This is a genomic window from Streptomyces sp. NPDC037421 (assembly GCF_055602105.1).
In genome coordinates this window covers 1-50,128 of record NZ_JBVJWV010000032.1, presented here as the reverse complement: position 1 = coordinate 50,128, position 50,128 = coordinate 1, and the positions used below count along the sequence as shown (strand labels likewise).

The 50,128-nt window shown below is 71.6% G+C and carries 36 protein-coding genes; 18 read left to right on the top strand and 18 right to left on the bottom strand.

Going from position 1 to position 50,128, the window contains the following annotated elements:
* Positions 1 to 125 precede the first annotated feature (125 nt).
* The 6 genes from ACZ7IF_RS32160 to ACZ7IF_RS32135 all read right to left on the bottom strand — a co-directional run bounded on the left by ACZ7IF_RS32160 (position 126) and on the right by ACZ7IF_RS32135 (position 6,934).
* Positions 126 to 572, bottom strand: coding sequence for a nitroreductase family deazaflavin-dependent oxidoreductase (locus ACZ7IF_RS32160; RefSeq protein WP_470978711.1), 447 nt, complete (start codon positions 570 to 572; stop codon positions 126 to 128).
* 333 nt (positions 573 to 905) lie between these two features.
* Positions 906 to 3,326 (bottom strand): hypothetical protein, encoded by a 2,421-nt coding sequence (locus ACZ7IF_RS32155; RefSeq protein ID WP_470978709.1) that lies wholly within the window; start codon positions 3,324 to 3,326, stop codon positions 906 to 908.
* 354 nt (positions 3,327 to 3,680) lie between these two features.
* The gene (locus ACZ7IF_RS32150) at positions 3,681 to 3,980 is read right to left on the bottom strand and encodes a hypothetical protein (protein WP_470978706.1); all 300 of its coding nucleotides are present in this window, start codon (positions 3,978 to 3,980) and stop codon (positions 3,681 to 3,683) included.
* Positions 3,981 to 4,284: 304 nt separating this feature from the next.
* Positions 4,285 to 5,223, bottom strand: coding sequence for an amidohydrolase family protein (locus ACZ7IF_RS32145; RefSeq protein WP_470978703.1), 939 nt, complete (start codon positions 5,221 to 5,223; stop codon positions 4,285 to 4,287).
* Positions 5,224 to 5,507: 284 nt separating this feature from the next.
* Complete coding sequence (locus ACZ7IF_RS32140) at positions 5,508 to 6,344, bottom strand: alpha/beta fold hydrolase (protein ID WP_470978700.1); 837 nt, start codon at positions 6,342 to 6,344, stop codon at positions 5,508 to 5,510.
* Positions 6,341 to 6,934, bottom strand: a complete 594-nt coding sequence (locus ACZ7IF_RS32135) for a TetR/AcrR family transcriptional regulator (protein WP_470978698.1) — start codon at positions 6,932 to 6,934, stop codon at positions 6,341 to 6,343. Before ACZ7IF_RS32135 ends, ACZ7IF_RS32140 begins: the two co-directional genes overlap by 4 nt.
* Positions 6,935 to 7,325: 391 nt before the next feature.
* On the opposite strand from ACZ7IF_RS32135, the gene ACZ7IF_RS32130 reads away from it, so the two are divergent.
* Together ACZ7IF_RS32130 and ACZ7IF_RS32125 are read left to right on the top strand one after the other, a co-directional pair.
* Positions 7,326 to 7,847 (top strand): DUF1877 domain-containing protein, encoded by a 522-nt coding sequence (locus tag ACZ7IF_RS32130; protein WP_470978696.1) that lies wholly within the window; start codon positions 7,326 to 7,328, stop codon positions 7,845 to 7,847.
* Between the two features lie 291 nt (positions 7,848 to 8,138).
* Complete coding sequence (locus ACZ7IF_RS32125) at positions 8,139 to 8,504, top strand: hypothetical protein (RefSeq protein ID WP_470978693.1); 366 nt, start codon at positions 8,139 to 8,141, stop codon at positions 8,502 to 8,504.
* A 277-nt stretch (positions 8,505 to 8,781) separates the two neighbouring features.
* Here the strand turns inward: ACZ7IF_RS32125 and ACZ7IF_RS32120 are convergent, their stop codons facing one another.
* The gene (locus ACZ7IF_RS32120; RefSeq protein WP_470978690.1) at positions 8,782 to 9,648 is read right to left on the bottom strand and encodes an SCO6745 family protein; all 867 of its coding nucleotides are present in this window, start codon (positions 9,646 to 9,648) and stop codon (positions 8,782 to 8,784) included.
* Between the two features lie 97 nt (positions 9,649 to 9,745).
* Between ACZ7IF_RS32120 and ACZ7IF_RS32115 the strand changes: the two genes are divergently transcribed.
* The gene (locus ACZ7IF_RS32115; RefSeq protein ID WP_470978687.1) at positions 9,746 to 10,300 is read left to right on the top strand and encodes a TetR/AcrR family transcriptional regulator; all 555 of its coding nucleotides are present in this window, start codon (positions 9,746 to 9,748) and stop codon (positions 10,298 to 10,300) included.
* Positions 10,301 to 10,371: 71 nt separating this feature from the next.
* On the opposite strand, the gene ACZ7IF_RS32110 is transcribed toward ACZ7IF_RS32115, so the two are convergent.
* The gene (locus ACZ7IF_RS32110) at positions 10,372 to 12,033 is read right to left on the bottom strand and encodes a hypothetical protein (protein ID WP_470978684.1); all 1,662 of its coding nucleotides are present in this window, start codon (positions 12,031 to 12,033) and stop codon (positions 10,372 to 10,374) included.
* A 934-nt stretch (positions 12,034 to 12,967) separates the two neighbouring features.
* On the opposite strand from ACZ7IF_RS32110, the gene ACZ7IF_RS32105 reads away from it, so the two are divergent.
* The 3 genes from ACZ7IF_RS32105 to ACZ7IF_RS32095 all read left to right on the top strand — a co-directional run bounded on the left by ACZ7IF_RS32105 (position 12,968) and on the right by ACZ7IF_RS32095 (position 16,456).
* Complete coding sequence (locus tag ACZ7IF_RS32105; protein ID WP_470978681.1) at positions 12,968 to 13,441, top strand: hypothetical protein; 474 nt, start codon at positions 12,968 to 12,970, stop codon at positions 13,439 to 13,441.
* A gap of 324 nt (positions 13,442 to 13,765) precedes the next feature.
* The gene (locus ACZ7IF_RS32100) at positions 13,766 to 15,433 is read left to right on the top strand and encodes a SulP family inorganic anion transporter (protein WP_470978678.1); all 1,668 of its coding nucleotides are present in this window, start codon (positions 13,766 to 13,768) and stop codon (positions 15,431 to 15,433) included.
* Positions 15,434 to 15,451: 18 nt separating this feature from the next.
* Complete coding sequence (locus tag ACZ7IF_RS32095) at positions 15,452 to 16,456, top strand: formylglycine-generating enzyme family protein (RefSeq protein ID WP_470978822.1); 1,005 nt, start codon at positions 15,452 to 15,454, stop codon at positions 16,454 to 16,456.
* Here the strand turns inward: ACZ7IF_RS32095 and ACZ7IF_RS32090 are convergent.
* Entirely contained in the window at positions 16,443 to 18,794 is a 2,352-nt protein-coding gene (locus ACZ7IF_RS32090) for an arylsulfatase (RefSeq protein ID WP_470978675.1), read from the bottom strand. The genes ACZ7IF_RS32095 and ACZ7IF_RS32090 overlap by 14 nt on opposite strands.
* 184 nt (positions 18,795 to 18,978) lie before the next feature.
* On the opposite strand from ACZ7IF_RS32090, the gene ACZ7IF_RS32085 reads away from it, so the two are divergent.
* A complete protein-coding gene (locus ACZ7IF_RS32085; RefSeq protein ID WP_470978672.1) occupies positions 18,979 to 19,473 on the top strand; it encodes an SRPBCC family protein in 495 nt (164 codons plus the stop codon).
* 121 nt (positions 19,474 to 19,594) lie between these two features.
* On the opposite strand, the gene ACZ7IF_RS32080 is transcribed toward ACZ7IF_RS32085, so the two are convergent.
* The 3 genes from ACZ7IF_RS32080 to ACZ7IF_RS32070 form a co-directional block, all read right to left on the bottom strand.
* On the bottom strand, positions 19,595 to 21,811 hold the full coding sequence (locus tag ACZ7IF_RS32080) for an endonuclease (RefSeq protein WP_470978669.1): 2,217 nt from the start codon (positions 21,809 to 21,811) through the stop codon (positions 19,595 to 19,597).
* 663 nt (positions 21,812 to 22,474) lie between these two features.
* Entirely contained in the window at positions 22,475 to 22,828 is a 354-nt protein-coding gene (locus tag ACZ7IF_RS32075) for a ferrous iron transport protein A (protein WP_470978666.1), read from the bottom strand.
* A gap of 29 nt (positions 22,829 to 22,857) precedes the next feature.
* A complete protein-coding gene (locus ACZ7IF_RS32070) occupies positions 22,858 to 23,709 on the bottom strand; it encodes a LysR family transcriptional regulator (RefSeq protein ID WP_470978663.1) in 852 nt (283 codons plus the stop codon).
* A gap of 81 nt (positions 23,710 to 23,790) precedes the next feature.
* On the opposite strand from ACZ7IF_RS32070, the gene ACZ7IF_RS32065 reads away from it, so the two are divergent.
* The 3 genes from ACZ7IF_RS32065 to ACZ7IF_RS32055 all read left to right on the top strand — a co-directional run bounded on the left by ACZ7IF_RS32065 (position 23,791) and on the right by ACZ7IF_RS32055 (position 25,255).
* Positions 23,791 to 24,285: a cupin domain-containing protein gene (locus tag ACZ7IF_RS32065; protein ID WP_470978659.1), complete on the top strand. Its 495-nt coding sequence runs from the start codon at positions 23,791 to 23,793 to the stop codon at positions 24,283 to 24,285.
* Positions 24,286 to 24,344: 59 nt separating this feature from the next.
* Entirely contained in the window at positions 24,345 to 24,515 is a 171-nt protein-coding gene (locus ACZ7IF_RS32060) for a hypothetical protein (RefSeq protein WP_470978656.1), read from the top strand.
* 176 nt (positions 24,516 to 24,691) lie between these two features.
* Complete coding sequence (locus ACZ7IF_RS32055; RefSeq protein WP_470978653.1) at positions 24,692 to 25,255, top strand: PepSY domain-containing protein; 564 nt, start codon at positions 24,692 to 24,694, stop codon at positions 25,253 to 25,255.
* A 385-nt stretch (positions 25,256 to 25,640) separates the two neighbouring features.
* On the opposite strand, the gene ACZ7IF_RS32050 is transcribed toward ACZ7IF_RS32055, so the two are convergent.
* Together ACZ7IF_RS32050 and ACZ7IF_RS32045 are read right to left on the bottom strand one after the other, a co-directional pair.
* The gene (locus tag ACZ7IF_RS32050; RefSeq protein ID WP_470978650.1) at positions 25,641 to 27,536 is read right to left on the bottom strand and encodes an SMI1/KNR4 family protein; all 1,896 of its coding nucleotides are present in this window, start codon (positions 27,534 to 27,536) and stop codon (positions 25,641 to 25,643) included.
* On the bottom strand, positions 27,533 to 28,504 hold the full coding sequence (locus tag ACZ7IF_RS32045; protein ID WP_470978647.1) for a hypothetical protein: 972 nt from the start codon (positions 28,502 to 28,504) through the stop codon (positions 27,533 to 27,535). The genes ACZ7IF_RS32050 and ACZ7IF_RS32045 overlap by 4 nt, the downstream gene beginning before the upstream one ends.
* A gap of 328 nt (positions 28,505 to 28,832) precedes the next feature.
* Here ACZ7IF_RS32045 and ACZ7IF_RS32040 point away from each other — a divergent pair, with 328 nt between their 5' ends.
* The 3 genes from ACZ7IF_RS32040 (at position 28,833) to ACZ7IF_RS32030 (ending at position 29,956) form a co-directional block, all read left to right on the top strand.
* On the top strand, positions 28,833 to 29,195 hold the full coding sequence (locus ACZ7IF_RS32040; protein ID WP_470978644.1) for an antibiotic biosynthesis monooxygenase family protein: 363 nt from the start codon (positions 28,833 to 28,835) through the stop codon (positions 29,193 to 29,195).
* Between the two features lie 22 nt (positions 29,196 to 29,217).
* Positions 29,218 to 29,595, top strand: a complete 378-nt coding sequence (locus ACZ7IF_RS32035; RefSeq protein ID WP_470978641.1) for a hypothetical protein — start codon at positions 29,218 to 29,220, stop codon at positions 29,593 to 29,595.
* A gap of 97 nt (positions 29,596 to 29,692) precedes the next feature.
* The gene (locus ACZ7IF_RS32030) at positions 29,693 to 29,956 is read left to right on the top strand and encodes a hypothetical protein (protein ID WP_470978638.1); all 264 of its coding nucleotides are present in this window, start codon (positions 29,693 to 29,695) and stop codon (positions 29,954 to 29,956) included.
* A gap of 467 nt (positions 29,957 to 30,423) precedes the next feature.
* Here ACZ7IF_RS32030 and ACZ7IF_RS32025 read toward each other — a convergent pair whose 3' ends face one another.
* Positions 30,424 to 32,550, bottom strand: a complete 2,127-nt coding sequence (locus tag ACZ7IF_RS32025) for a calcium-binding protein (RefSeq protein ID WP_470978635.1) — start codon at positions 32,548 to 32,550, stop codon at positions 30,424 to 30,426.
* Between the two features lie 353 nt (positions 32,551 to 32,903).
* Positions 32,904 to 34,550 carry a carboxylesterase/lipase family protein gene (locus tag ACZ7IF_RS32020; RefSeq protein WP_470978632.1) on the bottom strand — a complete coding sequence of 549 codons (1,647 nt, stop codon included), beginning with the start codon at positions 34,548 to 34,550 and terminating at the stop codon, positions 32,904 to 32,906.
* 236 nt (positions 34,551 to 34,786) lie between these two features.
* Here ACZ7IF_RS32020 and ACZ7IF_RS32015 point away from each other — a divergent pair, with 236 nt between their 5' ends.
* Positions 34,787 to 35,734, top strand: coding sequence for a MerR family transcriptional regulator (locus ACZ7IF_RS32015; RefSeq protein WP_470978629.1), 948 nt, complete (start codon positions 34,787 to 34,789; stop codon positions 35,732 to 35,734).
* A gap of 421 nt (positions 35,735 to 36,155) precedes the next feature.
* Here the strand turns inward: ACZ7IF_RS32015 and ACZ7IF_RS32010 are convergent, their stop codons facing one another.
* A complete protein-coding gene (locus tag ACZ7IF_RS32010; protein WP_470978626.1) occupies positions 36,156 to 36,734 on the bottom strand; it encodes an RlpA-like double-psi beta-barrel domain-containing protein in 579 nt (192 codons plus the stop codon).
* Between the two features lie 947 nt (positions 36,735 to 37,681).
* Positions 37,682 to 38,197, bottom strand: coding sequence for an RICIN domain-containing protein (locus tag ACZ7IF_RS32005; protein ID WP_470978623.1), 516 nt, complete (start codon positions 38,195 to 38,197; stop codon positions 37,682 to 37,684).
* 521 nt (positions 38,198 to 38,718) lie between these two features.
* On the opposite strand from ACZ7IF_RS32005, the gene ACZ7IF_RS32000 reads away from it, so the two are divergent.
* The 4 genes from ACZ7IF_RS32000 to ACZ7IF_RS31985 form a co-directional block, all read left to right on the top strand.
* Positions 38,719 to 38,847 (top strand): hypothetical protein, encoded by a 129-nt coding sequence (locus ACZ7IF_RS32000; RefSeq protein ID WP_470978620.1) that lies wholly within the window; start codon positions 38,719 to 38,721, stop codon positions 38,845 to 38,847.
* 933 nt (positions 38,848 to 39,780) lie between these two features.
* Complete coding sequence (locus ACZ7IF_RS31995) at positions 39,781 to 41,025, top strand: NAD(P)/FAD-dependent oxidoreductase (RefSeq protein ID WP_470978617.1); 1,245 nt, start codon at positions 39,781 to 39,783, stop codon at positions 41,023 to 41,025.
* Positions 41,026 to 41,476: 451 nt separating this feature from the next.
* On the top strand, positions 41,477 to 42,676 hold the full coding sequence (locus ACZ7IF_RS31990) for an aromatic ring-hydroxylating oxygenase subunit alpha (protein WP_470978614.1): 1,200 nt from the start codon (positions 41,477 to 41,479) through the stop codon (positions 42,674 to 42,676).
* Positions 42,673 to 50,128 (top strand): amino acid adenylation domain-containing protein (locus ACZ7IF_RS31985; protein ID WP_470978611.1); only part of this gene is annotated, 7,456 nt, incomplete at its 3' end. The genes ACZ7IF_RS31990 and ACZ7IF_RS31985, both read left to right, overlap by 4 nt.

Below are 50,128 nucleotides of genomic sequence, written 5' to 3'. Positions count from 1 at the left end.
TGGGGGGTCCTCCCCCTTCCTCCCCCCTTGTGGGGGCCCCCCCCCGCCCCCCCCCCCCCCCCCCCCCCCCCCCCCCCCGCTTCGGCCCAGCCGGAGGCACTTCCCAGGTGAAGAGGAGCCGGGTCCTACCCGCGCGCGGGCTCCAGCACGAAGACGGGGATCACACGGTCGGTCTTCTCCTGATACTCGGCGTACGGCGGATACGCGGCGACCGCGCGCTCCCACCACTCGGCCTTCTCGTCCCCGGTGATCTCACGGGCGGTCATGTCCCGGCGTTCGGACCCGTCCTGGAGCTCCACGCGCGGGTCGGACTTGACGTTGAAGTACCAGACCGGGTGACGCGGGAAGCCGCCGTTCGAGGCCACGGCCGCGTACCGCCCCTGGTGTTCCACGCGCATCAGCGGGATCTTGCGGATCTTGCCGCTCTTCGCGCCGCGCGTCGTGAGAACGACGATGGGCAGACCCGTGTCCCACAGCGTCGACGCCTGCGTGCCGCCCGAACTCTCGTACAGGTCGGCCTGATCGCGCACCCACTGCACCGGACTCGGTCCGTACTCGCCCTCAAGAGGCATCGCATTCACCCCATCGTCACGTCATGAAGTGTGGTGTCCGACAGGTGGTCAGGTCAACCGCGCAAGTCCGGCCCGGACGACGCGATACGGACGGCCCTGGCCGCCCCGGCGCAAACCGGGGCGGTACACGAACCGGGCAAGGTCCTGCGACGACGAGAACGGATGCCCGGCAAGGGGTCGGACGCGCTGACCGCGGAGCGATCGAGGCGCCCGACCCCCTCCAGGAGGGCGACCGCGGCCAGGTGCCCGATCGCCAGACCGTCGAAGGCGTACGCGACCGGGCTCGTGGCCGGCGCGGGCCGAAGGGCCCGACCGCGGTTCCTGCGGCGGCCGCTACTGGCCGCCGTCGGCGAGCTGCTGTTCCAGCTTGCGGACCCGCTTCACCACAGCCGGCTTGACCTGGCGGCTCTCCAGGGTCCGGGCGAGACCGCTCATCAGCCGCGTGGCGGGCTCGCCCTCGCCCTGCTGGTCGAGCGACCGGGCGAGGTGCGCGATGTTGCGGGTCAGACGGATGTGGCCGAACGTCTCGGCTGCGGCGTTCAGGTCTCCGTACGCCTGCTCGGCGCGCTGCCGCCCCGACTCGGTGTCGGGCGTAGTGAGCTCCAGGCGCGGACCCGCCCCGTCGGCACCGCCCCGCATGACCTTGCCCGGGACGGTGTCGGCCAGCGCCAGGCACGCGGCGGCGTGCTTGGCGACGGCCTCGTCCGGAATCCGGGCCACGACCTCGCGCAGCACGTCGTTGGCTCCCTGGAGCACCCGGCTTCCGCCCAGCGCCAGTACGCGTCCCACGGTGTCCGTGCAGACGTCGTCCGCCAGCCGCTCCTGCTCACGGCTGGCCGGGCGTTCCACCCGGAGCATGAGCGGTTCGGCCATGACCTGCCCGGCCGCGGCACCGCCGGCGGACGTACGCAGCGCGGCGTACACGCGGTAGATGCCGGGCTCGGCCATCTGCCAGCCGCCGATTCCGGAGCTGAGCACGATCTGCCCGTAGAGCGCCTCGCCGGGCTGCAGCACCACGGGTTCGGGGCGCATGCAGTACTTCATGTACGGCCGGTGCATCCGGGCCTCGGTCTCGCCCTCGCGCTGGATGACGATGCCGAGGTCGTCGCCGATCAGCTTGTTGCGGTCGACCATCACCGGGTCCGTGGAGGTGTTGGCGAGCTTCAGCTCCCCGATCACCGGCTCGAGCATGCCGTACCGGTAGATGCCCTGGTGGTCGGGGTCGCGGCTGACGCGGAGCGAGAGCGTCAGCGCGCCGGGGGCGGAGTACTGGCGGACCTGCTCGAAGGCGTGGTGGTCGAACCAGGGGATGTTGCCCATCTCCACGAACCGCTCGGGTGCGTGCCGCAGGAACCGCAGCTCGTTCTCCGAGAAGAAGTACCGGAAGTCGGAGAAGAACGCCTGGGGCCCGCCGGGGCGGGGCATCCGGAACGGGTAGTTCATGAAGCTCCGGGCATCGGGCTCGTTGACGAGCGGCAGCCACGGAGCCCCCAGCGACTTCTGCCAGGAGTGCGCGAGGTTGAAACAGTGCCCGATCTCGTGCACGGCCGTCCAGAACCGCATCCTGCGGACGAACGCGTCGGGTGCGGGGTCGTTCGGCGGCCGCTCGGAGATGAACGAGTCGGAGAAGATCGCGCAGCCCTGCCGCTGGGCGGTGCCGATGCTGTCGAACATGATGCCGCCGAGGCTGGTGCCCTCGTCGTGCACGCCTGCGAACAGGGTCCACACCTGCCACTGGGCGACGCCCTGCCCGCCGGGCCCGGGCTTCCACTCGGACCAGTGCTGCTGCATCGCGTCGTGCATCTCGATGTCGGACCACTTGTCGTTGACGGAGGCCGAGCGCGGGATCACGTTGCTGCCGTGGGTGCGGCTGACCTTGATTCCCTGCCGGGTGAAGGCGTCCTCCACGGTGAGGGTGATGTCGGGGAGGCCGGGGGGCCGCACCGGATGGTCGTGCAGCGCGTACGCGTCCGTCTGCTCGGCGCCCTCGACGCGGTCGAACTCGATGCCGACCTCACGGAACGCCGACCGCGCGAAGGCGTAGCCGAGGACCAGGTCGGCCGCACCCGGGCGGCTGAAGGTCACCCTGGCCGAGAGCGGCTGCAGCGGCGGGCGGCCGGTGAGCTGTACGCGGATCGAGGTGGCGGGGCGCAGGGACTCGTTGCCGTCGCGATAGCTGATCGGACCGGTGTACGAACCGTCCGGCTGCTTGGTCACTCTGGCGATCCAGGTGAGACCGCCGGTGAGGAGCCGCCAGATGCGGCCCGAGACGGTCATCGTGGGGGCCGCCCCGTCCACGTCGACGCGGAGTTCCTCGAACAGGCCGAGGGCGGCACCGGGCGCGAGCGTCTCGGCGGCCGGCTGGCCCGTCTGGGGCTGCTGGTACGCGATCGCGTTCTCGTCGGGAAGGGCGCCCGCCGGCATCGCCGCCCCGTTCGGGCGTACGTCGGGCGTGACCGTCCCGGGCATCGCCGGTGCGTTCTGCACGCCCTGCGCACCGTCCTGGTCGGGGGTGGGGACGGGCAGGTCGGTGCGGACGTACACGCCGCTGCGCTGGACCAGGAGGGCCGCGGCCGCCGTTTCCGGCTGGGCCCCGGCCGCCGTGTCCCAGCCTTCCTGGGCAGCCTCGGCGTACGGGCCCGAGCGGTGCCCGGCCCGGGCCCGGCCGTCACCGGCGAGGCGGGAGATCTCCTCGACGACAGCGCGGACGAGCTCGTCGAGCCCGCTCTGCGGGTGGTGCTTCTGCGTGGTCATGCCGGCCTCTCCTCAGCCGGGGCTCCGTCGCCCGGGCGTGGTGGTGCAGCGGAAGGGGGGTGGATGTCCGGCCGATTCGGGGCCGCGTGGCGCGCGGTCTGCGGCGTATGGCCTGTCGTCATGCCCTGGCCACATCGGCGCAGGGTGCTGCGACGGGCGGGATGCCTGAGCGAGATGCGGACGGCCGGCGGACCGGCGCCGGAGGGGGCGCTTCGTCCGGTCGTGCCGCCGAGCTCACACCCCTGCCCTTGGAAGGCCTGACCCCTCAAGTGGAAGTGCAACCACCCCGGGCCGCAATCCGGCCGCGTCCGATCGAGCCGGTCCGCGGAGCGCCCCGGCCGGCGGACGTGCCGGTCACATGTACCGGGGGAGGTCTCCGCTGGCGCGGACGGCGAGGCTGCCGTCTGCGCCGAGGTCGACCAGGACCGCCTTGGTGACGGTGGTGTCGATCTCCAGGCTCTCGTGCGGCCCTCCCTGGACCGACACCTCGACCGTGACCCCGCCGTCCCGTACCGGAACCTCGATGGAGCGGGCCAGGCCGACCTGCAGTCTGGTGTGCAACGAGGGTTCGTCGAGGACGACGGTTCCGTCCACGGCGACCACGACGTGCTCGCCCTGGAAGCCCTCCTGCAGTGCGATCTGAAGCACGCTCATGGCGTCCGCCTCACTTCGTCGGCCTCGCGAAGTCCTCTGACGCCCCGACGATACGGCGGCCGGGCCCGCTCGGCCTTCCGACACCGGCCCGCCCCGCCCGGTCGGCGGACGGTCGGGTCGGCCGGTCGGCCGGACGGTCAGAAGAGGAGCATGCAACCGTGACGGTGCAGCGGGGTCAATGCGGCACATGACCGGGGGCGCGGTTGCGGCCATGTGAGAGCGGTCGGATGACGACGGTGCTCCCTGGGCCGGGGAAGCGGAACAGCCGTCGCGGAACTGCACCACGGGTGCGCCTCGGCGGCGGTCAGGCAGGTGCGAGACGGGGGAAGAGCGACTCGGCGTTGCCGCGGTGGATCGCGCGGAGCTGCCCGTCCTTCCAGTGCGGGTAGCCGTCCAGCCCGTCGTCGAAGCCACTGCACCACTCCTCCGGCACCATGGGGAAGTCGCTGCCGTACAGGACGTGTCCGGGCTCGGCGAAGGCGAGGAGAGAGGGCAGCGAGGCAGGGCCCGCGCAGAACGCGGTGTCGAAGTAGAAGCGCCGCAGCTCGCCCATGAGGTCTGCGGGAGTGGTACCCGGATGCAGCCGGGCGGCGGCCGCGAAGCGGTGGGCGGCGTACGGCAGGAAGCCGCCCGCGTGCGGGAGGATCATCTTCAGCCGGGGGTACCTGCCGGGGACACCCGCGACTGCCAGGTGCAGGGCGGTGCGGGCGGTGTCGTACGGGAAGTCCACCAGCGGGCTGGGCAGGCCCGGGACCACCGCACCGGGCGGTGCGGTGGGATGGACGAGGACCACCGCCGCGCGCGCGTCCAGCTCGGCCCAGAGCGGCTCGAACAGCGGGTCCCCGAGGTAGCGCCCGTGGGCGTTGGACAGGACCATCACCCCGTCGGCACCCAGCTCGTCGAAGGCATGGGCGGCCTCGGCGAGCGCTGCGTCCACGTCCGGCAGGGGAAGGACGGCGAGGTTGCCGAACCGGTCGGGCCGGTCCTTCACCAGCTCCGCGGTGAACTCGTTCACGTCCCGGGCCGTGGCCCGGGCCCCCTCGACGTCGTCGGGGGCCCCGAGCGGAGCGGCGTACGAGAGCATGCCGGTGGCGATCGAACGGCGGTCCATCATCGCGATCGCGCTCCGCCGGTCCCAGACGGGCACCGGCCAGCCCAAAGCGGCCGCGCGGTCGGCGATCGCACGGCCGCGGTCGGGCGGGATCACGTGCTGGTGGACATCGATACGAGCGTGTTCATCCATACCGGCCCTCATCTCCTCCCGCCGACCGCCGACCGCCGACCGGCCGGCCTCGGACAGCCGGGGCGGGCCGTCCACGCTGGACGGGAACACGGCGGGCCGACCGCAGTCCATGAGACCCCCGGAGGGACATGGCGGCCAACGCGCCGCGAACGCCGCCCCAGCCGTTCCACCCTTCCGGCCCACCCGCCCACCCCGCGTCGGGGCCTTCCCGCACCCGGGAGGCCGTACGGGAGGACCGCCCTCGCTTCACTCCTGATGCGGGCGTGACACTTTGACGACAACTCCTAGGTGCGGAAGGCCTTTCGGAGGATCCCGCCGAACTCGGCGGGATGCGTGGTCATGCCGGTGTGCCCGCCGGGGAGGTGCAGGAGTTCCGTGCCGAGACGTTCGGCCAGGAAGGCGGCCGGACGGTAGGGCAGCTCACCGCGTGAGTCGTGGCCGCAGGCGAGCACGAGCCGGTCCGACAGGGCTTCCAGCCGCTGGACGTCCGGGGTGTAGGACATGAAGCCGGGCACGATGCGCCCGATGAAGTACGGCAGGTTGGCCATCGTCTGCTCGGCCCGTGCCGCTGCCTGCGGTGGAAGCCTGATCTCGGCCCGCGGCTCGGTGGTGGCGCCGTCCTTCTTCAGGCCCGCAGCGAACATTGCCATCGCCGGCATGAGCCCCTGTGCGCGGAAGGTCTCCTGCACGCGCGCGATGAGTGCGCGGTGTTCGGAGGCGTCCGGCAGGACCTCCACTGCCGGGGGCTCGTGTGCCACGAGGCGTTCGACGCGTTCGGGGTGGGCGGCGAGCAGGTGCAGGGCGGCGATCGCGCCCGAACTGGCGCCGAACACCCGGGCGGGCTCACCAGGCGACAGCAGCTCCAGCATCCGGAACGCGTCGTCGGCGTGCTCGGCCACTCGCTGCTCGGCCTCGGGGTCGTCCAGCGTGCTCCGGGACATGCCGCGCGGGTCGTAGGCCGCGACGGTGTACTCGGCGGCCAGCTCATCGGCAATGCCGTCGAGGGAGGCCGCGCCGCCCGCCCCTCCGGGGATCAGCAGCAGGAGCGGGCCCCGGCCGCGTACTTCGTAGTGCAGGGTCGCACCGTTCACGCGCAGGCTGCCGACGGTCGGGCCGATCATGACGAGTCTCCTTCTCGGGACGGGGGCCAGTGCTCCAGGAGGGTGTGCAGGGCGTCGAGGGCGCGGACCCAGGACTGCTGAGGCGAACGCTCGTGCGCGAAGCCGCCCGCGGCTTCCAGGGCGACGAACCCGTGGAACGTGCTGCGCAGCAAGCGGACCGCGTCGGTCAGGTCGGGCTCGGTCAGGCCGTAGCCGCGCAGCATGCCGTAGGTCAGCTCGACTGCGCGCCGCGGGCCGGAGGCCTTCGCGGCCAGCTCTGGGTCGATCCGGATCGGGGTCTGCGTCGCCATGTAGCGCCCCGGATGCTCGCGGGCGTACTCCCGCCACGCGTTGGCGAACGCCGCCAGCGCTTCCTTGCCCGCCCGCCCGGCGGTCGCCTCCGCGATGCGGATGGTCTTCTCGTCCGCCGCCAGCAGCGCGATCCGTCCGCGCAGATCCTCCAGACCGCGAACGTGCGTGTAGAGGCTCGCATCCTTCACGCCCAGCCGCCGCGCCACCTGCGACATGGTCACCCGGTCGAGTCCGACCTCGTCCGCCAACTCGGCGCCCGCGATCGTCACCCGCTCCGCCGTCAGCCCTGCCCGCGCCATGCATCCTCCTCTGATCCTAGGATCCCTAGTTATAACCTAGGGATCCTAGGAATGCCAGACGGGAGGCCCCTCTGCGCAGTTGCCGCTGATACGGAAGGCCCGCCGCTCTCGACCGCCGCCCGTCCTCGGCCGCCCCGACGCGCACGGCCGGCTGCGCGGTCTGCCGGACAGACCCTGGACGGGCGCGGTTCGCGGCGGCGTGAGGGTCACCTGACGTCTTGGACGCGGTCCTGGTCCGCCCCGAGGTGGTGGCGGAGGTCAGCGCCGACCGGGCCGTCGACCGGGGTGGGGTCTGCCGGTAGCCGCTGCGCTTCAAGCGGCTGCGCCTGGACGTTGGGCGGCCCCAAGCCTGCATCCGAAAACCGTTGGACGCGGCAGGGATACTGCCGTCATGGCCGTTACTCAGCAGCTCGCCCGCATCCCCGGGGAGTATCTCGCCGCCTGCCGCCAGTCCGCCGCCGCGTCACCGGACGGCGATCCCCACTGGGATCCACCGGCGTACGACGTGCTGGACCTGGACTGGGCACCGGCCCTGCTGAAACGCGTCGGCGAGGTGGCCGGACTCGAAGAGGTCCATCTCGATGCTCTGCGCCGGGCCACCGACGGCGACACGGCTCTGGACCTCGGCTTCCTCGACACTCACCCGCACGCCATAGCCCCCTTCGGGGACGCCCCCACCGGCCTGGGTGTCCCTCAAGTGGCGCGGGTCGCCGAGCTGCTCGGCCAGATCGACATGCCCGTCCTGCTCGCCGCCCTGCCGGCCGACGAACGTGACGCCGCATCCTTGACCGGCCAGCTGGGCTCCGTCACCGGAGGTCTGAGGGCGTACCTGCTGGAGCACTTCGACGCCTTGCGCGACTTCTACCTCGGCGCAGCCGAGCGCCGCCTGCACGTCGTGCTCTGGTGGGACTGATCCGTGGCCCACCAGGCGTCCCCGAGTCCGGTGAGCAGCGCGGCCGGGTGCGGAAGGGGCCACTCGAAACCGGGGCGGAACATGTCCGGCCTGGAGGGGAATCCCATGCTCAACAGGGGCGTTCGCCGCGCCGCTCTCGCCGTCCTGGTGCCCTTGACGATCTCTGGGACGCCGGCGCCGTCGACGGCAGCGTCCGGACGAGGAGACGCGACTCCGGGCGGCGGGACCCCATGCCAGAGGACGTCACCGCACGGCCGGGCATCGCGCCTGCCGCAGGCGATCGTGCCGTCGATGCGGACGGTCCACTGGTTCGGCGAACGCGATCCCCGATCGCGGACGCCGGTGAAGGTGGGCATCAACAGCGGCCGCGACCCTTCGGTCCCCGCGGCCGCACAGCAACTCACCGACCACTTCCGCAACCTGCACCAGGACGTCTTCATCGTCCGGTCCGGCGAACCAGCCGGACCGGACAGTGCCACCCCGCCGCCCTTCGGCGACGGCTTCTGGAACGGCCCGCCCCTGCACGGCATCACGCTCCACGGCGACCTCGCCGAGTGGTCGTGCGAGACGGCCGGCTGGCTGGCCGAGACGGTCGCCGATTCAGCCGGCCGTCTCGGAGTCCACTCGCCGTTGCTGCTTACCGTGACACGGGCCTGACGTGTGAGACGACCGCGTTCGGCGGCCCGCTCCCTGCTGCCGTGAGCAGATGACAGGTCGTACGCCACTGCGTGCACCGTGCGTTCACCCTGGATGACGTCTCGGAAGCCCGGGACGTCATGCGCAACCCCGCCGGCCCCGCGGGTGCCGGCACAGCGAGGGCGCGAGCCCCACCACCCGCACGGCCCGGCCCTCCGGCGACGACCGCCCCGAACCTGCACCTTCGAACCGAAGGCTACCGGCGGGTCACTCGTCACCTCATCAGTCCGCTGTTCCTTCACACCTTCCCGATGCCGAGTGTGTTCTCGCGGGGCAGCATTCCTGAGCCGAGGACCTCCAGCCAGAGCGGGCCAAGGAGCTCGGCGAGCCGCGCGGTGTCCTCGGCGCCGAGCGCCTGCCAGGGGGCGGCGGCCAGTTCGTCGGTGCGGCGCTCGACCTCGGCGCGCAGAGCGTGGCCCGCGTCGGTCGCCGTGCCGTCGGCGTCCAGCAGTCCCCGTGAGGTGAGTCGTTCGCGGGCGGCTGCCCACTCGTGCTCACTCCAGCCGCGGCTCGCGAAGACCCCGGCCGGCGCGGCGCCGATCGCGGCGAAGGACACCAGTGCCTCCACGGAGTCGAGGTCTGCGGTCAGGAGGGCGGCGAGATGGCCGTCGCCGCGGTGCTCGCGCAGGATCATCGCGGCCTGCCACAGCACGAGGTGCGGCTCCCGGGGCCAGGGCAGCGCGGCATTGGCGGCGGCGAGCGGGCGGCCCTCGGTGTGCGCGGCCTCCGCCGCCCGGCGGGCGAGCGCGGCTGCCTCGACGAGATCGGGGCTGTCCGTCCGCTCGCCGATGAGCGCGCGGTACGCCCGGTCGACGCCGCGCGTCCGGGCCGCGACCACTTCCTCCGGTGCGGCGACGTCCCAGGCGGCGGGGATGTGCTCGGCGACCATGCGCGGGTTGAAGCTGTAGAACGCGGAGGCCACCTGACGGGCTCCGGGTGCCCCGAGCGGCGCCGCACGCAACGCGAAGTAGCTCGGCCAGCGCTCGCTGGTGTCGTAACCGAGCGCTCTCACCTCTTCGAAGACCTCGGGAGCGTAGTAGAGGACGGCATGCAGGGGCTCCAGGAGGTGCCACATCTGACGTACACGTCCGTTGCCGTTGCTCATGCAGATCCCTCTTTCCGTGACCGCGCATCTTGACCCTGACTAGATTCCATCCGCCAGCCAAACTTGTCAACGCCTAGATGGTGTGTAGCCTCAGACCATGACCACCCAACGCGCCTACCATCACGGGGACCTGCGACGGGCCGTGCTGACCGCGGCCCTCGACGTCATCGCCGCCGACGGGCCGGCGGCCCTGTCCCTGCGCGACCTGGCCCGCCGCGCAGGCGTCTCTCACGCCGCACCCGCGCACCACTTCAAGGACCGCGCGGGCCTGCTCACCGCCATCGCGACCGAGGGCCACGACCTCCTGTTCGCCGCCCTCGGCGAGGCGGAGGACCTGCGTGACCTGGGCGCCCGGTACGTGCACTTCGCCGCCGGGCACCCGGCGCACTTCCAGGTCATGTTCCGCCCGGAACTCCTGCGCCCGGACGACCCGGAACTCCTCGCAGCGCGCGAGCGGACGCGGAGCCGGCTCCGTACCGCACTAGAGGGCCGCGGCAACGACCCGGCCATCGGCTTCGTGGCGGCCTGGTCGCTGGCCCACGGCTTCGCGACGCTGCTGCTCTCCGGCAACCTGGACGGCCCGCTGGACGGGCGGGATCCCGACGAGACCTTCCGGATGCTGGCGAGCGAGATGTTCCAGCCCGGCGGTTGACCGTCCTTCCCCGCACGGCCGGGGCCGGGGCCTGATCCTGTGGGCAGGAGCGCTGAGGCACGGGGCCGGCATCACCGTGGGTCAGGACCGGCCGGGGCCGGCGAGTGGAACCGGGCGGTCATTGCGTCGATGAACTCACCGAACGTCACCTCGAAGTCCCGCTTCGAAGCGAGGGCCCGGGCTACGGCGTGCCAGCGGTGCGGATCGCTCCCGCACAGGGCGAGGAACGTCTCCGAGGCCACAGGTGGGTCGTATGAGCTGAGCACGATGTGGGCGCGGATCTGCCGCACCAGCGAGTCGGTGCGGTGCCGGGAGTGAATGACCGCGTACTCGACCTGGTCGAAGAAGGCGCCCGGGTGGTCTCGAACCGCGTCGATCCAGGTCTGCATGACCCTTTCAGGGTCTTCGCAGGCGTCGAGTTCCTCGTCGGTGAGAATGCGGGGCACATCCATCGCAGGCCTGCTGGGGGATTCGGGTTGGTACTGACTGGCAGCTTTCCTGAGCCAGCCCGGGGTCTCGTGGTCGGCCGCCAGCCAACGCACCTCGACGTCGTGCAGGCCTTCGAGCACGTCCAGAGCAAGACGGCGGTCGAGGCGGGGATTGCTCGCGAGCTCGGCGAGAGCACGCACGCGGGCGTCGCTGCTCAGGAGCTGCTTCGGCGTAGGGGGCTCACCGGCGTCGTACTTGGAGGGGCGTTCCACTGCGGTGGGTTGTGGAAGGCCCGCGACCAGCGTCCACAGCTTCGCGAGTTCCTTCCCGTTATCGCTGGTGAGTGCCAGGTCCCTGGCCAGGGAGGTCACCTCGTGCTGGGACAGTCCGCGCAGTTTCGTGGCGTGGAGGAGCCGACCGTGCTTGACGCAGTAGGCGGATGCCTCATGGAGCGCTGCCGGGGCCGTGTCCCGTAGCCGGGGGTGGCGCATCACCCGCCCGCCGATGTGCCGCAACCGCGCCCGCTGGCTGTTGGCGGGCTTTGCGAAGTCGGACCACTCGGGCAGCACCAGGGCCGGCGCGCACGCAGCGAGCACCTCGTCGGTGAGCTCGTCCGCTTCCACGCAGTCAAGGAGCGTGTGCTGGACACTACGGCCGTACGCCGGGTCGGTGGCCAGGGCGAGCCACCTGTGCGGGCATCGCTGAAGCAGCATGCCCAGCGCCGCGTAGGCCGGCCAGTTCGACGGCCCCCAGGAGGGATCCACCTCCTGCCGGGCAGTGGCGAAGGCCTTCAGTCCCGCAGTGACCAGCCCCAGCCCGCGCTCAAGCACCGCGTCGAACAGCCACCCGGGCACCTCAGGCCGCCAGTCGTCCTTGTCGAGGCGAGGTCGCTCCGCACACAGCATGATCACGACCAATTGGTCCAGGCCCGTAACTGCCTCGACGAGATCCACGACAACATCACGGTGCGCGTCATCCTGGGCCAGCGCCGCCACCAGCTCACCGTCAGCCTTGTGAAACCGAAGAACGGCCGGGACGTCTCGCACACCCAAAATGCCCCTGCGTACCAGGTCCGGCACCTGTCCGCCCAGCGCCGAAATAAGGCGGTCCCGAACCTCCTGGTCTTCGATCCGGCGAAGCAGCGACGGCACGGCCTCACCGAACACCTTCTCCTGCCAGCCTGGATCGAACCCCTCCGGACCGGGCAGCAGCCCTTCGACCACCGCCGCGAAGGCCGCTTGCGGTAAGTCATCCCGCTGCGCCAGCGCCACCCACATCCGGTAGTCCACCTTGTTCACCGCCATGAACGCCCTCCCGGCACCCGGCTTCGGTCGAGACAGCACGTTATGGCGTGCGCGGCCTGGTGCGGGCGGGCATCCCGGAAACTCATCTCCCAGTGGCAGCCAGCCGGAAGCAGGCGTCGGCGGTTTCCGCACGGGCGGAGACGGTGGGGGGGCGGACTCGCGGCGGGGAGAGGGGGCCTGGCCCTGGTGCAATGCAAGGGGGCTCCAGTTCGGAGCGGTGCTGCTCCGGAATGGACCTCGTTGGGCCGCGGCGGGCGTGCGCGGGTGGGGCGTGGCCGAGCTCCCACACTCGCAGGGCCCGCGCGAGGCATTCGAGTCCGGCGTACACGCCGTGGCCGGAGGCGAGGATTATCCCCGTACTCGGCTTGCTCCCACCGGCCCCTCTCGCTGGCGGAGCTGCGGATCGATGGATCCTCCGGCACCCAGACTCACTCACCGAGCCCGAGCGACTCCAGCTCAACACCGTCTGTGCGTACTGCCCCGAACTCGACCGCGGTCATGCTCACCGACTGCCAGGGCGAGCGTCTGCCCGACCGGCTCGACGCCGTCCGGCAAGACAGCCTGCCCAGCCTCCACACCTCGCCGCCTGCATCGACCGGGACCGCGAGGCCGTCATCGACGGCCTGACCACGCCGTGGAGCTCCGGTGTGGTCGAAGGCCATGCCAACCGGGCCGGCCTCCGCGCTGATGGAGCTCTTGTTTGCCGATGTCCCTTTTGAATCCGACTGGGAGTTCCTCGGAGGCTTCTGCAACGATGTCCTGCACCAGGACACCTGCAACGAGTACAAGCATGAGGGCATGCCCCTTCTTGTGGTGCTCGCGGACGACGACCGTGTTCCTCCGCTTACGCGGATGTCGCTGATGTCCTTGCTGTTCTCCATCACGACCGTGGCCCGCCGGCACGAGGCCGAGTGCTGGCCCGAGATGCCTCCCCATGCGGATCCTCCTCGTGAGGATCCTGCCCGGGGACTACGTACGCCCGGCGGGGACCATCACGGTCGGCAAACGGGAGTCGAAGCCCTCACCAGCCTGTTGCCGGCACCGGTTCTACGGTGCGGCCAGACACAGGGAGGCCGCCAAGCGCAGACCCTTCATCCTCGCCGACGCCCAGGCCGGCACCTACCGTCTGCGGGCGCTGGTCACCTCCAGCGACTTCGACCCGCACACCGGCAGCTGGGGCCTCGTGACCGGTTCCGACCTCGACTCCGTGGGTATCCAGCGGCAGTCGCAGCTCACCATCGACGTCTTTCCCAAGCGCCCACGCCCCGGATACCCGCACGGTGCGGAGGGCATGTCCCCGGGGGCACCCGGGTGCCGGGCGAATTCGCCCATCTGGCCCGGGAGCGGCGCGTACCTGCGCATCCAGCCCGTGAGCCGGCGGAGGCCGGGCACGGGGTCCGGACACTGACGGCTCCTTCCCGAAACGGTGCTTGGAGGCTGTGGCTGCCCCTCCACGAGAAGAGGCGGGGGAGAGGGGGAGCGGGGAAGGTCTGGCGCTTCCGGAGGAAGGCGTGACAACGGACCGCCCCCGCTCCTGTACGCCCGGCCGGACCGCCGGCGCGGCGAGCTCCCCGCGAGCCGCCGTGCCGGACGCGGGCCGGGGCGATGTGCCTCCTTGGCCGGTCCATCCGGCGGGCGGCTGGTTCCGGACAGGCGGCGACGACGCGAATGTCCATGGGTGACATGTGGTGTTGTGGCGTAAATGTCGGTTTCATCCACCGACAATGATCGGATGGATGCACGGTGGGTGTCCGCGAAGAACGTGGTGCCGCTCCTCGGCCAGCTGCGCGGCTATTCGGCGCGCTGGGCGCGCGCCGACGCGGTGACGGGATTCGCCGTCGCGGTGATGCTCGTGCCGCAGGCTCTGGCGTACGGGCAGCTGGCCGGCCTCGGTCCGGCCGCCGGTCTGTACACCGCGGTGGGGGGCATGGCGGTGTTCGCCCTGCTGACGTCCACCCGGGGGGTGCCGGTCGGCCCTTCTTCGACCCTGGCGATCATGACGTTCGCCGCGGTGAGTGCCCGGGCCGGAGGCGACGCCGGCCGGATGGCGTCACTGGCGGCGTGTCTGGCGCTCCTGACGGGTGTCCTGCTGTTGCCGTCCGGGCGGTTGCGGGGGCTCACCAATTTCCTGTCGGCGCCGGTGATGCTCGGGTACGCGGCAGGGACGGGTGTGGAAGTCATGGCCAGTCAGGTGGGCACGCTGGTGGGGGTGAAGACCTCCAGCGACCGTCCGCTGGTCAGGGTGTGGGAGGTGCTCACCCATGTGGACCAGGTGCAGCTGGTGACCGCCGCGGTGGGTCTTGCCGCTCTGGCCGCGCTCGTGGTGCTGAAGCGGGTCCTGCCGGCCGTACCCGGTTCGCTCGTCGTCTGTGCGGTGGCGGTCGTGCTATCGGCTGCGGCGGGTCTGTCGGGGCACGGTGTGGCGGTGGCCGGGCGGGTTGTCGGCGGCTTGCCCGTTCCGGCCTGGCCGGATGTGACCGTCGGGGACGTCTGGGCGTTGCTGCCGGCCGCGGCCGGCATGGCCATGATCATTTCGATCGAGGCGGTGGACGCGCTCCGGGCGGCCGACGCGGGTTCCCGGCAGCAGGCCTCGCTGGCGCGGGAATCGCTGGCCCTGGGCGTGGCGAGCGCGGGTGCGGGTGTGCTGGGAGGTTTCGCGCCGACGGCGAAGGACCCCCAGCGCGGGGCCCGCTCGCAGTTGTTCCAGTTGGTGGGCGCCGGTTTCGTGGTGTTCGCATTGATCACCGGTGGTCCGGTGATCGGGCTGCTTCCGCTGACGGTGCTGGCCGCCGTGGTCATCGTGTCGGGATTCCGGCTGATCGACGCCACGGGATTCGTGCGGCTGTGGCGCGGTTGGCGCGGGGAGTGCGTGCTGGCGTTCGCCGCTGCGGTCAGTGTGCTGGCGTTGGGCGTCCTGCAGGGATTGCTGGTCGCCGTCCTCCTCGCGCTGGGGCAGTTGCTCCGCCGCACCGCCTGGCCCCGTGACGCCGTGCTGGCCGTCCCCGATGACGGCGGGGTGCCCCACGAGGCGACGCCGGGCGAGTCCGCCTTCTCGGACGTGCTGATCTACCGGGTGGACGCGCCGCTCTTCTTCGCCAACATCAACCGGGTCCACCAGCGGGTCCTGTTCCTCGCCGGGGCGCGGGCACCATATCCGCGGTACGTGGTCCTGGACGCCGAGGCGGTGTTCTACCTCGATTCCACCGCGGCGGAGGTCCTGGCGCAGCTGACCGCCGACCTGCGGGAGCACGGCTGCGAGTTCGTCCTGGCCCGTCCCCGCGAGCGTGTCCTGGCGGCTCTGCGCGCCAGTCCGTTCCGGGACGGCGCCACCCAGCAGCTCCGTGTCTTCTCCTCCGTCCGCGAGGCGTACGCCGCCTTGCGGGAGCCAAAAGAAGGGTGACGCATGTCCGGCAGTCGTATGGGTGCGGGGTGTTGCGGCCCGTCCCGGCCACGTCCGGGGGCGCCGGTGGCCGCGCCGCCGCCGTCCGGCGCCGGGCGGGTGTCTCCCGAGGGGACCGGTTCGGGCGGGGAGCGCGGGATGGTGCGGCTGGACGCGGCGAGGTTCCTGATGGGCGCCGCGGACCAGTGGGTGGTGCCGGGCGACGGCGAGGGGCCGGTCCGTGAGGTGGAGCTCGCGCCGTACCGGATCGACCGGTGCGCGGTCTCCAACGCCGACTTCGGCGCTTTCGTGGCCGCGACGGGGTACGTGACGGACGCGGAGCGGTACGGCTGGTCGTTCGTCTTCGCCGGGCTGCTGCCGCCCGGGTTCCCCGACACCCGGGGCGTTGCCCAGGCTCCGTGGTGGCGTCAGGTCCCCGGGGCGTGCTGGCGCCGTCCGGAGGGCGCCGGCTCCGATGCCGCGGACCGCAGCAGTCATCCGGTGGTGCACGTGTCGTGGAACGACGCCGCCGCGTACGCGGCGTGGGCGGGCAAGCGGCTGCCGACCGAGGCGGAGTGGGAGTACGCAGCCCGGGGCGGGCTGGAGCAGGCCGCGTTCCCCTGGGGGAACGAACTGGAGCCGGGCGGTGAGCGCCGGATGAACGTGTGGCAGGGCCGCTTCCCCGGCCACCACACCCGCCCGGACGGCTGGTACGGCACCGCGCCGGTGACCGCCTACCCGCCCAATGGCCACGGCCTGTACAACGTGTGCGGCAACGTCTGGGAGTGGTGCGCCGACTGGTACTCGCCCACCGCCTACGCGCGTGGTGGGCGCCAGAACCCGTCCGGCCCCGCCTCGGGTACCGCACGGGTGATCCGCGGCGGGTCCTACCTGTGCCACGCCTCCTACTGCCGCCGCTACCGGGTGGCCGCCCGCAGCTCCAGCACGCCCGACAGCAGCACCGGCCACCAGGGCTTCCGCTGTGCGGCGGACGACCGCCAGGAAGACGCCCCGCCCAACGGCGGCGGTGTCAGTCGCGCATGAACATGGCGGCGAACTCCTTCTCCAGATCCGCGAAGGGCTCCCCGCTGACGTCCACCGCCACCTGCTCGATCGTCCCGCCGATGAACGGGAACGGCGCGGCGTAGTCGGTGGAGACCGGCTGGCCGCTGTCGCGCCCGACCGTCAGCCCCTCCCCGACCATCGAGAAGGCGCCCGGCTGGGTCTTGATGTCACCCTGGCCGACCTGCCGTTCGTCGATGTGGAGGGTGAGCGTGCCCAGCATGCTGCCCTGGCTGTCCGGCCGGCCGGCGGTGAACGTCGCAGAAAGGAGGTGGCTGCCAGGGCGGACCGGCTCCGAGGAGACGATCTTCTGTTCCACGCTGCCGAGCCAGTTGTAGACGTAGTGCAGGCGCCCGTCCTTGAGGAACAGGCTGTGGCCGCCGAACCGGCCGCCGTGGGCGAAGAGCACGCCCTGAGCCTCGGGGGTGTCCAGGAGCACCTCGGCCACGATGGAGTAGGAGCGTCTGCGGATGTTGACCGCCACGGACTCCGGCACGTCGGCGCAGTCGGGGTAGTAGAGGTACCGCTCGCGCGGCTTGGCGAGCTGGGGCCGCGGGGAGCCCATGACTTCCACCACGCCGCGGTCGTCCAGCGGCAGACCGTTGTACTTGGCGGCCTCCTGGGCCCACATGCGCTTGAGCTCTTCGAGCTTCTCCGGATGCTCGGCGGCCAGGTCCCGGCTCTCGGAGCGGTCCTCCCGCAGGTGGTACAGCTCCCAGACGTCCTCGTCGTAGCGGCCCCACGCCGACGGGACCGGCGGGTGCAGGGCCGTGGCGTGCCAGCCGTCGTGCCAGATCCCGCGGGTGCCGAGCATGACGTAGAACTGCGTCTGCCGGGGCTCGGGAGCCTGCGCGTCCTCCAGGAGGGCCCGGAAGCTGGCGCCTTCCAGGGGGCTCTGCTTGAAGCCCTTCACCTCGTCCGGCGGCTCGATGCCCATCAGGTCGTACAGGGTGGGCACGATGTCGACGGCGTGCAGGTACTGGTGACGGACCTCGCCCCGCGCCTTGATGCCCTTGGGCCACGAGATGATCATCGGGTCGGCGATGCCGCCCTCGTAGGAGGCCCACCGCTTCCAGTACTTGAACGGGGTGTTGAACGCCCAGGCCCACCCCGTCGGGTAGTGGTTGTAGGTGGTCGGGCTGCCCAGCTCGTCGATGTGGCGGAGGTTCTCGGCCATGTCGTCCGGCACACCGTTGAAGAAGTTGTTCTCATTCAACGAGCCGTCCGGGCCGCCCTCCCCGCTGGCGCCGTTGTCCGAGACCGCGACGATGATCGTGTTCTCCAGCTGCCCGGACTTCTCCAGGTAGGCCAGTACCCGCCCGATCTGCTCGTCGGTGTACGAGACGAACCCGGCGAACACCTCGGCCATCCGGGTGAACAGGCGCTTCTCCTCGGCGTTCAGCGACTCCCAGGGACGCACGAACTCTCCCTCGGGCCACGGCTTCCCGCTGGGACTGGACGCGTCCGGCTCGCCGTGCGGATTGATCGGCGTGAGCTCGGTGCCCTCCGGCATGATGCCCAGCTCGATCTGCCGCTGCAGCGTGAGCTGCCGGTACACCTCGTACCCGTCGCCGAACCTGCCCGCGTACCGGTCCGCCCATTCGCTCGGCACGTGATGGGGAGCGTGCCCCGCGCCCGGGCAGAAGTAGTTGAACCAGGGCTTGTCCGGGGCGATCACCTTGGCGTCCCGGATGAACTGGATCGCCTTGTCCGCCAGGTCCTTCGACAGGTGATAGCCCTGATCCGGGAGGTACGGGGGCTCGATGCGGTGGTTGTCGTAGGCCAGGTCCGGTGTGTACTGGTCGGTCTCGCCGCCGAGGAATCCGTAGAAGCGCTCGAACCCGCGGCCCAGCGGCCAGTACCGCTTGGAGGACGCCATATTGGCCTCCTCTCCCGGGCACATGTGCCACTTGCCCAGGGCGTAGGTGTTCCATCCCCGCTCGACCAGCACCTCCGCCAGGGTGGCGTTCTCGAACGGCATCCGGCCGTTGGACGCGGGGAACCCGCTGGTGGCCTCCATGACGCAGGCCACCCCGTTGCTGGTCGCGTTCCGGCCCGTCAGCAGACACGCCCGGGTCGGGGAGCACAGTGCGGTGGTGTGGAAGTTGGTGAACTTCACGCCCATGTCGGCGATCCGGCGCATCGCCGGAGCCTCCACCAGCCCGCCGAAGACGTCGAGGGTTCCGAAGCCGACGTCGTCCCACACCAGGTACAGCACGTTCGGCGCGCCCTCGGGAGCCTGCGGCTCCGCATACGGCTCCCAGTCCGGCACCGACTCCCGGATGTCCTGCTGAATCACTCCCTTGAAGGCCCCAGCCATTCCTGTCTCCTCGGACTCGCGGCGGGCACGGGCTCTAGCACCGTAAGTCCGCCCGCAGGACCGGGCCCCCGCTGACGCCCGCGAATAGCCCGACAGGGCACCGGCCGCCCCCGAAGGCCGAACCACGTACCCCTTCCGGAGCACCCGTGGTGCGCAGGTGCCACGAAGGCTCGACGATGGCACCATGACGCACCGGCTGCGCTTCGAGGACCCGGGGTTCCTCGCACGCGCACCCGTCCGGCAGGCATGCACCCGCGACCTCCACACGCCGGCGGACCTCCTCTTCGAGCAGCTCGCCGCCCGACCGCAGGACTGGCCGCGCTGGCTCGGCTTCGCGCGGGAATGCCAGTACCAGGGAGCACCCCCGTTCGGCATCGGCACGACGCGGCACCTGCGCGTCGCCGGCGGCCTTCGGTTCCACGAGGCCGTCATCGCCTGGGATCCGGGCGAGCGCTTCGCCTACCGCATCGAGGAGACGAACGTGCCCGGCATCACGGCGATGATGGAGGAGTGGAGACTGACCCCGCTGTCCCGGACGGTGACCAGGGTCAGCTGGACCATGGCCGCCGACGGCCCCCGGCCCGTACGCCTGATGATCCGCGCCGGCCGCAGCCGTGTGGAGAAGACCTTCGGCAAGGCGATGCGGCGTCTGGACGGCATGCCGCGCTCACCACGATAGATACCCGGGGCGGCGGCACGCGCCGCAGCACCGGCCGGACCCTCACCGTCGACGGCGGCCGGGCCGTCCCCGAATCCCTCGGCGCGATCGCCCCGGCCCTCGCCCCGGACGGACGCCGGGGTCAGGGCCAGGCACCCGCGAAGTCGATCCGCTCCGCCCACTCCGGGTGGTCTATCAGCGGATTCCGGTTGCCTTGTATCTCGGCTATCGCCGCGTTGCGGTGCTGCTCGTAGAGGTCCGCCGGATGGTCCTTGTGCCAGTTCAGCAGCATCTCGAGGCCGGCCCGCTGGAGTTCGCGTGCCTCGTCGCCGATCTTGCCGGGGTAGCGGAGCAAGAAGTAGAGCGTCGCCCTGGCGACCGGCCCTTTGCCTGCCGAGGGCTCGAACTTCCCCGTCTCCCGGCGTCCGCAGCTGTGCCGGACGACCTCCTCGAAGTCGGGGAAGTCGAAGTAGGGGATGTTCCCGCGGAAGCTGTTGCACGTCGACTCGCAGGCGAAGAGGTGGTGCAGGTCCCCGCGCATCGGCTCCTTCTTGGCGAACCAGGACTGCGGAACGACGTGTTCACAGTTGAACGGCAGCGACGCCTCCAGGAGGTCGAGTTCGGCCTCGACGGCCTCCGGGCCGGGCGCGCTCTCGTGGAGCATGAATTCCTGCCAGCGTCCGATCCGTGCCGCCTCGACCGCCGCGTCGGCCTCCATGAGCTCTTCCGGGGTGAAGGCATTGTCCGAGTAGATGCCGTGGAGCTTCCGGTCGGGGTGCAGGTCCACCCACGGGTAGAGCAGCCGCATCGGCTTGTACGCCGGACGGCGCTCGTGCGTCGACTCCAGACGCTGCGTCAGCGCGAGGCGCAGAGCAGTGGGGTCGTCGGCGCTGATGCCCGCGTAGTAGGCGTTGCGTGCCGTCAGGTCCGCGGCCTGGTCGTAGTAGGGGAGGGTGCTGGAGGCCGCGAGGTTGACCAGGGCGGCTGCCAGGTCGCGCTCCGCGGGCGACTGCCCGTCGATGTTCCCGATTCCGGCCGGCGAACCGACGTACGGCGAGGTGGTCGCAGGCCGCAGCACCTGGTGCGCCGGTGTCGCACCGGCTGCCGCTGCCTGCTGCTGCAGGGCCTCGGTGTCGAGGCTGACGGTGATGTGGAGGGGGATACTCCAGCGGACGGAACTCGTCGTGGCCTGCTGCTCGCTGCCGTGGTGGTCCGTCGTCGTGTTCTGGGGCGCGGAGCTGTTCGTCCGGTCGGTCAGGACCGTCGGCGGCGGGACTTCCACGGCGTGCAGGGACGAGCCTGCCGCGAACAGTTCCGCCCGGAGCGTCGCGGCGGCGCCTGACAGCGGGAACTGCTGGATCATGCGGAGGACGCGGCTGATCCGTACGCCCTCGTTGGCCTTCCAGTCCACCCGGTGCTCTCCCATGCCCGGACGCCAGATGCTTCCGTCGACGGCCAGCACGTTGCCGTCGCGGTCCTTGCGGGGGACACCTGAGTGGTGCAGTGCCACGACCTCCCACTGGTCGTTGAACACCGGAGCGCCCGACGAGCCGTGCGCCGTGTCGGCCGAGTAGTGCAGGAAGTCGTCCAGCACGTCCACGATCTGGTTGTCACGGAGGGCGAGCTGCTTGGGCTCGCCGTTGGGGTGCTGGATGATGTTGACGAGTTCCCCGATGACGGCCTTGCCCTGCGCATCCTTGAGCGGCAGCCTCCCGAAGGACGACAGCGGCTGACCGTCCCGGGAGCGTCCGGAAACCGCGACCACGGTGAAATCGAGGTCGCGGTGGGTGACGAAGAAGCTCTGCGGATCGAGCTGGAACACGACCGGAACCAGCGGCCGCCCGTCCGCGCTCGCCTGGAAGTCGAACTCGACGACTCCGGCGGCCGCCTCCTCGGCGGAGCCCAGCACGTGGTTGTTCGTCATCAGCAGGGAGGGGGACACCAGGAATCCGGTTCCGTGGAGGGACGCCCCGGGGCTCCGGACGGTTATTCGACCGACCGAGCGCGAGACGAGGAAACCGCCTTCGAGGTAGTCGATTCCGATGAGGTCGTTGCGGCCCATGAACCGTTCGAGCGTCAGCAGGTCGGTACTGACGAGCTCGCGGTCCAGATCCAGACTGGTACCCGTCGTGGCGGTCCCCGGCGTCCGCTCGATCGCCGTGGCCATGGCCCAGTCGACGCCCAGACGGCTGAGCCGGCTGTTGACCCGCTCCTGGGTGTCGGCATGGAGGATGCCGTGCCGCTCGAGCGCCTCCCTATGGCCGTCACGTACGGCGGCACGGGCCGCGTAGCGCCGACTGGCGTCCTCCATCTGCTCGATGAAGCCCTTGTCGGCCTGTGACAACTGCTCCACTGTCATCTCGGCTCGCCTCCTCGGCCACACCCTTCCGCGCTCGGATGGCGCAGTCAGTTCCTCCCCCCTCATTTCAGTATGGGCACAGGACCCGGGCACCCGCTCAGCAGAACAGGGGGACGCCCCGGAGTGGTTGTAGCGTCAATCTCTGAACCTTCTCTGAATTCCGGGACGGGACGGGCGAGGACGAGACTGTCGCTTCGCCCGCCCCCGCACCTCCGTGGTGCGATGGAACCAGGGGCGGAAATGGAGAGCGGTCATGCCCGCCGCCAAGCGAACGAGGGGTCGCCGCCCCGGTGTCGGGTCCGCCCGCTGGTCGAGTCGGACTTGAATCGGGCAGATCGTCAGGGTCGCCTTCGGGACCTTCCTCGGGGTCCCCGAGCCGGAGACGTTCTTCGGGACCGCCGACCACGTCCGCACCCGCTGGCCGTGGGTGGCGGGGACCGCCAACTACTGGTGGCCGGCTGCCGTTCTGCTGTCGTTCGCCGTGACGTGCACCACCGGTGCGGCGTTCCTCCTGTACGAGACCCGGCGAGGGGTCGCGATCGGCCTGAACAGCGCTGGACCCGCGCCCATATGCTGAGCTGGAGCCTGCCGCCCCCGTGCCATCGCCCCCTCGTCAGCGCCTCGGGCGCCCTCTCCACGGCGGTTCGCCCCGGAAGGCCGACCTCATGCCTCGGGCTCCGCCTCGGTCCGCAGGTAGCGACCCCAGATCTGGGCCTTGCGATGGGGACCGTCCCCGCCGCTGTCGTACTGCGGTGTGTCGAAGGTGACCCAGTACAGCAACTCACCACTGAGCGCCTGTGCATGTTCGTTGGGTTCGGGTGCACCTGTGGCATCGATCGTCCCGGCGAACTCGACCCGCCAAGGACCCTCCCGGTCCGGGGCACGAACGACCGTGACCCGGCTACCCGGTGCCAATGCACCCGCCGGCCATGTCCGGCTCAAGGGGCGACCGAGGACGTGCTCCACCGCCTCGCGGTCATCGGCGTCCGCAGCAACAGGGACGGAACGGTCTGTCATGCCGCCCATTCTGCACTTGTTGCCGGTGCTCAGTGACGGTAGGCCGCTGCCGCGATCTCGATGAAGGACCGGATCAACGGGTTCGTGTCGCCTTCGTTGCACACCGCCACCACTCGGCTCGGGGCCATGTCGATCAGCGGTACCACGGCCAACTCCGCGGGCAGGTCGTGTCCGAGCGGGGCCAGGCCGACCGTGCCGTTCCACAGCACGGCGTGCAGGCATTCCTGGACGCCGCGCACCACCGGGCCCTCGCGCGGCGTGCCGCCGTTCCAGTACGACTGCCAGAGGGGGTCGGTGCCCTGCGGGAACCGGAACCAGCGGCGGTCGCTCAGCTCGGCCAGCCGCAGCCGGTCGCGGCGGGCCAGCGGGTCGTCGGCGCGCAGGACCACGCCGACCGGATCGGTCCGCAGTGCACGGACCGTCAGGGCGGTCTCGTCGAACGGCGCCCGGGTCAGGGCGACGTCGACCAGACCGGCGCGAAGCCCGCACGTCGGGTCGGTCAGATCGGTGTCGCGGATGCGGATGTCGACGCCGGGGTGGGTTCGGCGGTAGGCGGCGGCCAGCCTCGATACTCCCGGGTCGGTGCCGTCGCCCAGGATGCCGACGGTGATGACCGCGGCGCCGGCCGCCGCGCTCACGCGCACGCGGACGCGGTCGGCATGGTCGAGCAGGGCCCGCGCCTCGTCGAGCAGTACCGTGCCCACCGGGGTGAGCGTGACCCCGGTGGGTGATCGGGCGAACAGCAGGGCGCCGATGTCAGCCTCCAGCTGCTTGATCGCCCGGCTCAGGGGCGGCTGGCTCATGTGCAGCCGGGTGGCGGCCCGGCCGAAGTGGAGTTCCTCGGCGACCGCCACGAAGTAGCGCAAGGCCCGTAGCTCCACCCTGCAACGATACCCACGGGGTATCGGCGCCGCAGGATGGGTCTTGGACACCGGCGGCGGACGGACGGTGCACTCGTGAGCATGACCGAAGAAGCGAAGAGCAGCGAGCCGCAGACCGCCCCTGCCGTATCGGTGGTGAGTCCCGGCGACGGTGAAACGATCGTCCTGGGAACCACCCGCATGCGCGTTCTGGAGGACGGCAGCAACACCGGACACCGCCTCGCGATCACCGAGTCCGTCCTCGCCCCGCACACCCAAGGACCCCCGCAGCACCGCCACTCCCAGCACGACGAGGGCTTCTACATCCTCTCCGGCACCGTGCGGTTCACCGTCGGGGACGAGGACCACGAGGCCACCAGGGGCACGCTCGTGATGGTTCCGCCCGGTACCCCGCACACCTTCGCCAACCCGACCGACCAACCCGCCGTCATGCTCGGCACGTTCACCCCCGGCCTGTACGTGCAGTACTTCCGGGACCTCCAGGAAGCACTCGCCGACGGCCGGCCGCTGACGCCCCGGGCCAACATCGAGGCGATGAGCCGCTACGCGACCGAGCCCGCCACCGGCCTCGCCTGAAGCCGACGCCACAATCGACGGGTCCCCGTGGACGAGCGGTGCGCCCATGAACGGGAACCATGAACATCGCCCATTGGATCGTCGCGGGACTGCTCGCGCTCTTCTGCTGCTACGCGGGCACGCTGAAGGTGATCCGCAGCCTGACCGGCCGCGAGGACCGCCGGATCACACTCGACCTCGGGCTCGCCGCCACCGCGGCCGTGGCCGTCTGGCCGGCCACCGGACCGTGACCGAGCACTGCGCCCGGCGGCGGAGCCCTTGCGCCTCAACCGCGACAAGGTCTGTCGCGCTCCGGGCGGCGGGCGGTGGCGACCGGCCGGACAATGGGCGGGAACGCTCGCTGCCGGCCGCCCGCACCGGGCAACCGCGGGTACGCGGTCCTGGCCGGCCTGAGGAGGTCGAGCCCATGAAGCGCAACCTGTACGTCTCCGCGGCCGCGGTCCTGCTGGCCTGCGGCCCGGCGGCCGCCGCCGTCGCGGCGCCCGCCGACGCGGTACGCACGGCTCCCGCGGCCGTAGCGGCCCCCCTGGTCGACGTCACGGCCGAGGGGGCTGCCGCCGCGGCCCTGAAGGATTACCCCGGGATGATCGAGTCCCTCGACAGGGAAGCCAACGTCTGGCACGTGGACGTGATCACCAAGGACGGCAAGGGCCACGCCGAGCTGAAGGTCGACGCGGCCACCGGCAAGGTGACCCGGGAGAACGTCGACACCGACGAGGACGCGAGCGAGCACAAGAACCTGCTGGCCGCCAAGGTCACCGCCGAGCAGGCCCTCAAGGCCGCCATCGCCGCCCACCCCGGCGAGGCGTGGAGCGTCGAGTGGGACTCCGACGACGACAACGGCAAGGCGGCGTCCTGGCACGTCGAGGTGCGCGGATCCGACGGCAAGACCTGGGACGGCTCCGTGGACGCCACGACCGGCAAGGTCACCGCCCAGTCCGACTCGGACGACGAACACGACAACGGCTGACCCCGCCCCGTGACAGGAGCGGGGGCCCCGGGCGGGGGGGCGCTCGCCCCCCACCCGAGCCTGTAGGTGGACGACGGGGATGTTGACTCCGCGGCAGCAGCGCAAACGGAGCGCCCCCCCCCCCCCCCCCCCCAACACCCCCCCCCCCCCCCCCCCCCCCCGCCCCCCCCCCCCCCCCCCCCCCCCCCCTCGCCCCCGACATGAGTCTGGAGGTGGACGACGTGGATGCGGCTTACGCGGCGGCAGAGCAACTGGAGCGCCCCGCCGGTGGACTACTTCAAGAAAACCACGGTGCGGAACGTGGTGAACCGCCTCTGCTGACGGGCGGCTGCCCGACCCGTCCATCGCCGGAGCTGCGGCCCCGTGAATCACACGGTGCCTCCGGTCAGGCCCGGTGCCGGGTGAAGCGGATGTAGGCGTACGTCTCGCCCTCCCGGGGTGCCCGGGACCAGGAACGGGTGGTGAGGGTGGGGAGCCTGCCCTGGGTCAGGGCGAAGCGGGGGAGTGACAGACCCAGCTCGCAGTGGAGGGCTTCCAGTACGCGCAGCTCGTTGTCCAAGGGCGTGTCGTCCGGCCGGAACAGCCGGGCGGGGTCCAGGACCTCCGGTATCGTCCCGGAGCGCTGGATCTCACCACCCCGCACGGTGAAGGCGTAGTCCTCCTCGCCCCGTTCGGCCACCGACAGGTGGAAGGCGGCCGGGTGGCCGCCCGGGGACGAGCGCCTCGGCTCGCGCCACAACACCACCGCGCGGCCGTGCGCGGAGGCGGCCACGGCCGGGGACACGAACCGCTCGTTCAGGTGGGGGGAGTCGCCGTCGAAGGCGAAGGCCCACCCCTGGGCGGTACGGCCGACGGCGACGGCGGCCCGGTCCTCCCACGGCTCCACGCCCTCGCGCTCACCGTGCCCCGGCGCCCGCCAGGACGTGTGCCGGTCCGTGAGCACGCCGAGTTCGGCTCCTTCCTCACCGATCAGGGCGGGGAGGCGGGACGGGTCGGCCCCCTCGACCCACACGCAGCGGAATCCGTCGAGCGGCCTGCGGCCGGCCGCGGGCTCCACCAGCCAGCGGAGCCCCGGCGGGTCGAGATCGGCAACCGGCGCGGGAGCGGGCCCCGTTTCCCCGGACCGCGGTGTCGCGAGGACCTCCCGCCCCCGCTCCGGGGTGACCAGCGGACCCAGCACCGGATCGGCGAGCAGCCCGATCGGAGCGATCAGCGAGGGCCCGGGGGCCTCCCACAGCGGGAGGGCGCTCCGCAGGACCCTCCACGCCGCGTCGGTCGCCCCCCGGCGGGCCGCTTCCCGGGCCCGCGCGACGGCCCGCCCCCAGGCACCGGGAGGCGCGTAGCGGTGAGTGCCGTTCCGCATCGTGCCCAGCACCGTCCGGGCGGCCTCCTGGTCGACGCCTCGCGCGGCCATCATCCCGAGCCAGTGGTCGTCACCGCCCAGCCGCCATTCGCCACGGGCCGGCGCCAGGGCCTGTACGGGCAGGACCTCGGGCAGGAGGCGCGGGTCGGCCGCGAGATCGCCGTAGTCCAGGGAGCTGTACTGCCCCAGCACCTGCCGGAGCTGGTGCAGGAGGACGCCGCTGCGCGGCCGTCCGAAGGAGAACGCCTCCTCCAGCAGGGGCACCGCGTCTTCGTGGCGTCCCCGCAGGGCGAGCAGCCGGGCCTCCTCGACCCGGGCGTCCTGGGCGCGTGTGGTCGCGTTCACGAACCCGGGGTCACCCGCCCGGGTGGAATGGAAGCCGCGGTACATGGCCTCCATGTAGGCGCGGAACGACGGGTAGCGGTCCGGCAGCTCACCGCCCCACCCCTTGTAGAGGTAGAGCGCCCACTCCCCGTCCTGGTCCCGGTCGCCGGGGTCGAGCAGGGCGTACGACATGTCGGAGTCCGTCTCCAGCCGCAGCGCACGTCGCCACATCCCGGCCAGCAGGACCTCCTCCTCGCTCGGGTCGTCGCCCAGGTTCTCCTCGTACAGCGGGGCCATGTCGAACGGATCCCGGAACCAGTCGATGTCCGTGGTACCGCCGAGCTGGTGGACCCCGGCCATCTGCTCCGCGTACCACCCGTCGCTCACCGCCAGGAACTCCCGGTACGAGGGCGGCAGGCGGCGCCCCAGCCGAGCCTCGGCCGCGCGGATCGCCGCCTCGTCCGCCGGGGGCCTGCCCAGCCGGAAGGGGGCCGAGCCGCCCTCGGCCGGGCCGTCGTGCGGGTCCCTGCGCGGAACCCACTCCTCCTGCCACCGTCCCAGGAACGCGTGCCAGTTGGACGAGTCGTCATTCATGGCCGGATGGTGTCACCCGCCACTGACAACACCGCCCGCAGTCGAGCCTCGGCCTCGGCGAGGGTCCGGCCCGATTCCTCGGTCACCCCTCCGGCTGCGTCGACGGTCGGGCAATTCATGACCATGACGGCGAGGTCGTTGAGGTCCACCATCGCCTCCACCTCGGCGCGCTGACGGGAGTCGAACCGGGTGAAGTCCTCGCAGGAGTCGACCAGCGCGGTGAACGACGGCAGCCGTCCTGCCATCTCGGACCGGATGGCCTGCAGGACCCGCCGCACGTCCGTGTTCCGCTCGTGCAGCGCGAGTGCCGCGTCCCTCGACTCGCGCTCGCACCGCTCCAGTTCCCGGGCCCTCTCCTGTTGGCCGTGAGCGAGCGCCTGGATCTGGTACATCACGATGGTTTCCCGAGTGAGGTCGGCCACCGTCGTGTGGATGCCGGACAGCACCTGCTCTCCGGCCGCCATCCGTCCGCCGGCCGCGGCGCCGGCCATGTCGCCGAACCGAGCGAGCGTGGCACTGCGGGCCGCCGCCCCGGTCAGCCTCCTGATCGCCCTGCCAGTGGAGGCGAAGCAGAACGTCTGCACGGCGCGGTAAGAGCCTGCCGCGGCAGCGCGACCGGCGAGGGGTGGGGCCGCCACCACCAGCAGCGCACCGCCCGCCAGTACGCCGACGACGGCGGCGGCTTTCACGGCGGTGTCGCGCGGCCGTCGAGGGACCATGGCCGTCCCGTCGCCGGCCGTCGGCCTCTCGATCACGGCGGGCTCGACCGGATCGACGTGGTCGAGTCGTTGAAAAACCTCACGGAAGGGGACGAGGGCCTCGTCGTAGAGGGCCTGCCGTGCCCTCCCCAGGGCGGCCTTCTCCTCGGCGTTCCGCTGCTCGACCTCACGCAGATGCCTGCGGCTCCGCCGGTTCGCCTTCGCGAGCCTGACGGTGTCGACCACGTCGATTGCCACGTCGATCGTCACGTTGCCCCCTCGTACTCGGTTCGGTGATCCTAGTGCCGCATCAGGCCGTCCCGCGGCGTTATGACCTGCCGGGGAAGAACGCGTGGGGCCAGGGCGGCGCCTTGGAGCCACCCTGGCCGCGCGGCCACTGCCCACGCGTCGGTGGTCATCACCCATGCAGGCGCCGTTCGCCGGCAACGCGTGGCCGCCGGGTCGGCACCCGCGTACCCCGCACCTGTGCCCCGGGGGGCAGTCCGTAGCACCCCCTTGACCTCAACCGGACTTGAGGTATCAAGATCGAGTGCAGCGGAGAACACCGGACTCACGAACGACGGCACAGGAGCACCTGATGAGCGGCAGCATGACGGAGTTCGTCTCGATCATCGACTACACCGTGGAGGGAGGGCCGCAGGCCCAGGACGAACTGGTGGCGGCGTTCGCTCCGCTGCTGGAGAAGTGGGTGGCGTTCTACCCCGGTTACGTGTCGGCCCGCTTCCACGTGAGCACCGACGGCACACGGGTCTACAACGTGGTGACCTGGGAGAGCGAGGCGGACTACCGGAACTTCGTGGAGAACTCCGACACCGACGGCCGCATGGCGGCCATAGGCGCGGCGGTGGAGGGCCTGACCTCGGGGAAGGCGCAGCCCAGGATGACGGGTGCACCGACGTACCGCATGGTGCGCGAGGTGGGGCCGGCGCCGCGCGGGTGACCCAGCCCGGCGGGTCGGTCGGATGCTCGAGCGTGCCGCGGCCCTGCCGCCGAGGGACCTCCAGGACCTCCGTGGCCGGCACTACGTGCTGACCGGCGGCCTGCTCCTCACCCTCTCCCCGCACGGGTTCCACCAGGGCATGACCGGCCGCTGGGCCTACCTGCAGGACGACTTCGACTCCTGTCGGCACGGCCTGGAGCGGCTGCGGACGGTCCTGGACGCCGCCGGCCGCAAGCCCGCCTCCGTCGGCCTGCTGCCGGACCGGGGCAGCCGGGCGCTCGGCCTGGCCGCCGCCGGCTGCTCGGCGTCCAGGCCGCCCCGTACGAGCCGGGCACCCCTGACGTGCTGGTGGTCGCGTACGACCTCACCGAGTGCGATCCCGAGGTGGTGGCGGCGCTGACCGAGCGGGCGGCGGGCGAGCTGCTCTTCGAGCACGCCACCTGCTGGACCGAGACGCCCTACGCGACGGCCGACATCACCCCCTGCTCGTACAGAGCGTGACCGCTCCGTGGGCGCCCGGCCTGCGGATCTCCGAGGACGGCCAGGCGGAACGGTCCGAGCCCGACGGCCGCTCGGCCGAGGAGCTGGCCGAGGCGATCCTGGCGGCAGATCCCGCCGCGCCGGAGGGGGACGGGCAGACCCCGGCCGACCCGGACGCGGCGCCGGCCGCCTTCGCCGCCCGTGCCGGCGGGGTGTGGGCGGACGGGCCGGGGGACCGGACCCGCTCCTCGGGCCCGGTGCGCAGCGGCCGCTTCGCCTGACGAAGCGGGACGGCCACGTCGAGGCCAGGGCCGGGGGCCCTTCTGCCGCGTGCGGCAGCTCGGTGCTGCAGCGCCTCGAAGGAGAGCCGCCCCCCACCTCCCCGTGCCCGACGGGAGCGGCCGTAGTCCCTCGCCGACTGCAACCGGTCCATCGACGGTTCCGCACGTGCCGCTGCCTCTCCCACCCGCCGCGTCACGGCCGCACGCGTGGTGTCCGGGTAGTGGCCGAGCAGGCGCTCGCGGGCTGCCTCCCTCCCGTCCTCGGCGGCACGGGCCCCAGCAGCCGGAACAGCTTCGCCTGCTCCGCCGTCACCGCGCGGTGGGAGAGGCAGAAGGCGGCGCTGGGGATCGCGCGGGGTGGGGTGGCCGACCAGCCATGCGTGGAGGTCGGCGTGACGAGCGGCGTCCCGGAGGAGCCTTCGCAGGTCCTCCGGGACGCCGCCCGGGGTAGGGGTTCCGGGCGGTGGTCAGGGGCAGCTGATGCGGGTGTCGCCCGGGTCGGTGGTGCAGGTGTCGGTGTTGAAGCCGCCGTTGGCGGTGTCGTTGCCGGAGACGCCGTCGACGGTGTCGAGGCGGTCGCTGCCGTAGTTGCCGGTCAGGGTGTCGTTGCCGGAGCCGCCGATGAGGGTGTCGTTGCCGAAGCCGCCGTCGACGTTGTCGTTGCCGGGGCCGGCGTGGACGGTGTCGTTGCCGTAGCCGGACCTGACGGTGTCGTTGCCGCTGAGGGCGCAGACGACGTCGTTGCCGTAGCCGCCGGTGAGGGTGTCGGTGCCGCTGGTGCCGATGATCGTGCAGCCGCGGGCGTTGTTGACGGCACTGGCGGCTGTCGCCGTGTTGTTGGCGGTGGCCGGGTCCGTCTGGGCGGCGGAGACGGTGGCCCTGTCGGAGAGGGTGCCGGTGGCACGGGGTTCGGCGACGAGCCTGACCGTGGTCTGCACGCCGGGGGCGAGGGTGCCGAGGGCGCAGGTGGCGGTGGTGGCGGTGAGGGTGCAGGTGCCCTGGGCGGGGGTGGCGGACAGGAGGGTGCCGGGGCCTGTGAGGGTGTCCGTCAGGGAGACTCCGGTGGCCGTGGTGGTGGTGCTCGTGTTGGTCACCGTCACGGTGTACGTGGCCTGGTCGCCGATGCTGACGGAGGCCGGGCCGGACTTGGTGACGGCCAGGTCCACGCCGGGCGGGGGCGGCGGGGTGGTGACCTGGTAGCGGACGAGGCCCCGGTCGTCTCCGGTGTTGCCGGAGACGACGATCTTCCCGTCGGACTGCAGGGCCACCGCGTTGGCGGAGTCGAAGTAGCCGAAGGAGACGTCGGTGTGGACCTTGCCGCCGGTGCCGAAGCCGTTGTCCAGGGAGCCGTCGCTGTTGTAGCGGGCCACGCCGAAGTCGGCCTGGCTGATGCCGGCGGTGACGATCTTGCCATCGGGCTGGAGGGCCAGGTCGGCGCTTCCGTCCAGGGTGTTGGTGCCGAAGTCGGTGGTGACCCTGCCGTCGCCGTCGAAGGTCGTGTCGAGGCTGCCGTCGGCGGGGTTGTAGCGGGCGAGCGCGACGTCGAAGGCGCTGTTGCCCGCCGCGACGATCTTGCCGTCGGCCTGGACCTTGACCCCGTTGGCCACGTCGGGCCCGGCGAAGCCGGTGGTGACCCTGCCGTCGCCGTCGAAGGTGGTGTCGAGGCTGCCGTTCGCGTTGTAGCGGGCGAGCGCGAAATCGGAGTCGTTGGCGGGGTAGTTGTAGCCGGAGCGGCCCGCGATGACGATCTTGTTGTCGGACTGGAGCGTCACGTCGTACGCGGTCGCGGCGCCCCCGGCGAAGGCGGTGGTCACTTTGCCGTCGCCGTCGAAGGTCGTGTCGAGGCCGCCGTCGGCGGGGTTGTAACGGGCCAGCGCGACGTCGGTGCCGCTCTCGCCTGCGGCCACGATCGCGCCGCCGGGCTGGACTGTGACCGCGAAAGCCTCCTGCGGGCCTCCGGTGCCGAAGTCGGTGAAGGTGAAGCCGTCGCCGTCGAAGGTGGTGTCGAGGCTGCCGTCCGTGTTGTAGCGGGCGACGGTGAACGCCCCGGCGCTGTCGGGTTCCGCGCTGTAGCCGGCCACGACGAGCCTGCCGTCCGACTGCACCGCCACCGCGTCGGCCACGTCGTCCCCGCCGCGCAGGTCGGTCACGATCCTGCCGTCGTTGTCGCCGTCGCCGTCGAAGGTGGGGTCGAGGCTGCCGTCCGTGTTGTAGCGGGCCAGCGCGAAGTCGGCGTAGCCGCCCGCCGCAGGGACGGTGAGGCCGACGGTGACGATCTTGCCGTCGGCCTGGATCACCATGCCGCGGCTCTCGTCATAGCCGCCGCCCCCGAAGTCGGTGACGACCCTGCCGTCTCCGTCGAAGGCCGGATCGAGGTCGCCCGGCGCGCCGAGCGCGGTGGCGGGCAGGGCCAGGACGAGCGCGAGACCGGCGGCGACGGCCGCGGCCGCGTTTCGGCGCGGGCCTCTCCTGCGGCCGGAGGCGGCCCCGGAGGCGGCCCCGGACGCGGAGGTGGACGCGGAGGTGGACGCGGCCCTGGGCGCGGATGCGTAGGCGGAAGTGGAGGATGTGGACGGGGACGTGGACGTGGACATGGGGACCCTTCGTCGGCTCACCGCCGGGATGCAGCGGGCCGGCGGCTCCCACTGGACAGGCCACAGCCTGTTGGCGCTGTCACGGCCGGTCACGTACGGCGGGCCGCGCTGGGCTCACTGGAGGGCCGCGATCCACCCCATCGGGTGACGGCGACCGGTGATCGGCCGCCCCGCGCGGGCCGGGCCCCTCGTCCGCCTCGGCGGCGACATCGAGTTCCCCGACGCTCATCCCCGACCACGCGGCCGCTCCCGCCCGCCGTCGGAACATGACCGCCCTCCTGACCGGCACGCCCCTCACTCCCGCCGGCCCCTGGGCCGAGCAGGCTACGCCCAGGGGGTCTCAGGCCGCCGGTTCACTTGGCCAGACGGTCCCACAAGGCGCATCCGTGTGCGGAGTACGCGTCGACGGGGCGGATCCCGCCCGCTCCCGGAGCCAGCGACTGCACGGACGGCCCGAGAGGTGACGACGGGCGGAGCCTGGGCCAGCGCGGTGCGTCGGCGGTGTTCGGGTTGCCGGTGCGCGCGAAGTTCGTCCAGTAGCCGACCATCCGGTCCGACAGGGCGGACTGTTCACCGGTCAGCGGTCGTTCGGTGGGGAAGGAGGGGAACAGGAACGGCATCTCGAAGCCGTGCGCCGCGCCGTAGGGGAATCCCGGGCTCGCGGGCAGGCCGGCGAGGACGGGAGCGTCCGAGTCGCTGAACTCGTAGGCGTACAGCGGCAGGCCCGGGGCGTGGGCGGCGATGGTGCGGCCGGCTGCCAGCGTGGTGCACGTGAAGGACCGGTCGGTCAGCGCCGCGGCCCAGGCGAGCGCCGGAGAGCCATGGCGTGCTGCCGGGTACTGTGCCTCGACGGCCGCGGCCGCGGGCCCGAAGGCGTCCGCCAGACGGGCGCGGTAGTCGCTCTCGGTGCGGATGGGGAACGCGGCGAGCGTCAGGCCCACGAACATCCGCATCTCATCGTGGTTGGTGCCCATCACGACCGGCACACGGTGGAAGCGTCCCGACGCCAACGCCGCGTCCGGTGCGACCGGCAGCAGCGCGTTGCCGTAGGCGGGTCGGTTGAAGGACTGCATCAGCTGCGCGGTGGCGAGACGTCCGGTGCTCTGTCCGCGCAGGCACGCGAGCACCTCGTTGCCGCCCCCCTCCGCGCAGCCCAGTTGCCGGGCGGCCTCCGCGCCGGCCGTCTGGACGTCGGTCTGCGAGGCGAACGGCTCGTACGCCGGTGTCCCGGGCGCGAGCGCGCCGCGGGGGAAGGACGTGAGGCAGGAACCGCTCTGGAGGACGGCGCGCTGGAAGAGCCCCGAGGCCGTCGGCGAGGTGAGGTGCGCGCAGATGCCGAGGGCGCCCGCGGACTCCCCGAACAGCGTGACCTTGCCCGGATCGCCGCCGAAACGTTCGGCGTTGGCCCGCACCCAGCGCAGGGCGGCCTGCTGGTCGGCCAGACCGAACGGCGGGGCGGCGCCCAGCCCGGCATGCCCGAAGTAGCCGAAGATCCCCAGCCGGTAGTTGACCGTGACGACGACGGCGTCACCCTGGACCGCCAGGCGTTCCGCACCGTAGTCGCTGCCGGAACCGCCCAGGAACGCGCCGCCGTGCATCCACACCAGTACGGGCCGCTTCTTCCCGGCCGGCTTCGTCGCGGGCACCGTGACGTTGAGGTAGAGGCAGTCCTCCGAGCCGACGACAGCGCCCGCGTCCGTACCCGGTGTCGGCATCTGCACACAGCGCTGGGCCGGCTCCGTCGCGTCCCGGACGCCCTGCCATGCGGCGGCGGGCACGGGGGCCTGCCAGCGCAGCGGTCCGGTCGGCGGCGCGGCGTAGGGAAGGCCGCCGAAGGTGGTGTACGCGCCGTGCGGCACACCGCGTACCAGGCCCTGCTCGGTCCGGACGACGGTACCGCCCTGCCCCGCTGCGGCGTCAGGGGAACCGGAGCGTGCGACGGCAGGTGCGGCGGTGGCCGTGAGCAGTGCCGCCGTGCACAGCAAGGGGAGGAGGGCCACGCGAAGTGCGGCTCTCCGGCCGGGACGCGGTGCTGTCGTGGTCGGGGACATGCGCACCCACCATTCTCGGGTCGGGGACGGCACGGGACGAGAACGCACCGTGCCGTACGGGGTCGCACGCGGGCACACCGGTCAGCCGGCCACGTACGTGGTCTGAGCTGCGGCATCGGTGCGGACCCCGACGCCGTCGGTGATCAATACGCTAGGACCTCCCGCGCACTGGAGGTTCAAGAGCTGTGACGCAAGACACGTGGAGCATCGGTGAGCTCGCGGCCGGAACGGGTCTTCCCGTCAAGACGATCCGCTACTACTCCGACAGCGGTCTGCTGCCCGTGGCAGCCCGCAGCAGCGGTGGCCATCGGCGCTACGGCCCCGAGGCCTGGGAGCGGATCCGGCTCATCAGACGCCTGCGGGCGCTGGACACCCCGATCGCGACCATCACCCAAGTGGTCACGGGCGAGCGCACACTCGACGAACTGGTGTCCTGTGAGCTCGGAGCAGTACAGGAACGCCTGACCGAACTGCGGTGGCGCGAGGCCACGCTCAAGGCCCTGGACGACTGCGCGGGGGAAGAACGACTCCGGAGGCTGGAGATACTCTCGCGCGTCCAGAGGCTTCCGGAGGCGCAGCGCACGCTCACCGACCACTGGTACCGGGAGCTGTCCGCGGCGATGCCCGAACGTCGACTCGACATCATGATCGCCATGCTGGCCCCCGCCCCGCCCCAGGACCCCGCCCCCGCCACGGCCCTGGCCTACGCCGAGATGCACCTGCTCATCGCCACGCCCGGCTTCACCCGCTGGACCCAGGACCACGACGAGGAGATGAGGGATGGCCCGGCCTTCTACGCGGAGATCGACGAAGCCGCGGCCCTGACGGTCGCCGCCCTCGCCCAAGGGCTGCCGCCCGGGGCGGGGCCCGCGGTGGACGCGTTCGTGTCGGCCCACGCCCGAGCCCGCCGGGAGCCGGACACCCCTGCCTTCCGCGCCCACCTGCACGGGCTGGTGTCGCGGTCTTCGGCCTTCGACCCCCGCCTGGAGCGGTACTGGTCCCTGGTCGGCACCGTCACGGGCGGCCGCGTCCTGAACATGACGGTGGCTCATCGATGGCTGACTGACGGCCTGTCGCTCTCGATCACCGGCACCGCCCCGGGCACTCCGCCGTCTTGGAGGACATCCCGATAGGCGGGGGCCGTCGAAGGACCATGCCGGTTGAGGCGCGAGGAGTGGGTGCGACGATGCCGGCATCCGTGAGTCGAGTCGGCTGATCGATGTCGAGGAACCGGCCTGGCCGGAGCGCGGGGAGTGCTCGGAACGCCGAGCGGACATTCACGAAGCCTTCCTCAGGCTCGCCTGCTGCCCGATTACCCACCGGGAGGTGCTGTCCCTGGCCTGGCCTGACCTGACCGCCATTCGCCTCACGCCGACGGACGGCTCCGGCGAACTGCTCGCATGAACCGCGAGGCACCGCAGTCCGTACTTGCCCCGATGCCCCGATCAAGGGACTCGGCCCGTCGACGGCGAGATCCTCGGCCGCGCCCGCGGCCCCGACGACCTCCTCGGATTCCTGCGCCGGGCCGGCCTGTCCCTTGTGGGGGCGAGCAGGCTACTCCGCAAAACGCCAGGTGACGTTGAGCGTCCCCTGGTCGAGGGGGGCGAGTGCCTTGAACGCGGCGGGCGTCAGGTCCAGGCCGTGCTTTCGCGCGGTCGGGCTGGCGTCGAGGACCGTCGCGACGATGGACTTTCCCTTGTAGGTGACTATGACCTTCTTGCCGCAGTGAGGGGCCGGGTTTCCGGTTCCGAACATGGTCGGGTCGAGCGCGGCAACGAAATCACTGTCGTTGATGGTCCGGCCGCACGCCCCGTCCACACCGCTGCTGGAGAAGAAGTCCGCCGTTCCCTCGTAGCTCTTGCCCGGCTTCGGCTTCGGGGGTGCCGGCGTCGTGTTGCCCGGCTTCGGGGGTGCTGCGGTGGTCTTGCCCGGCTTCGGCTTCGGGGGCGGTGCCGTCGTCCTGCCCGGTTCCGGAGCGCGAACGGAAAGGGGCAGCTCGGTCTCGGCGGAGGCAAGCTCTCCCTGCTGCTCTGAAGCGCTCGCCGCCGAGACGGTCGTGCCGGTGTCCTCCGAGGCAGAGGCGGTGGCGGCGGTGATCACGGCAGCAGGACCGGTGGCCAGCAGCGCGGCCACCGCGGTTTTGGCGATTCTTGCTCGCATCGTTCTCTCTCTGAATATGGCATTCTGCGGCGCGGATTTGAGGGAGTCGCAGGGGGGTATGCCGTACGACGTCCTCGCGACCACGCCACCGCGATGGCCCCCGATATGGGCCGAGGGTCGCAGCGAACCCATGATCACGAAGCCTGCTAACGATCTGCACGCGCTCCGCTAACGACCTGTCAGCCGGCGCCAGGACTCAGAGAGGTAAGGCCATTATCCGGCGTGGCAGTTCTCCCGCCTTGTTACGGTGCTCGTACGCCACCCTGGCCCGCAGCACGGCCGGGCCCGGTACCTCGCGCTCAGCCACCTCATCACATCAGCAGATCAGCGACCTGGAACCGGCGGATTCAGACCACACCCACACCATCAGGCGACGCCAGAACCGGAGCATCGTCAGAGGTACAGGCAAGAGTGGGCCAATGAGATGGCGCAGTGGGATCCGCAAGAGGCGTCGGCGTTCGCGCTTCATCCGCTGCTCTTGGCACCGAAGACGGGGATGCTGCTGGTGCGCAGAAGAACCTTCGGCCGAAAGACCGTCTGACCTCGACAATAGTCAGCCCCCGTTCGCCGCGGCGTACGGGGGTTTCTCACAGTCTCTCACCTCGATTATCCGGATACGGGCACGTGTGCCCGGCTACGGGAGGTGTGCGGGTTCGAATGAGTTGGCTCTCCGGGTGCCCAGGATGAGGCGGTTGTTTCCGGCACCGTCACCAACCCGGAGACCCTGGTCACCACCCTGCCCGTCACCCTGGCCGGCGACCGTGCGGGTCGTCCTCGCTGGCCGGGGGGATCGGCACCGTCATCGACGAGGGCGGCGCCGTCACCTCCCGAGGCCGCTACTACGCCTGGTCCGCCTCGTTCGGCACTGCGGCGCACGCTGAGCGGGACTGTTCGCCCCGGCCCCGGCCGGCCGGAGGCAGTTAGTACCAACGCTGGTTGCCGCCCCAGTGGCAGTCCCACTGGGTGGCCGGGGCACCGTTGTCGGTGCGCCAGCCGCCGATCTCCAGGCACTTGCCGCTGTTCACGTTGACCAGGGCCACCGTGTAGTCGCTCGTGGCGCGCAGCTGCCACAGCTGGTTGGCGCCGCCGTGGCAGTCCCACTGGTCGATGGCCGCACCGTTGGCGGTGGACCAGCCCTTGACCTCGAGGCACTTGCCGCTTTGGGCGTTGTAGATGAGCCTGGCGTTTCCGTAGGTGGCCCCGAACCACTGCTGGTTGGCGCCGCCGTGGCAGTCCCACTGGTTGACTCCGGCGCCGTTGGCGGTGGACCAGCCGCTCACTTCCAGGCACAGTCTGCTGTTGAGGTTGAGCAGCAGGTCCCACTTGGACAGGTCCACGGCGGCGGCGGGGGAGGCGGGCAGAGCGACTGAGATGAGCACGGCGCCGACGGCTGCGCCCAGGGCACGGCGGACGGACTTGATGAAGTTCAGGCGCACGAAGAAGTCCCCCCATATGGCCGGTCCCGGCCCGCTTTCGACGAATCGAGGCTGACCATACTTGATCTTGAAGCTGTCACCTAAGGCGTCTCACGTCTCGGCCGTTGCTGCCCGGTAGGAACAGCCGTAGCCGACCCACTTGGCATCATCAGATCACCCCGCCCCACGTCGGGGATCGAGAGATCGCGGTGGAGCTGGGCCTTGGGACGACGCCTGCGAAGGTCGAAGGGGTGCGTTCGAAGGCCAGGCGGCTGGCGGAACGCGGGTGGCTCCTTGTGGAGGCGGCGGTGATCCCCGCAGTGGGCTGGGCCTCGCGGCCTTCGCGTTCACGGACCTTCCCGCGCAGCCGGTCGCGGAACTCGGTGATCAGCCCGTGCTCGCGCCAGCGGCGGAAGAAGGCGGATCCGAGCTACCGAGAGGCCCTGTCTTCATGCGCGTACAACGCGAAGATCACCCTGGTGGGAAGCGCTCGAACCACACGTTCCCTGATCGGTTGAGACACCGCTTCCGAGACCATGCCGGTGCGGGGCAGCACCATCCGCTCGGCAGGCAGGATCGACCGCACCAGCGACATGTGGACCCGCGTCACCTCCCAGGGCAGGACCGGCTGCGTTCCCATTTCCCGCATCACCTTCACCCAGGCCGGCTGACCCAGCGGGAATCAGCCTTGGGGCGGAAGCGCGTCCAGTGGTCGGAAACAGGGGAGGGGCGCTCCGGTGCGTGCCCTTCTTGCTTCCTGTCGGCAGGTCTGCGGCCGAGACGGATCGGCGTGCCGTCCTTGTCGAACCGGCACGAGAATTCGCGGTACTGACCTCCGCGTCTGATTGAGGGGAAACGCCCAGGTCATAGCCCCGATCGCCATGGGTTGTCCTACCACTCGACGGTGGTCCCGACGAGACGCGCCGCGACGACTCTCCTGATGCCTCCGGGGCTGGCCGACGGTGTGACAGGGGCGGCCGTTAGGACCACTTCCGGACGCGGGTGGCGGGCTGTCAAGAATGCCGTGGTGCACTTCGACCCCCTCCTGCCCCGTGGACGTGGCCGCTGCCGGGGCTCATGCCCGGCCGGCCCGGGGCGCTGGCAATGATGACTGTCCGTCACTTCCGGCCGGGGCCTGCGGGCGCGGTCCCACGCGCTCGCGTGGGCGTGGGACGCCGCTTCCCCAGGGCGAAAGGGCCTGGGGAAATTTCCGTTGCTCCAGCTCAGATGCACTTCTCGCCGATTTGATCAAGAACCGGAAACCGCCGCGTAAAAATGGGAGTCCGACCACGGGGTGCATTGGTGCAATCTGCAAGAACTTAATTTTACGTATCGGTCGATCCCTTTATGGAATCATTGCCTCCAGTCTTGATTCTTCGTGTGGCGCACATCACATTGTCAACCGGAAAATTCGGTCAAAGTCGGCCAGGGTGGCCGTCAGTTGAGTGGGGCGGGTAATTGAATTGACGGGGATTTGACATCCCGTAATTACTCTGCCATTGCCGATGCTTGACCTGTATCTACGGGTGTTCATAGCCTTCGGACCACGCTTTCACCGCTGATCTCGGTGTTTCAGCACCTCAAACAATCTGAGGGGGACTCGTATGTACGACGTCATTGTGGTGGGCGGCCGTTGTGCCGGATCACCGGTTGCGATGCTGCTGGCCCGACAGGGTCACCGGGTCCTCGTGGTGGACCGGGCCTCGTTCCCCAGCGACACGGTGTCGACCCACTACATTCACCAGGCCGGCCTGCTGCGGCTCCAGGAGTGGGGCCTGCTCGACGAGATCATCGCCGCCAAGACCCCGGCGCTCCGCACGATGCACTATTCCTACCGGGGCATCGAGCTCAACGGGTTCGCCGACCCGGTGGACGGCGTCGATGCCGTCTACTGCCCGCGCCGTACCGTGCTCGACGAGATCCTCGTGAACGCCGCCCGCCGGGCAGGCGCCGAGGTCCTCGAAAACTTCACGGTGTCCGACCTGGTCTTCACCGACGGCCGCGTGACGGGCATCCGGGGCCGCGAAGGGGACGGCCCGGAGAAGGAGTTCCGCGCGACCGTGGTCATCGGTGCGGACGGCTTCCACTCCACCGTCGCCAAGAAGGTCGGCGCCGAGCTGTACAACGTGCGCCCCGCGTCGGGCTTCATCTACTACTCGTACTACAGCGGGCTCGAGGACTGGGGGCTTCACCACAAGACCGGCTTCAACGAGAAGTGGTTCGGCACCTGGCCCACGAACGACGGTTTGAACATGCTGGCCGTCATCCTCACGCGGCGCCAGCTCAAGGAGTTCCGCCAGGACGTCGAGGCCGGCTTCCAGGGCGTGTTCGACGACGTCTCCCCGGAGATGGGCGCGCAGCTGCGCGACCAGGGCAGGCGTGAAGAGGCCTTCAGGCCCATGCGCTACCCGGACAACTACTACCGCCGTGCGTACGGCCCGGGCTGGGCGCTGGTCGGCGACGCCGGCTACCACAAGGACCCCTACACCGGATGGGGCATCACCGACGGCTTCCTGCACGGTGAGCTCCTCGCCGAGCGCGTCCACCAGGGCCTGGCCGGTGAGCGGCCGATGGACGAGGCGCTGGCCGAGTACAACAAGCTGCGCGACGAGGAGAGCGCCGGCGTCTACGACTTCACGACGACCCTCGGCGAACTCACCGAACTCCCGCCGTTCTTCCGGGCGACGATGGAGGCGATGGGCAAGACGCAGGAGTGGACCAACAAGATGCTCGGTCTGATCGGCGGCATCGTTCCCGACTACGAGGTCTACGCACCGGACGCCCTCGAGGCGCTCTACGACGCCGCCGGCACGCCGCAGGACGCGCGGATCTACGACCCGGCCGGCTGACGACCCCGTAGCACCGGTCCCCGACGGGGAGCGACGGTCGGCCGCCGTCCGGTGAGCACGCCGTCACCGGCGTCCGGCGCCCCCGCCCCACGTCACCCTGGCACGGGCAGACGCCGTGCGTGCCCCCGGTGACCCTGGACCGATCTCGCCGATCCCCCCGCTCCGGTCTTCCCGATCTTCCCGATCTCCCCGCTCTCCCCGCTCTTCCCGGCGGACTGCCGGTTCGCCCTTCGCCGCGCCGTGCGACCACCCCGGTCGCCCCCAGTGGCCCGCCGGCTGTTCCTCCGTGCCGTCTTCGGCCGCAGGTCCGGTACCACGCCACCCGATCACCGTTCAGCCACCTTGCCGTCCCGCGCCGCGCGGGGTCCGGTGCGGCCTCCTCACAGGCCCCGGTCCCCCGGCGTTCCGGCATCGCCTTCCATGTGCTTCACCCTCCGAGGGAGCCCAGCAGATGACGCGTGCGTCCAGCATGTTCGACCTCATCAGTGACCAGGACGAGGAAAGGCCCTACTTCGAAACAGGCGGCATCGGCCGGTCGCACGAGTTCTACACCGGCGAGGAGCAGCACCGGCGGGAGATGTCCCGCATCTACGGCCGGCGCTGGCTTCCGGTGGACCACGTCTCCCGCCTCAAGGAGAAGGGCGCCTACAGCACCCTGAACATCGGCACCGGATCCGTCCTCATCATCCACGGGGACGACGGGATCCAGGCGTACCACAACTACTGCCGGCATCGCGGCTACAAGCTCGTGGAGGAGGCCACGGGCAAGCGGCAGAGCCTGGTCTGCCTCTACCACTGCTGGGTCTACGACCGGAACGGCAAGCTCAAGAGCCTCAACGGCACCTACCTGGACCACTTCTTCGAGAAGGAGAAGAACGGCCTGCTGCCGGTGCGCACCGAGGTTCGCCACGGGGTCGTGTTCGTCACCTTCTCGGACGACGCCCCCGACCTCGACGCCTCGCTCGGCGAGTTCGGCGAGTTCGCGAAGGTCTACGAGCTCGCCGACCTGGAGTGCGTCGAGGCGAAGGACTACCCGGTCGCCTCGAACTGGAAGCTCGTCGCGCACAACGTGAACGAGAGCCTGCACTTCCCGACCGCCCACAAGGACCTGCACCGCATCACCGACTTCGACGACGCGGGCACCTACGACCTCAAGGGTGACATCGTCGGGGCGTGGCAGTCGATCCGCGGCGGCTACAACTCCGTTTCCATGACCGGCCGCAGCAGCCGGACGCCCATGGAGCTGGTCCCCGAGAACGACCGCCTGAAGATCAACTGGATCACCATCCTGCCGAACCTCCTCTTCGGGTTCACGGCCGACTACGTGATGATGCAGTGGGTCTGGCCCGAGACCGCCGGTACCTGCTTCGTCCGGCACTTCTGGCTCTTCCACCCCTCCGAGACCGCCAAGAGCGACTTCTCCCACGAGGCCGTGTTCGCGCTGTGGGACAAGGCGAACTACGAGGACTGGGAGATGTGCGAGCGGACGCACCGGGGCCTGTCGAACCCGTTGTGGACGCCCGGGCAGCTCTCGCTCGACGAGGAGGTCGTCTCCCAGATCGACTCCTGGGTCGCCCGTGAGTGTGCCGGGGCCCCGGACGCCGACACGCGCGGCGAGGACGCCGCCGAGCCCGGGGAGGCCGCGGAGTGAGCACGACAGCCACCTGCTACCTCATCGGCGGCACCCGGGTCCTCACCCAGTGCGCCGCACAGCTCCTCGACGCGGGCGTACGCATCGAGGGAGTCCTCAGCGACGACCCCGCCGTGGCGGCATGGGCCGGCGCCCGCGCGATCCCGGTGCTCGATCCGCGCGGCGACCTGACCGAGACCCTCTCGGCGAAGCCGTTCGACTACCTCTTCAGCATGGTCAACTTCCGCATCCTGACCGCCCCGGTCCTCGGCCTGCCGAAGATCGCCGCGATCAACTTCCACGACGGGCCGCTGCCCCGCTACTCCGGCAGCCACGTCCCGGCCTGGGCCCTGTACGAGGGTGCGTCCCGGCACGCGGCCACCTGGCACCGGATGACGGAGGCCGTGGACGCCGGCAGCGTGCTGCTGGAGCGCTGGTTCCCGGTCCGCGACCACTCCACCGCCCTGTCCCTCACGTACGAGACGGCCGAGGTGGGCATCGGCCTCTTCGCCGATCTCGTCCCGCACGTGGTGGCGCGCACGCTGCCCGGGCCGATCGACACCAGCGACCGCGAGCGGAGGTTCTACCGCAGGTCCGACCGCATGGCCGACGGCGGCATCATCCACGCCGGAACGTCCGCCGCCGAGGCCGTCAGGATCTCCAAGGCCCTCGACCACGGCTCCTTCCCCAACCCGCTCGGCGTACCGACCCTCGTCACCGAACAGGGCGCGGTGTTCACCCGGCAGGTCAGGCTGGTCCCGCGCGACGACACCCGTACCGGGACCACCGTGCTGGCGGTGACCAGCTCCGCCATCACCCTGGCCGCCCCCGACGCCGACCTCGTGCTGAGCGACTGCACCGCCGTCGACGGAAGCGCACTCAGCGGCCAGGCGGCCGCCCAGCGCCTCGGCATCACCCCCGGAGCCGCGTTGCCCGCCGCTTCGGCGGAGCGCCTGGCGGACATCGCCGCGGCCCAGAAGCTGCTGCGGCCTCACGAGCCCTGGTGGCGCGCACGACTGGCGGAGCTGCGCCCCGCCCCGCTGCCCGCCGACGACTTCTCCGCTGCCGGCGCCCACTACGGGCGCTACGAACTGGCTTTCACGCCGGCCTCACGGGAGGAGGCCGTCGCGGTGGTCCGCGCCTTCCTCACCGTGATCGCCGAGCGCACCGGCGAGCACGTCTTCGACTTCGCCTGGTCGCCCTCGGCCGCGCGCGTCCTCGCCGACCGGACCCACGGCATCACCGCCGCGCGCCTGCCCGTACGGTTCGACGGCGACACCACCCGTTCCCTGCAGGACAAGCTCGACGAGGCGGCGGCCCGCCAGGGCTACGCGGGCGACCTCGAACTCCGGCTCGGCCTGGCCGGACGGCCGCTCGGCGACGACGAGCCGAGCTTCACCCGCGTCATGGTGCTGGACCGCAGCGCGGGGGAGGAGGCGTCCGCCGAACCCCACACCGAGATCGCCCTGCTCTGCCTGCAGGACGGCCCGCCCACCGTCTTCGTCCGGGAGACGGCGATGGGTGAGGACGAAGCGCTCGACCTCACCCTGCGGGTCGAGGACCTGCTCCTGACGGCCCTCCTGCACGGCGAGGCGCCCCACACCGAGCCCCACACCGTGCCCCGCCCCCGGCCCCGTCCCGAACCCCGCGACGCGGTACGGCCCGCCGAGGCGGGGCCCGGGGCACAGCCGGACGCCGCCACCGCCCCGCCGGAGACCGGAACGGTACTGGACCTGTTCGCTGCCGCGGCAGCCGACCGGCCCGGGGCCACCGCCGTCCGCAGCGGCGCCCGTACGCTCACCTACTCCGACCTGGACGCCTGGGCCGACGCCGTCGCCGCCCGCCTGCACGACGAGGGCATCGAATCCGGCTCGGTGGTCGGCGTGCTCATGGAGCGGGACATCACCCTGCTCCCGGCCCTGCTCGGAATCCTGCGCGCCGGCGCGGCCTTCCTGCCCCTGGACCCCGGCTATCCCCTGGAGCGGCTCCAGCGGTACGTGGAGGTCTCGCAGTGCGACCTCATCGTCACCGACGACCGCACCCACGCCCTGGGCGCCTCCCTGGGCCCCGCGCGGCCCGTCCCCGGCGCGGACGGCTCCGCGCAGGCCGTGCCGCCGCGGGTCGCCGCCTCCGATCTGGCCTACGTCCTGTTCACCAGCGGCTCGACCGGCAAACCCAAAGGCGTGGAGGTCGAGCACGGCGCGCTGGCCAACTTCCTCACCGGCATCGGCGCACGCCTGGGAGTGCTGCCCGACGACCTCGTGCTCGCGCACACCACGGTGGCCTTCGACATCTCGCTGCTGGAGCTGCTCCTCCCGCTCACGACCGGCGCGACCGTCGTCCTGGCCTCCCGGGAGACCGCGGCAGACCCGTACCGGCTGGCCGAACTCACCGCCGACGTCACGGTGGCCCAGGCGACCCCCAGCCTGTGGCGCCTGCTGCTGGGCACCGGCTGGACTCCGCACGAGGGCCTCACCGTCCTCTCCGGCGGCGAGGCGCTGCCGCCCGCCACCGCCGAGCGGCTCCACGCACCGGCCCGTGCCCTGTGGAACCTGTACGGCCCGACCGAGGCGACGATCTGGACCTCGTGCCACGAGGTCACCTCGGTGGGCTCCTTCCTGCCGCTGGGCGAGCCCCTGCCGAACATGGAACTCCACGTTCTGGACGCCGGGTTGGAGCCGTCCCAGGCCGGATCGACCGGCGAGCTGTACCTCTCGGGCGCCGGACTCGCCCGCGGCTACACCGGCCGGCCGGACCTGACCGACGACGTCTTCACCGTCCACCCCGTGACCGGTGACCGGCTCTACCGGACGGGTGACGAGGTACGCCTGCACGCGGACGGCGCGATCGAGTGGCTCGGCCGAACCGACGCCCAGGTGAAGGTGCGCGGCAACCGCATCGAGCCCGCGGAGATCGAGCGGGTGCTGGAGAGCTTCGAGGGCATCACCGCCGCCGTGGTCGTCGCCGCACGGTTCGAGGGACGCGGTGAACCGAGGCTCACCGCCTACCTGGTGGGCGACGGCGTCCCGGCCAAGTCCCGCCTCGACGCCTTCGTCGGCGGTTCCCTGCCCGGCTACATGGTGCCCGACGCCTACGTCAGCCTCGACGCCATGCCGCTGACCGACAACGGCAAGGTGTCGCGCGCCAAGCTGCCGCCGCCGACGCGCGACACCATCATCCCTTCCGCCGAAGGGTCCGCCGGAACGGCGGCGGACGCCGCGGACGCCGCGGACGCCGCGGAATCCGTGTCGACGGCGGAAGCCGTGGAGTCCCCGAAGCCACCCGCGGACGGGGTCACGGAGGAAGCGCTCGCGGAGTCCATCGCGGGCGTGTTCGCGGCCACGCTGGACCACGCCTCCTTCGACGTGCACGCCAACTTCTTCGACCTGGGCGGCGACTCGGTCAACGTCACCTCCGCCGCCGTCCGCCTCAGCCGCGAGCTGGGCGCCGACATCACCGCCCCCTCGGTCTTCGCCTCCGGCACCCCGGTCAAGCTCGCCCGGCTGCTGGGCGCGGAGGGCGTGGTGCGGCTGCTCAGCGGTCCGGAGGCCGCCCCCGCCACCGCCCCCGCCGCCGCCCCCGCCACCGTGCCCGCGACGACCGGGCCGGCGACGACCGAGCCGGCCACGACAGCGCCGACGACGACCGCCCCGGCGGCTCTCGCCCCCGCTCCGGCCCCGGTGGCATCCCCTCCCGTGGAACCCCCCGGGCCGGTCGCCGACAACGGCGCCCTGGCCGTCATCGGCATGGCGTGCCGGTTCCCCGGAGCCGCCACACCCGACGAGTTCTGGCAGAACCTCGTCGATGGGGTCTCCAGCGTCGGCAACGCTCCGGACGGCAAGCGCGGCTGGGCCCACCTGTGGTCCGAGGCCGGCGCCGACGACGTCCGCACGGGCTGGGTGGACGGCGTCGAGCACTTCGACGCCGCCCGCTTCGGGATCAGCGACCGCGAGGCCCGCCGCATGGATCCCCTCCAGCGGATCCTGCTCAGCGTGACCGCAGAGGCCCTGGAGAGCTGCGGCCACGACCACACCTCCCTCGGTGCCGACACCGGCGTCTTCGTCGGAGCCATCGCGAGCGACTTCCCGGAGATCGTGGCGCGGAGCATCGGCCACGGGGACCCGCACGTGGCGACGGGCACGGCTCCCTCCATGGTGGCCAACCGGCTGTCGCACGTCTTCGACTGGTCGGGGCCGAGCTTCGCCGTCGACACGGCCTGCTCGTCCTCCCTCGTCGCCCTGCACCAGGCGGCCATGCACCTGCGGGCCGGCGAGGTGGACGCCGCCGTCGTCGGGGCCGCGAACCTGGTCCTCACCCCGGCCAAGACGCGCTCGTTCGCCCGCAACGGGATGCTGTCCCCGCAGGGGACGTGCCGTGCCTTCGACGACGGAGCCGACGGCTACGTACGCGGCGAGGGCGCCGGCGCCGTCATCCTCAAGCGGCTCGCCGACGCCGAACGCGACGGCGACCCCGTCCTCGCGGTGATCCGCGGCACCGCCGTCAACCACACCGGCGGCAGCGCCGGCTTCCTCACGGCACCCAGCCGGCCGGCCCAGGAAGCCGTCCTGCGCAAGGCCCTGGCCGGCTCCGGGCGCACCGCGGCCGACATCGGCTACGTCGAGGCGCACGGCACCGGCACCCAGCTCGGCGACCTCATCGAACTCGAAGCCCTGCACGCCGTCATGGGCGGGCCCGCCGGCCGCCGGCCGGTCGCCGTGGGCTCGGTGAAGACCAACATCGGGCACCTGGAACCCGCCGCCGGCATCGCCGGACTGATCAAGACCATCCTGGCGCTCCAGGCGGGACACATCCCGCCGTCGTTGAACTTCAGCACCCCCAACACCTCCTTCGACTTCGACACCTCGCCCCTGTTCGTGGCCGACCGGCTCCAGCCGTGGGGCGGCGGTCCACGCGTCGCCGGCATCAGCAGCTTCGGCTTCGGCGGAGCGAACGCCCACGCCGTCGTCGAGGCCGGCCCCGCCACGGCAGCGGACGGAGACGAGCCCGGACCGCGACTGCTGGTCCTTTCCGCGGGGTCGGACGAGGCGCTGCGCACACTGGCCCACCGGCTCGTGCTGATGCTGCGCTCCGCCTACTGCCCGTCCCTCGAAGCGCTGAGCGGGGCGAGCCGGCGGCGTCCGGCCCAGTCCCACCGGCTGGCGTGCGTGGCGGACAGCGTGGAGCAGTTGGAGGACAAGCTGCAGCTGTTCCTCGCCGGGGTCGGGGACGTCCGTTCCCTCCACCTGGGGGTGGCCGCCCTGGCGGCGCGCGTCCACGAAGGGCCCCTCGGTGCCGGAGCGGACCGCCGGGCGCTCGACGCGGCGGCCCGCGCGTTCGTCGACGGCGCCGAGCTGCCCCCCGGGGAGCGACGCCGGTCGGGCGTGCGCTTCCCGACCAGGCCCCAGGCCGAGAAGTACCTGTGGCTGGAGCCGGCCGAGCAGCCAGGCCCCGCCGTGCGGGAGACCGTGCCCGGCCGTACGGGGAACACCTGGACGGAGCACCCGGAGGCGGCCGAGCACGTGGTCCTGGGCAAGCCGACGCTGCCCGGAGCCGGGTACCCCGGCAAGGTCGCCGAACTCCTCGGCCGCGACCGGTTGGGCCTGCGCGACCTCACCTTCCGGGCGGCCGTCGAGGCCCCCGCGACCCTCACCGCCGAGCTCGACGGGGACGCGGTCGCCTTCCGCGACGGCACCGGAGCCCTGGTGGTCACCACCGGGGTGACCGCGCCGGAGCAGCCCTCGCTCACCGTGCCGGCCGTCGTCGACGGCTTCACCCCCGTCGCGCTCGACGCGATGTACGACGCCTTCGAGCGTGCCGGCCTCTGCTACGGCGCCGGCTTCCGGACGGTGGCCGAGCTCTCCGTGGCCCCCGGGCAGGCGACCGGCGTGCTGCGCGGCGCCGGACGGACCGACGGTGCCGTGGACGCCCGGCTCCTGGACGGGGCCTTCCAGATCGCGCTCGCCGCGTGCGGTGCGCGGGGGCTGTACGTACCGTTCACCGTCGAACGGCTCACCGTCCTCGGCCGACTTCCCGACACCGCCCGCGTGTACGCCCGGCGCGACCGGGACGCCGGGCCGGACGCCGGTCTGCTGACGGCGAGCCTGGTGGTCCTGGACGGAGACGCACCCGTCCTGGAGGCACGCGGGATCACCTGGAAGCGGCTCTCCCCGGCACCGTCGCCGGGAGGCACGGGAGACGACGCGCGGGACGGCCACCGTCCCCGGCCGACGCCCGCACCGGTACCGGTCCGGGTCCCGGGTCCGGTGGCCAACGGCCACCATCCCGCGCCGGCCCCCGGCCGCCCGGCGGCCGGAGGTCTCGACGCCGCGCTGGCCCGCTGGGTGGCGGACGCCCTGGAACTGGACGTCGACGAACTGGAAACGGACCGCCCGCTGCAGGAACAGGGGCTCGACTCGATGCTCGCGGTCTCGCTGGCCCAGGACATCCGGGCCAGGCTGGACGTGGACATCCCCGTGACGCTCGTCCTGGAGGTCGGCACGGTCGACCGGCTGGCCGCCGAGCTGAGGGACGAGTACGGGGTCATCGCGCCACCTGCCGAAGCGGGTCCTCCGGCCGCGGACGGTGGTCCGCGGGCGACCGTTCCCGGAGAGCGCGCGGAGCCGGTCGCGGCCCCCGCCCCGGTCCTGGCTCCGGCCCCCCCACCGGCTCCGGCCCCGGAAGCGACGGCCCCGCGGCCCGGCGCCCCGGCCACCGGTGACGAGGCCCTGCACGACATCGCCGTCATCGGCTTCGACGGCGTGTTCCCGAACGCCGGGAGCCCCGAGGAGCTGTGGCGGGTACTGGTGGGGGGCGAGGACTGCCTGACCGAGGTGCCGGCGTCCCGCTGGGACATCGACTCCTACTACGGGACCGAGGGCACGCCCGGCACCGTCTACCTCAGGCGCGCCGGCTTCGTCCGGGGACTGACCGACTTCGACCCCGGTTTCTTCCGGCTGTCACCCGCCGAAGCGGAGTGGATCGACCCCCAGCAGCGCCATCTCGTCCAGTCGGCCTGGCGGGCCCTGGAGGACGCCGGCCTTGCGGGACGGACCCAGCGCTCCACCGGGGTGTTCGTGGGCGCCAGCTACCAGCACTACCGCGACACGGTTGTCGGGGACGTCGTCCAGACGGCGGCCGGCCTGGGCAACCACAACGCGATCCTGGCCAACCGGGTGAGCTACTTCCTGGACCTGCACGGGCCGAGCATGACGATCGACACGTTGTGCTCCTCGTCGCTGGTGGCCCTGCACACGGCGGTGCGCAGCATCCGCGACGGCGAGTGCGAACAGGCCATCGTCGCCGGCGTGCACCTGGCCATGTCACCGCAGTACTTCCAGCTCGGCTCGCGCCTGCGCTCGTTCTCCCCGTCCAACGCACTCCGGCCGTTCGATGCGGGGGCGGATGGTTTCGTGCCGGGTGAGGGTGTGGTGACGGTGGTGGTGAAGCCGTTGCGGGACGCCTTGCGGGACGGTG

Coding starts and splice junctions, on each gene's coding strand:
- ACZ7IF_RS32160 (WP_470978711.1), bottom strand. CDS start 572: ATGCCTCTTGAGGGCGAGTACGGACCGAGTCCGGTGCAGTGGGTGCGC.
- ACZ7IF_RS32135 (WP_470978698.1), bottom strand. CDS start 6,934: ATGGCGCGGGCAGGGCTGACGGCGGAGCGGGTGACGATCGCGGGCGCC.
- ACZ7IF_RS32120 (WP_470978690.1), bottom strand. CDS start 9,648: ATGAGCAACGGCAACGGACGTGTACGTCAGATGTGGCACCTCCTGGAG.
- ACZ7IF_RS32150 (WP_470978706.1), bottom strand. CDS start 3,980: ATGAGCGTGCTTCAGATCGCACTGCAGGAGGGCTTCCAGGGCGAGCAC.
- ACZ7IF_RS32125 (WP_470978693.1), top strand. CDS start 8,139: ATGCGGACGGTCCACTGGTTCGGCGAACGCGATCCCCGATCGCGGACG.
- ACZ7IF_RS32080 (WP_470978669.1), bottom strand. CDS start 21,811: ATGACAGTGGAGCAGTTGTCACAGGCCGACAAGGGCTTCATCGAGCAG.
- ACZ7IF_RS32100 (WP_470978678.1), top strand. CDS start 13,766: ATGGATGCACGGTGGGTGTCCGCGAAGAACGTGGTGCCGCTCCTCGGC.
- ACZ7IF_RS32035 (WP_470978641.1), top strand. CDS start 29,218: ATGCTCGAGCGTGCCGCGGCCCTGCCGCCGAGGGACCTCCAGGACCTC.
- ACZ7IF_RS32085 (WP_470978672.1), top strand. CDS start 18,979: ATGACGCACCGGCTGCGCTTCGAGGACCCGGGGTTCCTCGCACGCGCA.
- ACZ7IF_RS32130 (WP_470978696.1), top strand. CDS start 7,326: ATGGCCGTTACTCAGCAGCTCGCCCGCATCCCCGGGGAGTATCTCGCC.
- ACZ7IF_RS32090 (WP_470978675.1), bottom strand. CDS start 18,794: ATGGCTGGGGCCTTCAAGGGAGTGATTCAGCAGGACATCCGGGAGTCG.
- ACZ7IF_RS32025 (WP_470978635.1), bottom strand. CDS start 32,550: ATGTCCACGTCCACGTCCCCGTCCACATCCTCCACTTCCGCCTACGCA.
- ACZ7IF_RS32060 (WP_470978656.1), top strand. CDS start 24,345: ATGAACATCGCCCATTGGATCGTCGCGGGACTGCTCGCGCTCTTCTGC.
- ACZ7IF_RS32040 (WP_470978644.1), top strand. CDS start 28,833: ATGAGCGGCAGCATGACGGAGTTCGTCTCGATCATCGACTACACCGTG.
- ACZ7IF_RS32095 (WP_470978822.1), top strand. CDS start 15,452: ATGGGTGCGGGGTGTTGCGGCCCGTCCCGGCCACGTCCGGGGGCGCCG.
- ACZ7IF_RS32145 (WP_470978703.1), bottom strand. CDS start 5,223: ATGGATGAACACGCTCGTATCGATGTCCACCAGCACGTGATCCCGCCC.
- ACZ7IF_RS32065 (WP_470978659.1), top strand. CDS start 23,791: ATGACCGAAGAAGCGAAGAGCAGCGAGCCGCAGACCGCCCCTGCCGTA.
- ACZ7IF_RS32055 (WP_470978653.1), top strand. CDS start 24,692: ATGAAGCGCAACCTGTACGTCTCCGCGGCCGCGGTCCTGCTGGCCTGC.
- ACZ7IF_RS32155 (WP_470978709.1), bottom strand. CDS start 3,326: ATGACCACGCAGAAGCACCACCCGCAGAGCGGGCTCGACGAGCTCGTC.
- ACZ7IF_RS32050 (WP_470978650.1), bottom strand. CDS start 27,536: ATGAATGACGACTCGTCCAACTGGCACGCGTTCCTGGGACGGTGGCAG.
- ACZ7IF_RS32075 (WP_470978666.1), bottom strand. CDS start 22,828: ATGACAGACCGTTCCGTCCCTGTTGCTGCGGACGCCGATGACCGCGAG.
- ACZ7IF_RS32105 (WP_470978681.1), top strand. CDS start 12,968: ATGCGGATCCTCCTCGTGAGGATCCTGCCCGGGGACTACGTACGCCCG.
- ACZ7IF_RS32140 (WP_470978700.1), bottom strand. CDS start 6,344: ATGATCGGCCCGACCGTCGGCAGCCTGCGCGTGAACGGTGCGACCCTG.
- ACZ7IF_RS31990 (WP_470978614.1), top strand. CDS start 41,477: ATGACGCGTGCGTCCAGCATGTTCGACCTCATCAGTGACCAGGACGAG.
- ACZ7IF_RS31995 (WP_470978617.1), top strand. CDS start 39,781: ATGTACGACGTCATTGTGGTGGGCGGCCGTTGTGCCGGATCACCGGTT.
- ACZ7IF_RS32115 (WP_470978687.1), top strand. CDS start 9,746: ATGACCACCCAACGCGCCTACCATCACGGGGACCTGCGACGGGCCGTG.
- ACZ7IF_RS32110 (WP_470978684.1), bottom strand. CDS start 12,033: ATGGCGGTGAACAAGGTGGACTACCGGATGTGGGTGGCGCTGGCGCAG.